The following is a 55,360-nucleotide window of genomic DNA, read 5'->3' as shown; positions in this document are numbered from 1 at the left end:
GCGGGGGTGGAACAGATCTGCCAATCGCCCCCTGGGGGCCACTACCTTAGGAGTCCAGCAGCGTTCCTGGCAGGTTGAACTCCGCTGTTCGGCCCGTGGTGAGGTTTACGTGGGTCACCGTGTGGTCCGTGTAGAGCAGCCAGCCCGCGTCGCTCGGCGTGAGGCCGAGTGACGCTGTCAGGCCGGCGATCCGGGCGTGGTGGCGCGTCTTGCCGGTGCCGGTGTCGATCTCGATCAGCTCGGTCTCGTCTCCGACCGCCACCGCTAGCACGATCGACGAGTCCGTGGTCGCCGTAGTCGCCGCCACGCCGTCGACCCGGCCGCCCGTCACGGAAACCGTCGTCGCGGCCGATGCGCGCGTGACGGTGGTCCTGACAGCGCCGGGCCCACCGCTGGAGGACGAGGAACGCACGATCACGGGGTGGCCGTCCGGGCAGGCGAGCGCCGTGATCTCCGTACCGCTCGGCACCGCCACGGATGTCACCTTGCCGTCGGCGAGCTCCGCCACCGCGACCTCGGTGTCACTGCCGAGGCAGACCTTGTCCGAGGTCGGGTCGGAGGCGGCGAGCCCGATGGTGCCGGGGATCTTCAGCTCCCGTCGGGTGGACCAGTCGGAAGGGTCCCTGACCAGCACGCTGGACGCGGAGGCGTGGCCGGCGGTCTCGGTGTCCGGCAATCCCGCGACCTCGGCGACCAGGGTCCGGCCGGGCAGCAGGCGGCGCAGCCGCTCGTCGCCGGTGAGGCTGTCGAGCACGTGATCCTTCCTGTTCACCAGGTATCGCCGGTCCGGCCCGCTCCCGCCGCGTGGCACGGTCACCAGCCAGCGTCCGTCGGCCAGTTGGACGATGTGCGGGCTGACGGCCTCCGTGTCGTCGGACTGCTGGGGTACGACCGCGAGACTCTCCGCGCGTGCCCGGTTCGGATTGATTCCCACCACCGTCACCAGGCCGTCCACCCTGACCAGCGCGAACGTCGTCGCCCCTGCCCAGTCCTCGCCCAGCTCCGCCCCGCCCGGCCCGGAACAGGCGGCCGCCAGCAGGGCAAGGCCACCGAGTGCGGCACGCAGGCCGCCGTACGTACGGTTCGACCGTGCCATGAACGGCTCACCATTCCTTCATCGCGTCCGTCGGCGACATCCGCGCCGCCCTGTGCGCCGGGCCCAGCGCACCCGTCGCCACCACCAGAACCGTCAGTGCCAGAAACGTCAGCAGAACTCCGGGCGCCGGCAGCGGAACCCAGCCTTTGGCATACGGCGCCAGGTCGGCGCTGCCGCGCATCAGGGCCGCGCCCACACCGCCGAGCAGCGCGCCGAGCCCAGCACCGAGCAGGGCGGCGATCGCTCCGGTCAGCGCCATTTCCGCGACCAGCATGGCCAGCACCGCCCTGGTACGGAATCCGACCGCCTTGAGGATGCCGATCTCCTGCGCCCGCTGACGCGACAGCGCGCCCGTCACTGTGACCGCGCCGACGAAGGCCAGTACGCCGAGCACCCCGAGCAGCACCCGCCCGACCAACTTGATCAGCTCCAGCACCGCGGGCAGCGCGTCGAGCTGCTGGCGGAGGGTGACCGCCGGATACCCCATGGCCTGGACCGACTTCATCACCGCCGGGACGTCCGCAGCCGTCCCGGCGACGACGGTCAGCTGGTCGTAGCCGACGGTGCTCAGGTAGCGGTCGACCGGTTCCCCGGCGCGTTCCGCGGCCCACCTGACCACGTCGGAGTCGGCCGCGTAGGCCGCGTCCGGGCCGTCCAGCTGCCAGGTCGGGTCGTAGACGCCGACGAGACGGGCGTGGCGGGTGACTCCGGTGCCCTCGCCGGGTCGTACGTAACGGATCGTCTCGATCTCGATCTTCCGGCCCAGCATCCGGCCCAGGTCCACGCCCTGGGAGGTCGCGGGTGCCACGACCTCGCCGGAGCGCAGGGGGAAGAGCCGGGCCCGGACCGACCTGGTGACCGGCGGTGGGAGCGCCGCGCGGTAGGTCGTCGCGTAGAGCAGGGCGGCGCCCCCGGCCGGTGTGGACGCCCCGAACGAGGCCTGGACCCGGTGCTGCACGGACGCCACGTGCGGCAGCCTCGCCAGCCGGGCCGCCGTACCCGCCGTCAGGGGCGCAGTGCCAGGATGGTCGTCGGGCCTGTCGACCGTGATGCTGCGGTTGGCCGCGCTCTCCTTGACACCGGAGTCTGTGGCGCTCTGCGCACGGTCGGCGATCCCGAGTGCGCCCAGGCAGACGGCGCCGGCGACGGAGACGAGCGCGACGAGACCGTACATCCGCTGGCGCAGCGCACGGACGTTGGCCCAGGCCAGCGAGACGATGTTCATGCGTCGCTCCCCTCGGTCACCAGTGCTCCCGCATCCAGGCGGTGCACCACGTCCGCCGTGTCGGACACGGCCGGGTTGTGCGTCACGAGCACGACCGCCCGTCCCTCGTCCGCCAGTTCGCGGAAGAGACCGAGCAGTACCCGCTCGCTCCCCTCGTCGAGATTGCCGGTGGGCTCGTCCGCCAGTACCACGGGAGGATCGTTGACCAGGGCGCGTGCGAGAGCGACTCGCTGCTGCTCGCCGCCGGAGAGCTCACCGGGCACGTGACACGCCCGCTCGGCCAGGCCCACTCGGTCCAGAAGCCGACGGGCGCGTTCCTCTCCTTGAGCACGGCGTCCGACGTACGGCACCGCGACGTTGCGGAGGGCCGAGTGCTGCGGCAGCAGGTTGTAGTGCTGGAAGACGAAACCGATCCGGCGGCGACGGACGTCCGCGAGGGCGTTGTCGGTGAGTCCTGATGTGTCGGTCTCCCCGACGAGCACCCGGCCGTGGTCCGGTTCGGTCAACAGGCCGAGGATGTGCAGCAACGTGGTCTTACCGGAACCGGAGCGGCCGACCAACGCCGTGATCTCTCCCGGCCTCACAGTGAGGTCGACGCTCTGCAGCACGTCGACTCTTTTTCCTCTCAGGGAGTAGGACTTGCCGACGCCCTCGGCCCGCAACAACGCGCTCACCGCACTTCCGCCCTTTTTCCGTACGTGCTCCTGCCGTCCCGGCTCGGCATCCAGCCCATGAGGCCGCGCAGTTGCCGGTCCAGCGTCCAAACGCCCCATGTGGTCTTGAGGTCACAGGCGGTGTCCCCGCCACCGACCTGATACAGATCGGGCAACCCGGGACAGCCCCGGTACGCCGCGACGCCATGTCGCAGGGCCTCCCGCAGCGACGCGTCCAGTGCGCCGCCGAGCAGCGAGTAGGCACGTACGACCAGCGCGTAGTCGTAGACCGATACGAACCGGGCGGGATGCCGTGCCCACTGCTCCAGTGCCTCCGAGGTGATCCAGGCCGGGATCCGGCCCGGCTGCCCGGCGTCGGCCATGCCGACGGCGACCGTGGCGGCCGCGACCACCGCTTCCGGGGTGTCCAGTGCCCAGGGACGGACCCTGGGAGCGCCGATCTCGGTACCGGCGTCGGCGCAGTTGAGGGCGGTGCGCTGCCACTGGGTGGCGTTCTGCTCGGTCACGGTGGTGGCCAGCACCGCCGGATCGGAGCAGAGGTGCGCCGCCTGCCCGTCCACATCTCCGTCCGTCGCGACCCTCCGCAGGGCCGCGCGGCTGAGGCGTTCGGCAGCCTCCTGACCGACGGCACCGGTCTTCTCATCACGATCGAGCGCCGCGACCAGCCGGGGATCTTCGACCGGCCGGCCGGCGAGCGCCCGGAGTCGTTCGACGAAGAGCGAGGCATCCGGGTTGCCGACGTAGGTGTCGGGGTCGCGTACGGTCCCGTCGTCGAGTCGCTCGCTCTCGAACCTCTTCACCACGGGCGCGAACACGCTCTCCGGAGAGCCGGCCGCCTTCAAGGTGTGGACCAGGAAGTAGACATGCTCGTAGGAGAGAGTCGCCGCGCCCTCCCGCAGTACCTCCTCCCACGTCCTGCGGTCGATGTCGGGCCGTTCGCCGGCCGCCTCCTGAATCAGGACATAGCTGTAGGTGTCGTAAAGCCGGTCCGCCCGGCCGTTCGGCGTCAGCGTCGCCCAGTCATGTGTGCGAGGCGCGTCGACATCCATGAGAGTCGCGGGCACCGGCCGGCCGAGCAGACGCAGGGCACAGGCCAGCGCCGCGCGTTCGTCGAGTGGGCGTGGTTCGCCGGCCAGCGAGCTCAGCCAGTCCGCGGTGACCGACGGCCCGGGCCGCCCGAGTGCCTTGAGTACGTCGAGCGCGGCCCACGTCGCGCCCAGCCGGGCCGCGTCCCCGTCATCGCCCAGGGCGGGGTCGACGTACCAGCCGCCCTCCGTCCGCAGCTTCTCCACGGCCGCCACGTCGCTCGCGCCCAGCGCCTCCGCGGCACCCGCCCGGCGCAGCGGAATCAGCCAGGTCCGCCCCCACAACGGGGACGCCGCCAGCGCCTCCCCGCGCATCGACGCGACGCGCGCTGCCGACATGCTCGTCCTGATGCCGCGACCCAGTTCCGACAACGTGCGCAGCGCGTAGGACTGGGCCTCCGGAGGCGCCGGCTGGTTCCGCAGGAACGGCGGATAGTGGTAGCCGTTGTGTCTGCTGACCAGGAGATCGAACTGCCGGTCGGCGGGTGCACGCGTCTCGGACTGCCCCGCAGTGCTGGCACACGAGGACAGCAGTACGGCACACACCGCCATCCCGGCACCGGTCAAGAGGCGCCCGCGTAGGCGCACTTCTCGCTGACCTTGATCGCGCCGGTCACCTGGGCCGAGCCGCAACTACGGGTCGAGACGTATGCGGTGCCCTTGCTCGGGCGCATCTGGCCGAACGTGTCGGAGATGCCGGCGTTGGTGTTCTTCCAGCGCACAACGCCGAGGGACTTGCGCACCATCGTCAGCGTCGCTTCGGGATTCTTGGAGATCGAGACGGAGACGCTGACACCGTGCGCCTCGAGTTCGGCGCGGTTCTGGATCCACCGTGCCTTCCTCGGATTCTTGCCCGACATCTTCGTCGACGCCTTCCAGTCGCACGCGCTCGCGTAGAGGGTGCAGTGCCAGGCGTTGACCGCGATCCTGTTGCCACCCGGTACGCCCACCGATGTGGAGGCCGAGGTCGCGTGGGTAGGCGTCGCTGAGAGCACAAGGGCCATCGCCGCCAGGGCGGCAGAGGAACCCTGCAGCAGGCGCGCACGCATGCGCTTGTTCATGGGGATCGTCTCCTGTGGGGTGACCGCGACAGCGGGCCTCTTTCATACAGCGCGACAATCCCGCAAAACACAGTGCTGATCACTCTTCGTAGTGATCAACACTGGAATATGCCTCCTGGAGGATCAAGACAGGGACTGCGGCTGACGCAAGCCGGTTCGAGGCCGGCCGTTCCTACTCCACCAACCGACAAGCATCGCTCGGTTCGCCGACCGCGCCACGGACTGCGCCGCCGCGATCAACCTGGACATCCTGGCGCTGGCCTACCATGCGCGGCGGCGGGGCTGGAGCATCGGGGTCGCTTCGCCATGTTTGCCGGCGCGGATTCTGGGGGCGGCGGTGCCGTTCTAGGCGCACGCTTCGCGCTTTCCTCACCGCTTCATCGGCCTCATCCTCCAGCACTCCGTACCCGGCAAGCTCTACGGTGGACGTCCGGTCACCCCGCATCGTCCCTGCCGGAGAGGAGAAACCGATCATGGCTCATGAGGTGGATCCCCACTCCTGCGAGAGAACACCCGAGGCGATCAGGGCCGCCCTGCAACGCCGCCCCGACTGGTTGCAAGCCTTCGAGCAGGATTGGCTCAGCGCCGCAGCCGACTTCGATCAGTCCGCGCTCGACGCCGTGACCGACAAGTGGCTCCCTTTCGCCTGCGCCTGCGCGACGCCCGGCTATCTGGATGACGTGGAACAGACGGTCAAGCGGATGACGGAGGGCGACACCGAAGGCATGGTCTTCCGCGACGCGGACGGAAACGCCTACGACGCCGACAACCACCCCATCGACGCGGGCAGGCGCGGGTGAGCGCGTACGCGATCCGGTACGTCGACCGCGCGGCGCTGTGCAAGGCCGGACTGAGCCGCCCCGCCGCAGCAGTCACCCCTCCCGGCTGGTGATCCGCACCGAACAAGAAGCGCGGCCAGCCCCCCTCACCCGCCACCGTCATGCGGATGCTGCGCGAGCAGCCCCATCATGCTCCGTATGCAAGCGTTTGTTGAAGAAGAGGCTGAGACCCCCGACGCACAGCGGCGCCTGTGCTCGGATGTGGCCATGGAGCCTATATGGACGAGCGTTGTGGCAGTGGCAGGCACCCTGCTGGGCGCCGTTGCGACCTATCCGTTTCAGCGACTCGCGGCGAAGCAACAGACGTTGCGCGATGAGCGGATCGCCGCGTACACCGCCTTCGCAGCCGCGATCGAGGATTTCCGGTGGGGCCAGGCCGAACGCTTCTTCCATAAGCAACGGAATGACACGGCGGCTTACGAAAAGGCATACCACGAGGGCCACCGTCTGCGAATGACCGCGCGCCAAGCGTTCTACCGCCTCAAGCTGGTCACCGACGACGACTTTTTGGTGACCCTCGCCCGGACGGCTCTGGACCGTACGCGGGACATACACAACGCCGAGCAGGATGCGGAAGCGCGGAATCGACTGAACACGACGGCCAAGGAAGCCATCGAAGCCTTCGTCGACTACGCATCGAAGCACGTCCAATGACTCACACCGATCCGAGCGCAGGAACCCCACCCGCATTCCTACTCGCCCCATCAGACACGACCCGCTGGCCGACCGCGGCGAAGGCGTCCGCCAGTCGGGGAAGCAGCGGGCCTCAGCCGCCGAACGCCAGCCCCTCCCCCGCCAACCGCACCCGGATCCCGTCCTCCTCCACCCGCACATCCCTCAGCCGCAGCTCGCCCTCGGGCGGCTCCGGGAGCTGGAATCCCAGGTTGAGCTGGTCGGCGAGGACCGGGCGGGTCAGTCGGGAGAGGGAGTCGAGGAGGGGTGCGTCGAAGCCGAGGCGGTCCAGTACCTCGGGGTGGGCCAGGGCCAGGTCGAGGAGGTTGACCCGCATGGCCTGGTGGACGAAGCGCGGGGAGCCGGTGAGTTCGGCGAGGCGGTCGTCGTTGTTCAGGGCCTCGCGGACCGTCGACCCGGGCACCCCCATGCTGCGTACGACGGACGGCACCGCCAGCAGCGACCGCACCTTGCGGGTCTCGCGGGCGAGGTCGGCCGCCGACTTCGGCGTCAGGTGCAGGCCCTGCGAGGCGCGGACCCCGGGCCGGTACGTCGCCAGGTCCCCGATGTCCAGGCGCATTCCGCCGATCCGCGTGTTGATGCCCTGGTCGCCGTCGCGCCCGATGCGGACGTCGGCCCGCAGCCGCAGATCGTGTCCGGCGACCGGCAGCGTGCCGCGCGCCGAGATCCGGTCGCGGCCTGCGCCGGTGAACGTCACCTGGGACGCGCCGAGTTCACGGTTCATGTCGGCGAAGGAGAGCAGGACGTCGCCGTGCAGCTCGGGCACGCGGGCGCCGCGTATGGAGGTCGGCCCGTCACCGTCGAGCCGTACGTCATGGGCCGTCGCCGACACCGCGGCCAGCGTGACCCGGTCGGCGGCCACGTCCGGGACGGTCACCTTCACCGAGTCCAGGCGCCCGTCGACGAGTTGGGGCAGGAAGGGAAAGCCGCCGATCTCCACCTCGGGTGCCGCGGTGAGGTCCATACGGTCCTTGAGGGCGTCCGCCGCGCGGTGCTCGGCGTAGAGCAGGGCCCAGCGGTCGGCGAGGGTGAGGAAGGCGGCGAGGACCACCAGGCCCACCACCGCCTTCAGCGCGAACGGCAGGGCGGAGAAGCGACGCCGGCGGCGGCGGTTTCCCCGGCCGTGGTCCGGCGGGGCCCAGGGATCACCCTCTTCGGGGTCTCCGGGGCCTCGGGGGTCTCCAGTGTCTCGGGGGTCTCCGGGGTCTCCGGCGTCTCCGGCGTCTCCGGGGTCTCCGGGGTCTCCGGGGGCTCCGGGGTCTCCGGGGTCTTCGTGGAGGTAGTCCTCCAGCGGCCCGTCGTCCAGGGCTCCCAACTCTTCGTATGGGTTTGTGTAGCGATGCGTCACTATGTGGTGGGGGGTACGCATCGATCCATCCGATCATGCGTACGCCCCCCACCCGCAACCTCTATCGGAGGTATGCGACTCAGCTCACGATCGTCAGCTCACGACCGTGATCCGGTTCGTCGTCGGCGGCGCGATCGGATTCGTCGCCGAGGAGTTGGCCATCAGGTACTTCTCCAGTGCGGCCAGGTCGTCGCCGCCGACCAGGTCGTTCGTGCCCTGCCCCAGCGTGGGGATGCCGTCGCCGCCGCCCGCGAGGAAGCTGTTCGTCGCGACGCGGTAGGTGGCGGCAGGGTCGATCGCCGTGCCGCCCAGCTTGATGGAGTCGGTGACCACCCGGTCGGCGCCCGTCTTCGTCATGTCCAGCGTGTACGTCAGACCGGTCGACGGCAGCAGGATCCTCGGCGCGGCCGTGTTCGAGCCGCTCACCTGCTCCTTGAGGATCTGAATGATCTGCGCGCCCGTGAAGTCCTGGAGGTTCACGGTGTTGGAGAACGGCTGCACGGTGAAGCCCTCGGCGTACGTCACCACTCCGTCGCCCTCGCTGCCCTTGGCCGCGTAGGTCAGCCCGGCGCGGACACCGCCCGGGTTCATCAGCGCGAGGTCGGTCTCGGGGTCGAGTTCCTTGCCGTACGCCAGCTGCGCGTCCGCGATCAGGTCGCCCATCGGGGACTCGGTGCCGGTGTTCGGGATGTCGGCGGAGATGTAGCCGATCGCGCGGTTGCCGATGGGCGCCGCGAGGGTGTTCCACTTGCTGATCAGCTGGGTCATGTCGGGCGCCTTGGGGACAGTCCGGGTGACCACGTGGTTCGCGGACTGTACGGCCGTACGCGCGATGTCACCGGTCCAGCGGTCGTACGTCAGCGTGGTGTCCGTGTAGAGGCGGCCGAAGGCCGCGGCCGAGGTGACCATGCGCGGCTTGCCCGCCGGGTCGTTGATGGTGCACACGTACGCCGAGTGGGTGTGGCCGGTGACCAGCGCGTCGACCTGCGGGGTGATGTTCTTGGCGATGTCGACGATCGGGCCGGAGATGCCGTCGCCCGCGCCGGGCGCGTCGCAGTCGTAGTTGTACGCCGACGAGGCCGGCGCCCCGCCCTCGTGGATGAGCGCGACGATCGACTTCACGCCCTGGCGCTGCAGCACCTTGGCGTACTTGTTGATCGTCTCGACCTCGTCCTTGAACTTCAGGCCCTTGACGCCCTCGGCGGAGACGACGCCCGGGGTGTCCTCCAGGGTCACGCCGATGAAGCCGACCTTGACGTCCTTCTTCTTCCACACCCAGTACGGCTTGAGGATCGGCTTGCCGGTCTTCTCGTCCAGGACGTTCGCGGCCAGGTACGGGAAGTCGGCGCCCTCGAACTCCTCGTCCGTGTAGCAGCCGTCGGTGGGGTGGCAGCCGCCGTTCTGCAGGCGGGCCAGCTCGCGGGCGCCCTCGTCGAACTCGTGGTTGCCGACGGACGTGACGTCCAGCTCCAGCTTGTTCAGCGCCTCGATGGTGGGCTCGTCGTGGAAGAGGCCCGAGATCAGCGGGGAGGCGCCGACCATGTCGCCGCCGGCCGCGGTGATGGAGTACTTGTTGCCCTCACGGGCCTCGCGCAGGTGGGTGGCGAGGTACTCGACACCACCGGCGTCGATGGTCTTCGTCGTCCCGTCCTCGTGCACCTCGGTGACCCGGCCGGAGGAACCGGACGGCGGCTCCAGGTTGCCGTGCAGGTCGTTGAAGGACAGCAGTTGTACGTCCTGGTAGCGGCCCGGCACCGGAGCGCCCGGCTTGCCCTTGGTCTCGCCCGCGGTCGCCGCCGTCGGCAGCGCGGCGGCCAGGGCGCCGACGGTGGCGAGACCGGCGGCCGCGGCGAGGAGTCGGCGTGTACGACGTCTGCGGCGCACGGCATCCGGTCGGCGCGGCTGGGATATGGCTGGCATACGCCCCCCTGTGGGTCTGGTGAGTCGGTGGCCCCGTCCGGCGCAGCCTAGGGTCAACGCGCGTAGCGCGACAGAGGGTTCGCGGTTACATCCTGGTTGCTTCTTTGCCGCCACTTTGCCGGGGCGGCCCCTTACCCTCGTACGCATGACCAGCGACGACACCGGACGCCCCGGCATCTCCCGCTCGATCGAAACCCACTCCGCGCTCTCCCCGGAGCAGACCGAGGCCGTGCTCGGGCTGCTCGCGGAGGCCGCCCGGAACGACGGGCAGCAGGCGGTGTCCGAACAGGGCCGGTTGCAGCTGCGCGGCGGTCCACGTGAGGGCGTGTCCCATTTGCTGCTGTATGTGGACGGCGAACTCGTCGGCTACGCCCAGTTGGAGGACACGGATCCGGTGGAGGCGCCGGCGGCGGAACTGGTCGTCCACCCCTCGCACCGGGGCCACGGCCACGGCCGCGCCCTCGGCTCGGCGCTCCTCGCCGCGTCCGGCAAACGGCTGCGGGTGTGGGCGCACGGCGGCCACGCCGCGGCGCGGCACCTGGCGCAGGTCCTCGGGCTCACCCTCTTCCGCGAACTCCGCCAGTATCGGCGGCCGTTGACGGGGATGGACCTGCCCGACCCGGTCCTGCCCGAGGGCGTGGCCGTCCGGACCTTCGTACCCGGCGCGGACGACGCGGCCTGGCTCGAGGTGAACGCGGCCGCCTTCGCCCACCATCCCGAACAGGGCTCCTTGACCCAGCGGGACCTCGACGACCGCAAGGCCGAGCCGTGGTTCGACCCGGCGGGCTTCTTCCTGGCCGAGCGCGAAGGACAACTGATCGGCTTCCACTGGACCAAGGTCCACGCGGAGGAGCGGCTGGGCGAGGTGTACGTCCTGGGTGTGCGGCCCGGGGCACAGGGCGGCGGACTCGGAAAGGCCCTGACGACGATCGGGCTGCGGCATCTGGCGGGGCAGGGCGTGCCGACGGCGATGCTGTACGTCGACGCCGACAACAAGGCCGCGGTGTCGGTGTACGAGCGGTTGGGGTTCGTCACGTACGAGACGGATCTGATGTACCGGACGGAGACGTGACGCTGCCGTACTGACCGTCGCCCCGCGTCCAAGGCGCCCTGGAACCTGCCGACTTCGCGGTCACCAACCGGTCTTCCGAACCTCGATCAGGCGTCTCGATCAGGCGTCGGCCAGGTCCGGGCCTCGCATGGCGCCGGTCAGTGGGGCCAGTACGCGCCATCCCATCGCCTCGTACAGAGCCCGGCCCTCCGGCGTCGCGCCCAGCACGCCCGCCGTGGCGCCCTGACCGGCGGCCGCGTCGGCGAGCGCGCGCATCACCAGGCGGCCGAGACCGCGGCGCCGGTGGGCGGGGTCGGTCTCCACTTGGTCGACGACGGCGGTGGGGCCGGTGACGGCGATCTGACCCCGTGCGGCGAAGGCACCGTCGGTGCCGCGCACCAGGACGCGGGTGACGCCGGCGCGGGTCCAGGTGCGCAGCCGGTAGCCGTCAGGGGTTGCGGCCGGGGCCTCGGCGTGGGCGGCGCGCAGTGCGGCGGACATGAGGAAGCCGGGGCCGCCGGCGAGGGACCAGCCGGGGGCGAGCCAGGTCGCGAGGGTCTCCGGTGACACCAACGTCTTCAGCCAGACGCCGGGGGCGGTGGCGTTCTCGGTGATCTTGCGGACGGTCGCTTCGTCGGCGGTGGGCAGGACGTGGCGCTCGACGTGCCCGGACAAGCCGACATCGATGGTGAAACCCCAGGGCCGGGGCGCCGGTTCGGCCGCGCCGCGCGAAGCGGCCCAGCCGTGGGTCCATGCTCGTACCGCCTCGGTCGTGTTCCCGAAAGGCAAGGCTCCCCCAGGGTTAGGTAATAGATGACACGGCGATTCATTCATTACACGGTGTCTCGCTCATTACATCAAGTCCGGCCCTCCGGTTGTCCACCGTTCCTGTTCAGCGTGGCGTCGTTCAGCGTGACGTCGTTCAGCGTGGCGTCGTTCAGCGTGGCGTCGCGAGTCGTCTCCGACCGGCACCGAGCGGTGTCCGCCGCCTCCGTAACGGCTCCGGCCCGCACCACCCCCACACCAGCACCGCCCCCACCAGCACCGCCGCCCATCGCTGGTGCGCGGCCTCCCAGCGCAGGTCGCCGACCGGCACGAACAGCGTCCACCGACCGGGCAGCAGCAGCGGGGCGAGGACCGCGGTGGTCAGGACGCCGGCCGCCACGGACGGTCCCGGCTCGGGCTCGTCCGTGAGCCGTAGGGCGGTGGCCGCGGCGGCCAGGGCGAGGGCGGCGGTCGCGGCGGCCTCCAGGGTGACGGCGCCGATCGGGGGCCGCACCTCGCGCGGGGTCAGGGCCAGTGCGGCCGTCCACCACAGCGCGGCCACCGGCGCGACCAGCGCCACCCGCAGACCCGTCCGTATCCAGCGCGGGGTCGTGACGGGTGTGGTGATGTGGCGGGCGGGGTCGTCCAGCAGGAACGCCAGGCCCAGCGCGAAGGCGAGGGCGCCGGCGCGCAGCAGGTTGAGGGCCATCCACGGGTCGGGCGGGGAGGACAGCAGGCGCGGCAGCGCGACGATCAGGAGGCCTACGACCGCCCCCGCGCCCAGCGCCCGCCAGGGCACCGTACGCGCCACGGCGGACACCAGCACTCCGCTCATTCCCCTCATTCCCCGCACTCGTCGCCCCCCTTGGGCACCTCGGTCCCCAACACCCGGGCCACCTCCGCCGTGGTCACCCCCGGCTTCGTCACCTCACCCCAGTGCTCCTTCACCGCGGCGGTCACCTCCGCGCGCGGGCGCGTCAGCAGCTCCCGTACGACATCCGTCTGCCCCTCGGACATGGACAGCGGGTTGGTCGGCGCGAGGACGATCGCCGAGCCGGTCACGCTGTCGTCGAGGCGGACGTCGCGGAACTCGGACATCGGGTCGGGGGCGCCTCCCAGGGCCAGCCACATCACCGTGACCATCCGGCCGTCGCACAGCTCGGCGCCCTTCGCCTCGTCGCCCGCCACCAGCACGGAGGCGACGGCGACCGCGAACTCCGGGACCCGGTTGCCGCCCCAGCGCGTACCGACGGTCACCTGGTGGGGTGTCGTGGACGGCTGGAGCGCCGAGTCGCCGGTGAGGCCGTACCGGGCCTCGATCCGCTGCCGTACGAGCAACCGCTGCTCGGCCGCCGGCCCGCTCGCGAGGGACTGGACTCGGTCGACGACTTCGGCCCAGGTGCCCGCCCGGCCGGTCCACTCCGGGAACGCGCAGTACCGCGAGTCGCCCTCCCGGACGCACGTCTGGTCCTTCTCCGGGGTGAGCGAGGCCCGCTGCCGGGCCGCGGTCACCTCCGCCGAGACGCCCCCGGACTGTCCGACCGCGCCGGTCAGCGTCAGGGCGAGCGCGCCCGCGACGCCCGCCTTGACGGGCCAGTTCCGGCCGCCGCCCGCCAGTACGGCGACCGTGGCCGCCAGCAGCACGAGCCCGGTCAGAAAGAGGGCGTGCCAGGCGGCGGGCCGGCCGATCAGGTCGGACGGCAGCGTCTCGGTGCTGTTCTCACCGACGACCGGCGTGAGCCAGCGGCTCCACTCCGCGCCGCTCGTGCCCGCGGAGACGAACAGGGAGATCGTGAAGAGGCCGATCACGAGGACCGGGGCGGCGAACGTCGTCGGGATCAGCCGGGCGAACACCAGCCCGAGGGCGCCGCACAGCAGCACGAGCAGGGGACCGACGGCCAGTTCGGCCACCGATCCGTGGCCCACCGCGCCCGGCCTGAGCGCCTGCCAGGTGAACTCGCCCAGCACGACCAGCGCGGTGAGCAGCCCGAACGGCACGACGGACAGGGCGTGGGCGACCGTACGCCGCCACGGCTCCATGACCAGCACGTCGAAGTGCCGGTCGGTGTCGCGCCGGCGGCCGCGCAGCGCGGCCCGGTTGACGCAGACGAGCAGCGCGATCCCCAGGAGGACAGGCACGTTCTGCGTCGCCCGGTCGGCGTCCTGGAGCGCCGGGTAGGCGTCCATGCCGTCGCGCTCGAACAGCAGTGTCCAGAGGGTGTAGCCGACGTACACGAGCAGGGTGACCGCCACCGGGATGTACCGCAGGAGATCGCGCGCCTCGAAGCGGGCGAGGGCGAACACGGCCGCCCATGCCCGGCGCGGCTCGCTGTGCACGACGGGCGGGGCCGTCGCTTCCATGACCGCGTTCATGCCGCCGCCACCTCCGCGCCCGCGCCGTCGAGGGTGAGCAGGTAGCCGTCCTCCAGGGTGGGTTCGAGGAGTTCGGCGCCGGGTGGCGGGCCGCCCACGTTGCGGAAGGAGCCGGTGCCGGTGCGCCAGCCGGCCATCGCGCCCGGGTCGCGTTCCGTACTGCTCCACACCCGGCCGGCGGCCCGTGTGGTCAGTTCGGCCGGGGTGCCGTCGAAGAGGATCCGGCCGCCGGCCATCACCAGGACCCGGTGGCAGAGCATCGCCACGTCCTCCGTCTGGTGGGTGGACAGCAGCACCGTGCGCCCCTCCCCCGCCTGTGCGATCAACTCCCTGAACCGCATGCGCTGTTCGGGGTCCAGGCCGACGGTCGGCTCGTCGAGGACGAGGAAGCCGGGGTCGCCGACGAGCGCGGCCGCCAACGCCACCCGCTGCCGCATCCCGCCGGACAGCTTCTTCATGCGCCTGCCGCGTACGTCGCCGAGGTCGACCTCCTCCAGCACTCGCCGCACCTCACGGTGCCGGGCGGTCCGGTCGGTCAGCTCCTTGAGGATGGCCACGTAGTCGACGAACTCGAAGGCCGTGAAGTCCGGGTGGAAGCCGGGGGTCTGGGGCAGATAGCCGAGCGCGCGCCGCACCTCCTGCCGGCCGCGCGCGGTGCCCGGGTCGTTCCCGAGCACGGTGAAGGCGCCCCGGTCGGCGGGCACGGCCGTGGCCAGCACACGCAACAGGGTGGTCTTTCCGGCGCCGTTGGGCCCGAGCAGCCCGGTGACGCCCCGCGTCAGCCGCAGCGACACGTCGTCCAGGGCGCGCGTACCGCCGTAGCGGAGGCTGAGCCCGGAGGCGGAGACGGTGGGGGTCATACGGCACTCCCGTAGAAGAGATCGAAGAAGAAGTCGCGGAAGGAATCGCGGAAGGAATCGCGGAACAGGTCGAGAGCGAAGTCGGAGTGCGTCATACGACGCTCCCCTGAAAGCGGTCGAAGCGGTCCCGCGCCACGAACAGCAGCCCGCCCGCGAGCCCCGCCACCACCGCGGCCACTCCCTGCCCGAGCGCCGTGAACGGCGCCAGCGGCTCGCCGCCGGCCGGCCCGGCCGCGTGCGCGGCCAGCAGCAGCGCGATCCACGCCCCGCCGACCAGCGAGGGCGCGACAACCGGGCCCAGCCGGGAGGTCAGCGCGAGCCCGGTAGCGGTGAGGGCCAGCGCGGGCAGCAGCCAGGCGAGGGCACGCAGCCCGTACCCGGGCAGGGCGAGCGTGGCGAGGCCGTTGAGGCCGAGGCCGGCGACGAGCACGGCGACCGTACGGATCATCAGCAGCCGGAAGCCGTGCACCGGGGAGACGACCGCCATCTCGTACGTCGGGTCCAGTGCGGGTCCGTACGACAGCGCGACCCCGGCGAGCGGCAGCAGCGGCGCGAGGGCGAGGAAGAGGGTGGGCGAGTCGGCGGTCCGGGCCGCGTTGCCCGCCACGACGCTCATCACGAGCACCGCGACGACCGCGCCCAGCCAGGAGCCGCGCAGCACGGGCGTGGCCGCGAGCAGCCGCGCGGTGTGGTCGGCGACGCCGATCCGCACCAGCAGCGACTCCAGCAACCCCCGCCGGGGCGCGTCGAGTTCGGCGTCCAGCCGCTCCCATCCGGCGTCCAGGGCGACGGGGTCGCTCACCTCGGCCAGCACGGCCCGGCACCGCGCGCAGGCGGTGAGGTGGGCGTCGGCGGACCAGAGCACCGGGGGCGCCAACTCGCCCTGCGCGTAGGCCCGTAGATCCTGTTCTGACACATGCCAGGTCATGCCAGCGCCTCCCGGAGTTGCTTGCGGGCCCGCATCGCCCGCGTCTTGACCGTGCCCGGCGGGATGCCGAGGAGGACGGCCGCCTCCCGGGTGGTCAGCCCGTCGATGACCGTGGCCTGGAGCACCGCGCGCAGCTCGGGCGAGAGGCTTATGAGGGCGCCCGCGAGGTCCCCGTGCTCCACCCCCGCGAGCACCCGTTCCTCCGCGGACGCCTCGTCCCGGTGCCGCAGCCGCGCCAACGCCTGCCGCAGCCGCCCCCGCGCCCCGTCGCCGCGCAGCGCGTCGACCAGTCGCCGGGAGCCGATGCGCCACAGCCACCCCGCCACGTCCCCTTCCTGCCGGTAGCGCGCGGTCCCCCGCCACACCGCCAGGAACGTCTCCTGTACGACGTCGTCGACGACACCGGCATCGGAGCACCGGCCGCGCAGCCGTGCGGTGAGCCACGGCGCGAACCGCCGGTACAGCTCCTCGAAGGCGCGCCGGTCCCCGTCCGCCGCGATGGCCCGCAGCAGTTCCCCGTCGCTTCTCGTTTCGCTCACATCTCCTCATCGGACGAGCCCGGTCGATCGGTTCATAGATCGGTTCGCAGATCGGTTCACAGACTGCACTTGACTTTCGCGACGGCCTTCCACCACCCTTTCACTACTCAATTAGTGAAAGGGTGGTTGTCCGTGGTCGAGTACCGCATCGACCGGCACAGCGGCGTGGCCACTTACGTCCAGATCGTCCAGCAGACGAAACAGGCTCTCCGTCTGGGCCTGCTCGAACCGGGCGACAAGCTGCCCACGGCCCGGGAGGTCGTCGAAGCCACCGCCATCAACCCCAACACCGTCCTGAAGGCCTACCGCGAACTGGAGCGCGAGGGACTGGTCGAGGCCCGGCGCGGTCTCGGCACGTTCGTACGGCGTTCGCTGGGCACCGCCCCGGCCGACTCCCCCCTGCACGAGGAGCTTCGGGCATGGGCGGAGCGGGCCCGCGAGGTCGGCCTGGACCGGGACGACGTGGCCGCACTCTTCACTGCCGTACTCGACAAGACCTTTCAAGGAGACCCGTCATGACCGACACGGCGATAGAGGCGGCCGCGCTGGGCAGGCGTTTCGGCCGGTGCGGCCGCTGGGCCCTGCGCGACTGCACCTTCCGGCTGCCCACCGGACGCGTCTGCGCCGTCGTCGGCCCCAACGGCGCGGGCAAGTCCACGCTCCTCGCCCTCGCCGCCGGGCTGCTGGCCCCGACCGAGGGCACGGTCACCGTCCTCGGGACGCGGCCGGGCGAGGCACGCGCGCGCGTGGGCTTCGTCGACCAGGGCAAGCCGCTCTACCCGCAGCTCACCGTCGCCGAGACCCTGCGCATGGGCGCCGACCTCAACCCCGGACGCTGGGACGCGCCCGCCGCGGAACGGATCGTGGCCGGCGGCGACCTCGACCCGAAGTCGCGGATCCGATCCCTCTCCGGCGGCCAGCGCACCCGCGTGGCGCTCGCCCTCGCCCTGGCCAAGCGGCCGGAGCTGCTCCTGCTGGACGAGCCGATGGCCGACCTGGACCCACTGGCCCGGCACGAACTGATGGGCGTGCTGATGGCGCAGGCCGCCGAGTACGGCACCACGATCGTGATGTCCTCGCACGTCGTCGCCGAACTGGAGGACTCCTGCGACCACCTGCTCCTCGTCGGCGGCGGCCGGGTCCGCATGGCCGGGGAGATCGACGACCTGCTCGCCGCCCACGCGCGCGTGGCCGCACCCGCGCAGACCGACCTCGCCCCGCACACCGTCGTCGAGTCCCGCACCACCGGCCGTCAGCTCACCGCGCTGATCCGCCCGGCGGGCCCGCTCCCCGGCGACTGGCGGACGCACGGCCCCTCCCTGGAGGAACTGGTCCTCGCCCATCTGCGCAACCCCGAAGCACCCGCCCTCACCCCGGCCCAGGACCAGGAGAACGCCGCGTGACCACCCTGACCCTCGCCGCCACCGCACCCGCCGCCGCCCCACGCCAGGTCCGCTGGCTGCTGCGCCTGCACCGCCCCGCCCTGTACGTCTGGACGGGCCTCGTCGTCACCGTCGCCGCCGCCCTGCTGTGGCTGCGGGGCCCGCTGACCGATGCCTCGGCGGCGGCCTGGCGGCAGTACAACGCCTGCCGGCACCCCGGTTCCTGCCTGTACGACCAGGACGCGATCCTCCTCTACAAGGACGTCTACCAGTACACGACCTTCATCGTCCTCGCACTCCCCTTCCTGGTCGCCGCCTGGGCGGGCGCGGCGCTGACCGGCCGCGACCTGGAGTCCGGCACGGCCCGGCTGGCCTGGACCCAGGCGGTCTCCCCGGTGCGCTGGCTGGCCGCGAAGCTGGCGCTGCCGGCCGCCCTGGTCACCGCCGGCACCACTGTGCTCGTCCTGCTGCACCGTCTGATGTGGTCGGCGGGCGAGGGCCGTATCGACACGGCCAAGACCTGGCACGACATCCCCACCTTCTTCGCGGGCGGCCCGATCACCGTCGCCCTCGCCCTGGCCGGCCTGCTCGCCGGCGCCCTGGCCGGGCTGCTCCTGCGCCGCTCGCTCGCCGGACTGGTAGCCGCCGTCACCGCCGTCGCCGGCCTGTGGACCGCCGTCCGGCTGGCCCTGCCCCACCTGTGGCCGTCCGTCACCCGGGTAGGCGACCTGAGCGGCGTCCCGTCGCACAGTGGCATCACGGTCGACGAGGGCCTCGTCACCGCCACCGGAGCCCGCCTGCCCAACCCGCACTGCGGCACCAGCGGGGACTGCCTCGCCCGCTACGACGACGCGGTCGGCTTCTACGCCGAGTACCACCCCGTCTCCCACTCCTGGCCCCTCCAGCTGACCGCGACCGCCGTCCTCCTCGCCGTCGCCGCGCTGCTGACCGTGGCCGCGTTCCGCCTGCTGCACCGCCGGTGAGAAACGCGCGGTGCCCCCGCCCGGAGTGCTCCGGACGGGGGGACCCCACCGCGCCCGCCGTCGGCCATGAGACCGCCGTATGAAAGCTCCCGCTGTACGAGGCCTGCCCCGGACGGTGCTGCGCCTGCACCGCACGGCCGGGATCGTGTGGGTGGCCTTCGTGCCGGCCGCCATCGGCTGCCTGGTGTGGCTGAACCTCGCCACCGCCGACTCCGTGCGCGCGACCCTGACCGGCTGCCACCGCGTCGAGGGCTTCTGCCCCGACAGGTGCGGCACCGCACGGCTCGCCTGGACCCAATGAGCCCGACCCCCATATGTCCATCCAGGGGTGAGGGACGTACCGTTGCGGCAGCGGTCGGCCCACGTGGACCCCTGGGAGCCGCCCCCCGATATCCCACACGCCATGTCGCCGTAACCATTGGTTCAGACGGACTTGCGACGCTCAGCGAATGAAGCCCGTCGTGCCAGAGCCTTCGCCGCCGCCCGAGGGAACCGCGGGGAACGGGGACGCCCGCGTCGCCGCCGCGCTCCCGCCCGCGAAGTCCGACGCGCCCGTTTCGCTGCAGGCGCGGAAGAATGGGTTCATGAGCCAGCAAGACACCCAGGCAACGATCCAGCACGTCCAGCCGTCCGTGGGGTCCATAGCCGCGCACCGCTCACGCACCGTGGCCGGGTCGGTCTCCGACCTGGAACCCGACATCGACGCCGATCTCGACGCGTACGAAGAGACGCAGGTCGACGGCGTCCAGCTGCCGCAGGGCCGATTCCTCGACCGGGAACGCAGCTGGCTCGCGTTCAACGAGCGCGTCCTCGAACTCGCCGAGGACCCGAACACGCCCCTGCTGGAGCGCGCGAACTTCCTCGCGATCTTCGCCAGCAACCTGGACGAGTTCTTCATGGTCCGCGTGGCCGGTCTGAAGCGCCGTATCGCCACCGGTGTCGCGACGCGTTCCGCCTCCGGTCTCCAGCCCCGCGAGGTGCTGGAGATGATCTGGGCCCGCTCCCGCGAGCTGATGGCCCGGCACGCCGCCTGCTACCACGAGGACGTCGCCCCGGCCCTGGCCGAAGAGGGCATTCACCTGGTCCGCTGGAACGAGCTGACGGAGAAGGAGCAGGCCCGCCTCTTCACGCTGTTCCGGCACCAGATCTTCCCGGTGCTGACGCCGCTGGCCGTCGACCCCGCGCATCCGTTCCCGTACATCTCCGGCCTGTCCCTGAACCTGGCCGTGATCGTGCGCAACCCGGTCAGCGGCAACCGCCATTTCGCCCGGGTCAAGGTGCCGCCGCTGCTGTCCCGCTTCCTGGAGGCCTCCCCGGGCCAGTTCGTGCCCCTCGAGGACGTCATCGCCGCCCACCTGGAAGAGCTCTTCCCGGGCATGGAGGTCCTGGAGCACCACACCTTCCGGGTCACCCGCAACGAGGACCTGGAGGTCGAGGAGGACGACGCCGAGAACCTCCTCCAGGCCCTGGAGAAGGAACTCATGCGGCGCCGCTTCGGGCCGCCGGTGCGCCTGGAGGTCGAGGAGTCCATCGACCGCGAGGTCCTCGACCTGCTGGTGCGCGAGCTGAAGATCAGCGAGGCCGAGGTGTACCCGCTGCCGGGTCCCCTCGACCTCACCGGCCTCTTCCGCATCGCCGGTCTCGACCGGCCGGAGCTCAAGTACCGTAAGTTCGTCGCCGGCGTCCACCGCGACCTCGCCGAGGTCGAGTCGGCGTCCGCGCCCGACATCTTCGCGGCCCTGCGCACCCGGGACGTGCTGCTGCACCACCCGTACGACTCGTTCTCGACGTCCGTGCAGGCGTTCCTGGAGCAGGCGGCCGAGGACGACGACGTCCTCGCCATCAAGCAGACCCTGTACCGCACCTCCGGCGACTCCCCCATAGTCAACGCGCTCATCGACGCCGCCGAGGCCGGCAAGCAGGTCCTCGTCCTGGTCGAGATCAAGGCCCGTTTCGACGAGCACGCCAACATCAAGTGGGCGAAGCGGCTGGAGGAGGCCGGCTGCCACGTCGTGTACGGCCTCGTCGGTCTGAAGACCCACTGCAAGCTGTCGCTCGTCGTCCGCCAAGAAGGCGACACCCTACGGCGGTACAGCCACGTCGGCACCGGCAACTACCACCCGAAGACGGCCCGCCTCTACGAGGACCTCGGCCTGCTGACGGCAGACCCGCAGGTCGGCGCGGACCTGTCCGACCTGTTCAACCGTCTGTCGGGCTACTCGCGCCGCGAGACCTACCGCCGTCTGCTGGTGGCCCCCAAGTCCCTGAGGGACGGCCTGATCTCGCGGATCAACAAGGAGGTCCAGCACCACCGTGCGGGCCGTCCGGCCTTCATCCGCGTCAAGGTCAACTCGATGGTGGACGAGGCGATCATCGACGCCCTCTACCGCGCGGCCCAGGCCGGCGTGCCGTGCGACGTGTGGGTGCGCGGCATCTGCGCGGTGCGTCCCGGTGTCGCGGGCCTGTCCGAGAACATCCGGGTCCGCTCGATCCTCGGCCGCTTCCTCGAACACTCCCGCGTCTTCGCCTTCGGCAACGGCGGCGAGCCCGAAGTGTGGATCGGCAGCGCCGACATGATGCACCGCAACCTCGACCGCCGGATAGAGGCGCTGGTCCGGGTCACCGACCCGGCCCACCGAGCAGCCCTCAACCGGCTCCTCGAGACCGGCATGTCCGACAACACCGCCTCCTGGCACCTCGGCCCGGACGGCGAGTGGACCCGACACGCGACCGACCCGGACGGCCAGCCTCTGCGCAACGTCCAGGAGATGCTCATAGACGCCCGGAGGCGCCGGCGTGGCACAGCGACACCTTGACCCGACGGATCCCACGGCGGGACCGGTGACGGGGGACGCCCTCGCGGACTACCTGCGGGCGCAGGCCACGGAGTTCCTCCGTGCCCTGCGGCTGCACCGGGAGACGGGCGGGTCCACGGCGAACGGATCCAACGGATCCCACGGCTCGGAGGAGGCCGTCGACGCGGCCCGCGCCCTGCGTCGCGCGGTCCGCCGCATCAGCGGCAGCCTGCACACCTTCCGCCCCCTGCTCGACCCCGACTGGTCGGAGTCGATGCGGCCCGAACTGGCGTGGCTGTCGGGCACGTTGGCGATGGAACACGCGTACGCGGCCCGCTTGGAGCGCTTGCTGCTGGCGCTGCACAGGCTGTCCGGGGCGGTCTTCCCGGCCCAGCCGGTGGGCGCTGCCGCCGTCGCCCCCGCTGTGGGCGGCGCTTCAGCCGGCGGAACCGGAGGCAGTCGTACCGGCGGAGCTGCGGGCAGCCGTACCGGCGGAGCTGTGGGCAGTCGTTCCGCCGGGGCGGAACGGGTCGGCACCGGGGGCACCTCCCAGGCCCACAAGGCACTGGGGGAGGAACCCGGCAACGCCGGTCCCGCGACCCACCCGGCGCCCACCCCGGACCGCGGCAACCTGACAGTGGGCGCGGCAAAAGCAGGCGCATTGCTCGAACGCCAACTCACCCTCGCCCGAACCCGAGCCCACAGCACCGCCCTCCAAGCCCTGGGCTCCTCCCGCTTCCACGCGGTCGCCGACAACATCGCCTTACTGGCCAGCGAGGTCCCCCTCACCCCCACCGCACCCACCACCGACCTGCACCCCCTCGCGGCCGCCGCCGAGGAACGTCTCACGGACGCGATCGCCGCGCTCCCCCTCGTCACCGCCGGCAGCCCGTACAACGCGGCGGCCCTGGTCCACGGCCTGTCCCCGGATCCGGCCCCGCACCCGCAGGACGCCCCCTGGCACCAGGTCCGCCTCCTGCTGCGCCTGCACCGCTACGCCCGCGAGGTCCTGGACGGCGACCGAGCACCGGTCGACGTACGGCTGCTGACAGCGGGTCAGGCCCTCGACCGGCACCGGGACGCCTCGGAGGCGGCGGCGGCCGCGGCCCAGGCCGCCCGTACGCCCCGCATCGCCCCGGCGACGGCGTACGCGCTCGGCGTGCTCCACGCCGACCAGCGGCACGAGGTGGAGGCGGCGCGTTTCACGTTCCAGCAGTGCTGGCAGAAGCAGACGGTCGGTACCCCGTAACCCTGAAGGAGGCGGTGAACCAGCGGTGGCCCATGCGAAGGAGTCCCCCGTCCAAGCGGCCGGGTGCGTCCTGTGGCGCCGCTCCCCGGTGGACGGCGAACTGGAGGTTTGTCTCGTCCACAGACCGAAATACGACGACTGGTCTTGGCCAAAAGGCAAACTCAAGCACGACGAGGACCCCCTCGCCGGCGCGCTGCGCGAGGTGGAGGAGGAAACGGGCTACCGGGCCGTACCCGGTGCCCGGTTGCCCGGGACGAACTACCTCGCCCACGGCCGCCCCAAGCAGGTCCGCTACTGGGCCGCCGAGGCCGTCTCGGGCACGTTCGCCCCGAACCACGAGGTGGACCGCATCCTCTGGCTGTCCCCGTCGGCCGCTCGGGGCCGTCTCACCCAACCGAGGGATCGCACCCTGGTTGACGCCCTCCTGCTGGCCTTGCACCTGACATAGTCGGCGGAATCGCCCCGTGTCCTCGACGTAAGCGTTCCGTGACCTAACCGCACCGACCGCAGGGGTTCACCCCCCGTTCACTTATGGCCATAAGCCACTTCACCTGATCTGCCTAATTTCGGCCTTACACGGTGCGGACCGTGGATCGACGTACGGGTCCGCATCGCCAAGACTTCGCAGACTTCGCACGCCGCCGAATTCAGGACGGCGGCTCCTGGAAGGAACTCCCTCAAGTGAAGCTTCAGCGCATGAACCGGCGGGCCCTCACCCTCGGTGCTCTCGCCGTCTCCGGCGCCCTGGCCCTCACGGCGTGCGGCTCGGACGACACCAGCAACGGCGGCGACAACAGCGCGGCCCCGACCGCTCAGGCCGGCGACATCAAGTGTGACGACGCCAAGGGCCAGCTGCTCGCCGACGGCTCCTCGGCGCAGAAGAACGCGATCGACGCCTGGGTCAAGCAGTTCACGCAGGCCTGTGGTGTACAGGTCAACTACAAGGGCGGCGGCTCCGGCGCCGGCATCACCGCGTTCACCCAGGGCCAGGTGGCCTTCGCCGGCTCCGACTCCGCGCTGAAGCCCGAAGAGGTCGAGGCCTCCAAGCAGGTCTGCTCCGGCGGCCAGGGCATCGACCTCCCGATGGTCGGCGGCCCGATCGCGGTCGGCTTCAACGTCTCCGGCGTCGACAAGCTCACCCTGGACGCCCCGACCCTCGCCAAGATCTTCAACGACAAGATCAAGAACTGGAACGACCCGGCGATCAAGGCGCTGAACCCGGGCGTCGAACTGCCCAACCTCAAGATCCAGGCGTTCCACCGCTCGGACGAGTCCGGCACCACGGACAACTTCACCAAGTACCTGATCGCCACCGCCAAGAGCGACTTCCCGTACGAGGGCGGCAAGGCCTGGCAGGCCAAGGGCGGCCAGTCCGCTCCGCAGTCCTCCGGTGTCGCCGCGCAGGTGAAGCAGACCAACGGCGCCATCGGCTACTTCGAGCTGTCGTACGCCAAGGAAGGCATCAAGACGGTCTCCCTCGACACCGGCGCCGGCACCCCGGTCGAGGCCACCGTCGACAACGCCACCAAGGCCATCGCCGACGCCAAGGTCGTCGGCACCGGCAAGGACCTCGCCCTGGAGCTGAACTACGCGACCAAGGCCGCGGGCGCCTACCCGATGGTCCTGGTCACGTACGAGATCGTCTGCGACAAGGGCAACAAGGCCGACACCCTGCCCGCCACCAAGGCGCTCCTGCGCTACATGGCCTCCGAGCAGGGTCAGCAGATCCTCGCCGAGAACGACTACGCGCCGATGCCTGACGACATCATCGCCAAGGTCCGCACCACCATCGAGAGCCTGAGCTGACCTGAGTGCGGTCCGGTCCAGGGCTTCGACCCCGGACCGGGCCGCACCGTCCGGTGCACCGCCGCCAGGAGCCGCCGCAGACCGCGTACGGCTCCACCGGGGCCGCATCTCTCACGTGCGGCTCCGCAGACCGGAGAACCCGATGGATATAACGACGAAGAACACAGAAGCCCCTCCCCCCACCCCCCAGCCGTCCGTGGCCGAGCAGAAGCGCGCGGCCCGGGGTGCCACCCGACCCGGTGACCGGATCTTCCTCGGTCTCTCCCGTGGGTCGGGCATTCTGCTGCTGGTGATCATGGCCGCGATTGCGGTCTTCCTCACCTACCGCGCCTCCCTCGCGATCAGCAAGGACGACGCCAACTTCTTCACCGCCTTCGAATGGAACACGGGCCTTGTCCCGCCGAAGTTCGGCATCGCGGTCCTGGCCTTCGGCACGGTGGTCTCCTCGATCATCGCCATGGTCATCGCGGTCCCGATCGCCGTCGCCATCGCCCTGTTCCTCACCCACTACGCCCCGCGCCGGCTGAGCAGCCCCATCTCGTACGTGATCGACCTGCTCGCCGCCGTGCCGTCCATCGTCTACGGCCTGTGGGGCGCGCTGGTCCTCGTACCGAACATGAACGGCCTGTTCGGCTGGCTGGACAAGTACCTCGGCTGGACCGGCATCTTCTCCTGGCAGGGCGGCGCCCCCCGCTCGATGCTCACCGTCGGCATCCTGCTCGCGATCATGATCCTGCCGATCATCACCAACGTGAGCCGCGAGGTCTTCCGGCAGGTCCCGCAGATGCAGGAGGAGGCGGCCCTGGCGCTGGGCGCCACCCGCTGGGAAGTGATCCGCATGGCGGTGTTCCCCTTCGGCCGCTCCGGCGTGATCTCCGCCTCGATGCTCGGCCTCGGCCGCGCCCTCGGCGAGACCATGGCCGTCGCGACCGTGCTCTCCCCGACCTTCGACATCCAGACCAGCCTGCTCGACCCGGGCGGCGGCACCTTCGCCCAGAACATCGCCAGCAAGTTCGGTGAGGCCACCGAGATGGGCCGCGACGCGCTCATCGCCTCCGGTCTGGTCCTGTTCGTCATCACCCTGCTGGTCAACGGCGCGGCCCGCGCGATCATCGCCCGCCGCAAGGAGTACTCGGGGGCCAACGCATGAGCAACGCCGCCATCACCGACAAGCGCCCCAGCACCCTGCGCGGTGCGCGCCTGCCCAAGTGGTCGCCGTACGCGATCGCCGCCGGCTCCGTCGCCGTCGCGGTCGGCATCGGCCTGGCCGCCGGCCTGGACAGCAAGATCCAGTGGGGCCTGATCGCCGCGATCCTGTTCGTCCTCGGTACGTACGTCATCGGCTCCCGCGTCGAGGGCCCCCGCCAGGCCAAGGACCGGCTCGCGACCTCGCTGGTCTGGGTCGCCTTCCTGCTGGCCGTGATCCCGCTGGTGTCCCTGGTCTGGTCGACCGTCTCCCGCGGTGTGAAGGTCCTCGACGTCTACTTCCTGACCCACTCGATGGGCCTGACCGCCGACTCCGAGCCGGGCGGCGGCATCTACCACGCCATCCTCGGCAGCCTGGAGCAGGTCGGCCTCGCCACGGTGATGGCCGCGCCGATCGGTGTGCTCACCGCGATCTACCTGGTCGAGTACGGGCGGGGCAACCTCGCCCGGGCCGTCACCTTCTTCGTCGACGTGATGACCGGCATCCCGTCGATCGTCGCCGGTCTGTTCATCCTCAGCCTGATGCTGATGTTCGACATGCAGCCCTTCGGCTTCGCCGGCTCGCTGGCTCTCGCCATCCTGATGATGCCGGTCGTGGTCCGCTCCACGGAGGAGATGCTCAAGCTCGTACCGAACGAGCTGCGCGAGGCCTCTCTGGCGCTCGGTGTCCCGAAGTGGCGCACCATCCTGAAGGTGGTCCTGCCGACCTCGATCGGCGGCATCACCACCGGCATCATGCTGGCGGTCGCCCGTATCGCGGGCGAGACCGCGCCGGTGCTGCTGCTGGTGTGGGGGAACTCGCTCATCAACAGCAACCCGTTCGAGGGTGCACAGCAGTCGCTGCCGCTGTACATCTATCAGCAGTACGGCGCTGGTGCGGGTCCGGCGTACGACCGTGCGTGGGCGGCGTCGCTGACGCTGATCGCCTTCGTGATGATCCTCAACCTGGCGGCTCGCGGGATTGCCCGCTGGAAGGCCCCGAAGACCGGTCGCTGACGCGGCCATACAGCGACCGATCAAGAATTCTGGAAGTGACGTAGACATGGCCAAGCGAATCGACGTAAGCGGGCTCACCGCCTACTACGGATCCCACAAGGCGATCGAAGACATCTCGATGACGGTCGAGCCGCGCTCGGTGACGGCCTTCATCGGCCCCTCCGGCTGCGGCAAGTCGACGTTCCTGCGCACGCTGAACCGTATGCACGAGGTGACGTCGGGCGGCCGGGTCGAGGGCAAGGTACTGCTCGACGACGAAGACCTGTACGGCGCCGGCATCGACCCGGTGTCCGTGCGCCGCGAGGTCGGCATGGTGTTCCAGCGCCCGAACCCGTTCCCCACGATGTCGATCTTCGACAACGTGGCGGCGGGGCTGCGGCTGAACGGCAACTACAAGAAGAGCGAGCTGAGCGACGTCGTCGAGAAGTCGCTCAAGGGCGCGAACCTCTGGAACGAGGTGAAGGACCGCCTGAACAAGCCCGGCTCGGGTCTCTCGGGTGGCCAGCAGCAGCGCCTGTGCATCGCTCGCGCGATCGCGGTGGAGCCGAACGTCCTGCTGATGGACGAGCCGTGCTCGGCCCTGGACCCGATCTCGACGCTCGCCATCGAGGACCTGATCGGCGAGCTGAAGGAACGGTTCACGATCGTCATCGTGACGCACAACATGCAGCAGGCGGCGCGGGTCTCCGACCGTACGGCGTTCTTCAACCTGTCGGCGGTCGGCCAGCCCGGCAAGCTGATCGAGATCGACGAGACGGAGCGCATCTTCTCCAACCCGTCGGTCCAGGCGACGGAGGACTACATCTCCGGCCGCTTCGGCTGAACCGCCACCAAGACCCCTCGCGGTGCTGCATGGCGGTGCCACCGCGAGGCTCCAAGGGCCCGCCCCCGGCTCCCGGGGGCGGGCCCGCCGCATGTGCTTCTACGGTCACACTTGGCAGACCGAGTCGGGCGGACCCGCTTCTACGGTCACCTCTTGGCCAACCGAGTCCGGTGGTGGGGTGGGCATAGGCCCGGAGGTCCGGGGGCGGAGCCCCGAGCGAGGCCCGCTTCGACGCCGGGCAACCGGAAGGCAGGCGGCACCTGCTGACCCGCGCCCTACAGAAACGCCAGATTCACAATCCCGAACGCGCACGCCGCGACGAACGCCGCCGCCGGCATCGTGATGAACCACCCCAGGATGATGTTCTTGGCGACCCCCCAGCGCACCGCGTTCACGCGCTTCGTCGCCCCCACCCCCATGATCGCGGACGTGATCACATGGGTCGTGGAGATCGGCGCCTTGAAAAGAAACGCCGTGGCGAACATGATCGACGCCCCCGTGGTCTCCGCGGCGAACCCCTGCGGCGGGTCAAGCTCGATGATCTTCCGCCCAAGGGTCCGCATGATCCGCCAGCCCCCCGCATACGTCCCCAGCGACAACATCACCGCACACACGATCTTGACCCACACCGGAATCGGATCGCCGTAGTCCTCCACATCGGCGATGACCAGCGCCATCACCACGATGCCCATCGTCTTCTGCGCGTCCTGAAGACCGTGCCCGAGAGCCATCCCCGCCGCCGAGACGGTCTGCGCTATACGAAAGCCCCGCTTGGCCTTGCTCGGGTTCGCCCGGCGGAATATCCACATGATCGCCGTCATCACCAGGTATCCGGCCAGCAGACCCACCACCGGCGAGACGAACATCGGGATGACGATCTTCTCCAGCACACCGTCCCAGTACACCGTCGTACCACCGGCGAGCGCCGCCCCCACCATGCCGCCGAACAACGCGTGCGAGGAGGACGAGGGCAGACCGTAGTACCAGGTGACGAGGTTCCACGTGATCGCGCCCACGAGCGCCGCGAAGAGGATGCCCATCCCCTTCGAACCCTCGGGCGTCTGGATCAGCCCCTCGCTGACGGTCTTGGCGACCCCGGAGCCGAGAAACGCGCCGGCGAGGTTCATCACCGCGGCCATCGCCAAGGCCGCCTTCGGCGTCAGCGCCCGCGTCGACACCGACGTCGCGATCGCGTTCGCCGAGTCGTGGAAACCGTTGGTGTACGTGAAGAAGAGCGCGACCGCGATGGTCACGACCAGAGCGAAGGTGTCCATGGAGGGGTCAGGACTCCTTGACGGCGATGGTCTCCACCGTGTTCGCCACGTGCTCGAACGCGTCGGCCGCTTCCTCCAGCACATCCACGATCTGCTTCAGCTTGAGCACTTCGATGGCGTCGTACTTGCCGTTGAAGAGGTGCGCGAGCAGCTTTCTGTGGATCTGGTCGGCCTGGTTCTCCAGCCGGTTGACCTCGATCCAGTACTCGGTGAGGTTGTCCATCGTGCGCAGATTCGGCATGGCTTCGGCCGTCAGTTCGGCCGCGCGCGCCAGCACCTCGATCTGCTGCTCGACGCCCTTGGGCAGTTCCTCGACGTTATAGAGGACGACCAGGTCGACGGCCTCCTCCATGAAGTCCATGATGTCGTCGAGGGACGATGCGAGGGAGTAGATGTCCTCGCGGTCGAACGGCGTGATGAACGAGGAGTTCAACTGGTGGAAGATCGCGTGCGTGGCGTCGTCACCTGCGTGTTCGGCTGCCCGCATACGCTCTGCGATCTCGGCCCGGTCGGCGGTGTCCGCCCCGAGCAATTCCATGAGGAGTTTCGAGCCCGTGACGATGTTGTCCGCGGATGCGGCGAACATGTCGTAGAAGCTCGTCTCCCTGGGGGTCAGACGAAAGCGCACGTGGGGTCCTCGAGATGCTTCGGTTTCGGTCAGGCTGATGCTAGGCGCATCATCCGGCCACGGCTAATGGGCCGTCCCCCAGTGTCGCCCATCGGGCAGAGTGGTCGGCAGGGGGGCCGCCCAGTGGTCCAGTCCAGCCTCTGTTCGCCACATCGGCCACAGGCCCTATACCCGGGAAAGTTCGGTACGATATACCCAGTAGGGGTATATCTCTGGAGGACGTGGAGGACGCCATGACGACCACCGAGGCCGACGCGGGGACGCCCTCCGCCACCGAGGCCGCCGTACAGCCGGAGGTCGTGACCGACCACGACCGCGGTGTGCACGGGTACCACAAACAGAAGGACGAACACCTCAAGCGCCTGCGCCGCATCGAGGGCCAGATCCGTGGCCTGCAGCGGATGGTCGACGAGGACGTCTACTGCATCGACATACTCACGCAGGTCTCCGCCTCCACCAAGGCCCTGCAGTCCTTCGCCCTGCAACTGCTGGAGGAGCATTTGCGCCACTGCGTCGCCGACGCGGCCCTCAAGGGCGGCGCCGAGATCGACGCGAAGGTGGAGGAGGCGACGAAGGCGATCGGCCGGCTGCTGCGGACGTGACGCCCACGCCGACGACGGTGCGCCTCCGGTTCGTTTGCGGTTCGTTCGGACGTGCCTTACTCACCGGAGGCGGCCGCACGTTCTTCGGCCACCCTCAACACCTCGTCGATGCTCTCCAGGCTGAGCCGGTCCTCGCCGGCGGCCGAGGCCGCGATGATCAGCTCTCCGCACAGTTCGATCTCGGCGAGGGCCACGTGGTCCTGAACTGCCGTACCGCCGACCGGAGCCACGCGCATCACCTCTTCTCTGCCGTCACCGACTTCCTAGAGTAGGGAGCGCCCTACACACCGCGCATGGCACGGACGGGCTAGTTCTTGACGCTCGTCACGGGCGCGCGTACCCGCGCGTCACGGGTTCACTCCTCGGCGATCTTCCCGGCGTAGATGTCCCTGGCCTCCGGCAGCCGTACGTCCGCCGGGGCCCCGAAGTCGTACAGCAGCGTCGTCGAGGCGACCGCGACGGTGCCCTTCTGCTGCCCGTTGGCGAAGCTGAACCGGTGCCGGACCTTGCGGATACGGCCCTCGTCATCGAGGTAGACGTCGAACGGCACCTCGGCCGTGGCGAACCCTTTCGCCGCCGCCGCGAGCGGCCCCTTGTTCTCGACGGACGCGCCCCTGGCCGCCGCCCCGAGGTCCGCGATCCCGCGGTAGTGCCGCACCTCGCTCCCCGCGACCTCGGTCTTCCCGACATACGTCGCCGTCCGCGTCCCGCGCAGCACCTCGGCGGCGGCGAACGGATCGGTGACCCCGCCGGTCACCAGATTCCCGTCCGAGAGCGTGGCCGTATCGACCCGCACCCACTTGTCGGCGGGCACTCCGGCTCCCCGGTTCTTCATGAACAGAGCACCGGGCGCGAGAAGTTCGGTAATGGACCGCCGCTCACTACTTCCCGCCGGATCCTGCGGCAACAGCACCTTCAACCGCCCGAGCCGCTCACCGAAGTCGTACACACCCTCGCCGCGAATGGTCACCCGGGTCCCGCCGGTGGCCATCTCCATCGACGTACGTGCCTTCGAACTCCCCGCGTCCACCAGGGTGTCGGCGGCCCGACGCAAGGTCTCGACGGGATCGCCGCCCCGCCCGTCCTCACCGACGGCAGCCCCACTCGATCCGGTACACCCCCCAACTCCAAGGCACACGCTGGCCACGACACCCGCGACGACAGCCGCGCCCGCCCCTCCCGACCGCCTCTCCTGCCGCTCCGCCATCGCCTGCCAACCCCCAGCCGGTACGTCCGTCATCGGGCCCCACGTCGTTCCGCTTAACGACGGCTGGATGACCCCGTCACGCACATACAAGTCCCTTACTTGCCCCGGGTAACGTTGTCTGCGTGGCGCAGCAGGACAGAGTCCCCCCACCCTCCGACCAACCGACCCACCGCACAACGACGATCGACAAAGGCCGCTTCTGCACAGCCCACTGCACCTGCGGCTGGCGCGGCCCGGCCCGCAGAGCAAGAAGCCAGGCCCGAACGGACGCGCAAAACCACATGCCCAACTGACGCTCATTCGGGTCAGCTGCGGGCGCGTCGACCCGCCTAGCCTGCGGGCAGTCGTGCCGCTGGGGCGGCACGGGTGGGCGCAGGCGGCACCCCGTAGCGCCGGGCTGCGCACCCACCCCCGCCCAGCCCCCACGCCGGGGCACCGGAAACGCGGGTGCCTGAACCCACCCCCCCGGCCCCCAACCCCGCGCACCATGGAACCCCCACCCCCATCCCCCCCGTCTCGTTCCACGGAAGCCGACGAGGCGACGGAAGGCACGCACATGGAACGGCGCACATTCATCGGCGGCACCGCCACCGCCCTCGCAACAGCGGCAACCGCCTGCAAGGCAAACGATTCCGGCGGCTCAGCCACTCGCACGCCGACAAAGTCCAGCCCCCGCCTCACCACCACCAGCACCACCACCCCCGCCAACTGGTCCGCCCTCGCCCGCGATCTGGACGGCCCCCTGATCCGCCCCGGCGACCCCACCTGGCCCACAGCCCGCCAGCTCTACAACACCCGCTTCGACTCCCTCAAACCCACCGCAGTCGCCTACGTCGCCCACCCCGACGACATCCGCACAGCCCTCTCCTACGCCCGCGCCCACACTCTCCGGGTAGCGATCCGCAACGGCGGCCACTCCTACGCCGGCTACTCCTCCGGCAACGGCCGCCTCATCATCGACGTCTCCAAACTCAACCGCGTCCGAGCCACCGGCAACACCGCCGTCATCGGCGCCGGCGCCAAGCTGATCGACGTCTACCGCGCCCTCGCCGCGAAGGGCGTCACCATCCCCGCCGGCTCCTGCCCGACCGTCGGCGTCAGTGGCCTCACCCTCGGCGGCGGCCACGGCGTCGCATCCCGGGCCTACGGCCTGACCTGCGACAGCCTCACGCAGGCCACCCTGATCACGGCGGACGGCAAGCAACTCACCACCAACGCCACCGACCACAAGGACCTCTTCTGGGCCCTACGCGGCGCGGGCAACGGCAACTTCGGCGTCGTGACGGAACTGCACTTCAAGACCCACCCGGCCCCGCAGGCAGTGACGGCGTACCTGTCCTGGCCGTGGTCGAAGGCGGCGGCCGTCGTCAAGGCCTGGCAGGAGTGGGGCCCGACCCAGCCGGACGAGATCTGGTCCTCACTCCACCTCGCCGGCAGCTCCGCCGGCACCACCACCGTCTCCGTCGCCGCGTTCTCCATCGGCACGTACGGCGAACTCCAGAACGCCGTCGACCGCCTCGCCGACAAGGTCGGTGCCCGGGCGAGCAGTGTCTCCCTCAGGCGCCGCGGTTACGAGGAGGCGATGGAGATCTACGCGGGCTGCTCGTCCTTCGAGACGGACGCCCAGTGCCACCTCCCGGGCTCAACACCAGGCCGCTCCCCGCAGGGCGCCCTGGGCCGCGAGACGTACTCCGCACGCTCGGACTTCTTCGACCGCTCGCTCTCCACGGCGGGCATCCAGGCCCTGCTCAAGCAGGTGAAGACGGTGCGCGGCGGCTCGGGCAGCATCATGCTCACCGCGCTCGGCGGAGCCGTCAACCGCGTCTCCCCCACGGCGACGGCCTTCGTCCACCGCCGTTCCCGCATGCTGGCCCAGTACATCGCGTCCTGGCGCGCCGGCACGAACGGCGCCACCGCCGAGTCCTGGCTGACCTCGGCCCACACGGCGATGAAGCCGTATGCATCGGGCGCCGCCTACCAGAACTACACGGACCCGACCCTGAAGGACTGGCGCAAGGCGTACTACGGAGACGCGGCGACCCGCCTCGCGAAACTGAAGAAGCAGTACGACCCGAACCGCTTCTTCACCTATCCACAAGCCCTCTGAAGGTACCCAGAAGCCCTCTGAAGGCCCATGTCGGCCTACGCGGCCAGGTCCCGCTCCTCCGCCCCCGCGGCCTCCCGCCGCGCCCCCGGAATCACCGCGTCCTGCCCGTCGTACGACCGCCATCGCGCGCGAATCACCCACCCCGCCCTCGGCGACCGCTCCACCGCCTTGGTCACCGGCGTGAGCAGGGCCATGGCAACCGGCGACAGCAGCAGCGCGACAGCCGTACCGAGCGCGAACCCGCCGACCACGTCGGTCGGGTAGTGCACGCCCATGTAGATCCGGCAGAAGCCCTCCAGCAGCGCGAGCCCTATCCCGACGAGCCCGAACTTCCGATGGGCGACGAACAACGCGACGCCCATCGCCATGGTGATCGTCGCGTGATCGCTGACGAAGGAGTAGTCGGTCTTGCCGGAGACCAGGACGTCCAGCCCCTCGTGGGTGCGGAAGGGCCGGGGCCGTTCCACGAAGCCCCGGATCGGCACGTTCACCAGCACCGCGATGCCCGCCGCCAGCGGCGTCCACACGAGCCCGGCCATGGACGACGCCGCGTCCTCAGCGCCCCGCCGCCGCACCGACCACCAGCACCCCAGCACGAGCAGCACCATGGCGAGCAGCAGGCCGTACTCACCGACGTACTCCACGACCTTGTCGAACCAGTGCGGTGCGTCCTTGGCCAGGCCGTTGATGTCGTACAGCAGATCGACGTCGGGGTTCGACCCGGATTGTGCGAGTCCAGCCATGGTGCGCGGCCCCTTCGTCGTCTCTCCCGGCGCACATGTGCGCGCGCCGTTTCTGCCCACCCCCGTGGTGTGTAGGTCCGGGTTCCGGCTACGCCACAAGGAACGCACGGCTCCTGTTGATACGTTCCACACTCCACCGAATGATCACGCAGACGTTATCGAAGAGAGACTCATCATCGCAGCTCAGGGGGCTGCCTCACGCTCGGTTCACACCGTCGTGGGGAGCGCTTTCGCGCCATCTTCGGTGACCCTGGTGGCGCCGAAGTAGTCGGGGGTGTCGATGGGGTCGAACCGGATCACCGCACCCGTGTAGGGAGCGTCGATCATGTACCCGCCGCCCACATAAATCCCGACATGCCGGATGGCTCGGGAATTGTTGAGGTCGTCCGAGAAGAACACCAGATCGCCGGGCAGCAGTTCGTCCCGGGAGGGGTGCGGCCCCGCGTTGTACTGGTCGTTGGCGACCCGCGGCAGCGTGATCCCGACGCTCTCGTACGCGGCCTTGGTCAGCCCCGAGCAGTCGAACCGTCCGCCCTGATCAGCCGTGCCGTTCCCGCCCCAGAGGTAGGGGGTGCCGAGCTTCTTCTGCGCGTAGGTGATCGCTGCCGCCGCCTGCCTGGAGGGATCGACGCGGCCGACGGGAGCGGCGAAACTCTGCTCGAGGGTCGTGATCGTCTTCACGTAGTTCTGGGTCTCCTTGTACGGCGGCACGCCTCCGTACTTGATGACCGCGTAGGCCCCCGCGTTGTAAGAGGCCAGCATGTTTTCGGTCAGATTCCCGGGAACGTCCTTCACGTACGAGGCGAGTTTGCAGTCGTACGAGGCGGCCGACGGAATCGCGTCGTTCGGATCCCATACGTCACGGTCGCCGTCCCCGTCACCGTCCATGCCGTGGGTGGCCCAGGTCCCGGGAATGAACTGCGCGATCCCCTGCGCCGCGGCCGGACTCTTCGCGTCCGGGTTGAACCCGCTCTCCTGGTAGAGCTGGGCGGCGAGCAGCGCGGGATTGATGGCGGGGCACAGGTTGCCCCACTTCTGCACGAGCGGCGAATAGGCGGCGGGCACGGCCCCCTTGGCCAGCGCCTTCGTGCCTCCGCCCACCCCGCCCGCGAGGTTCCCGGCGACGACATAGACCCCGACGACGAGCAGCATCACGAAGGACAGCGCGGCGCCCACAGCAACGCTCACCGCGATCCATGCCTTACGCACCGTCAACCGCCCCTCGCCGCCCGGGAGTCCGTCGCCAGGTCAGTGTAGAGGCGACCGCTGTGCTGCGGGGTGATCACGCACAGGAAGAAACGCGAGGTGGCACGGCCCCTGTGGCCTGAACACCTCACCTCTCCACCGCGTCCCGGTACAGCTCCGCCGCCCCCGCCCCGAGCACCACGCTGTACGACACATCGGCGGTCGCCCCGCCCTCCTCGTGCCCGCCAAGAATCCCTACGACGCCCCCGTCCCCGTTCACCCACGGACTGCCGCTCGTACCCCCCGTGAACCCGGGGCACGCGATGCGTTGTTGCGTACGGCTGTGCGCGGTGGGCTTGTTGGTACAGCTGATGGGCACCTCACGGGAGTCGGGATACCCGGTGACGGTCACGGCCGTGGCCCCGATCGCGGCCCCGGTGACGAACCGATTCCCACCGACGACGTCCTCGACCCGCTTGCCGCGCCGTTCGGCCACGACGGCGAAGCCCACGTCACTGTCCTCGTCCTGCCCCTTGGCCCACCCATCGGGCAGATACGTCCTCTCGACCTTCCACACCCCGTACGGCGCGCGGCCGTCCCGATATCCGGGCGCGAACACCAGCTCCCCTGTGCCACTCAGGCAGTGCGCGGCGGTGACGATCAGATCCCGGCGCGGACTGTGCACGACGGACGCGGTACAGAAGTGCCCGCCGACGAGCCGGGAGCCCCGGTCGGCGGCGAACAGGGCCCCGACCCGCGCGGTCCGCGCGGTCGCCGCCGCAACGGCGGTCACACCGAGAGGACCGAAGCCGTCATCGGCGGCCGCCTCGGAGGCCGAGGTGAGGGCGAGCAGGAGGACGACGGCATAGAGGACAGGACGTGGGGCGCGCTTCATCGGAACGCACCCTTCCGCACGAAGGTGAGAAACCGGTCAGGTCTTCGTCCGACGCGGAGAATCCCCGTACACCGGGAAACGGTCCGTGGCGATCTCGATCCCCAGGGGCTCGGCCAGTCGCACGGACTCACCGAACTTCCCCGGCAGTACGTCCTTGTAGGCACCGTTGTCCGGGTGGGTGTGCAGGGACCACGTGCCGTTGCGGGGGTCGATGACGAGGAGGACAGGGACGCGCGACGGCATACCAGTCGGCCTTGTCCCGGATGTCACGGGACCATTCCCGGACGGAGAGATGACTCGCCGCCCCATCCCTACTGACACTCCGCCCACAACAGCTTCCCGCCCTTCGACGCCCCCAGCTCCCGCAGCACGGACGCCCCCCACGAGTCCGCGCAGGCCCGCACGAGGTGCAGCCCGCGCCCGCCTTCGGCATCCGTCGGTGGTACGGCTGCGGAGGCGCCGTCGGCCCCGAAGCCGGGCGGCACGCTCGGATCGGTGTCCCATACGGCGACTCGGAGGCGGCCGGGTTCCATCGCGCGGAGGCGTAGGGCGTAGGGGCCGGCGGTGTGGCGGTGGGCGTTGGCGAGAAGTTCGGAGGCCAGCAGTTCGGCGGTGGGGGTGAGTTCGGTGAGGCCGTGGGCGGCAAGGACGGTACGGAGGGTTGCGCGGGCGATCCCCGGTGCGTGTGGATCGTGCGGGAGGTGGAGGGTGTAGGCCCAGGGCGGGGATACGGTGGCCATGGAAGTCTCCGATCACTGAGGGGAGTTGAGCACACACGGAAGGTGGACGCCCGAGTTATAAGCTAGCGTCGTTCATGTAAGTCTTTACACAGTTAGCCTTAAATCGCTGCTACAGCACTCGTGTGAGTGACACGCCAGGGCAAGGAGGCGGGCAAGCCCGTGAGAAACAATCCGACGGGTCGTCAACTCCGCTTGGGCACTGAACTGCGCAAACTTCGAGAGCGCGCAGGCCTGACAGCCGCGCAGGCAAGTCAACTGCTTGGCGTGAAGCCGAACCAGATCAGCAACATGGAGGCCGGACGAGCGGGCGTCAGCGCCGAGCGGGTGCGCACCATGGCCTGCACTTACGAATGCTCCGACACGGCCCACATCAAGGCACTGGTCGGGATGACGGGCGATCGTAAACGGGGCTGGTGGGAGGAGTACCGCGAGATCCTGCCCGCCCCTCTCCTCGACCTGGCCGAACTGGAGCACCACGCCCAGTCGTTGCGCGGCGCCACCACGGCCCGCGTCCCCGGCCTGCTCCAGACGCGTGAGTACGCACTCGAGATCTTCCGTCAGGCGGTCACCGAACTCTCACCGCCCGACATCGAGCACCGCCTGTCGTTCCGCATCAAGCGGCAGGCGATCCTCTTCCTCGAGGACAATCCGACCCCGTACGAGGCGATCGTCCACGAGGCAGCCCTGCGCATGAAGGTCGGTGGTCCCGCTGTTGCCCGTCACCAGCTGCAGCACATGCTCGACATGAGCGACCGCGATCACATCACCCTGCGCGCCATCACCTTCGACGTCGGCGCGTACCCGGGGTCGGGGCAGTCGATCTACTACGCGCACGGCCCGGTACCACAGCTGGACACCGTCCACCTCGACCAGTCACACGGGCTCGTATTCCTTGACGCTGAGGCACAGTTGCATAAGTACCGAACGCTCTTCGAACGAGTCGAGGCCGTCGCACTCGACCCGGTCAAGACGCGGGACCTCATCCACAACGTGATGCGTGAGCTGTGAAGGAACGCCCATGAACCCGCACTGGCAGAAGTCGTCCTACTGCTCCGAAGGCGACTCATGCGTGCACATATCCACAAGCCACGGCACGATCCATCTCACCGAAAGCGCCGACCCCCACGGAGTCATACTCGACGCCCGCCCCCCGGCCTTCAGCGCCCTGCTCGCCGTACTCAAGAAGGAATCCCCGCGTGTCTGACATCCCCCCGAACCTCACCTGGGAACGCGCCGCCCCACCCGACGCCACCGGCCCGGGCCCCTGGATCGAGATCGCCTTCGGTGAGGGAGACGACGGGGAAGCCCCCGTCTACCTCCGCGAGACCAGCGACCCCGACACCGTCGTCACCACGAACCGCCGCAAGTGGGACGCCTTCGTACTCGGCGTACAGGCCGGCGAGTTCGACCACTTCGTGGAGGGCGTCGAGGGCCTGGAAGACCCGCCGCAGGCATAGAAGCCGCGTCTACGCGATCCTCACCGACACACCCGACCAGGAGGCCGCCCAAGCGACGGCCTTCTGGTCGGCGGCCCTCGGAGCGCCTGCCCGTCCGGTCCCGTCGGAGGAACAGTTCACGGTGCTGCACGAGGCGCTCCCGGGCCTGGTCACCGCCGTGCAAGGCGGTCGATGACGGCCCTCGCTTCCACCTCGACATCGATTCTTCTGGCGAAGCGCTGGTTCCTACTTACTTACGTCGATGACGCGCACGGTGCCGCCCCTGCTGCGGATCCACTCCTCAAGTTCGCCACCGGACAGCTCACGGGGTCCGGCCCCCTCGACAACGACGGCAGGCCCGAATACAGATCCGGTCATCCCTTCGATCTTCGTATCCTCATCCATCGTGACTTCGAACGAGTTCTCCTCGAAAACGGCGCCACGAAGGTCAGCCGAACGGAAGTTCACACCCAGTAGATCCGCCCCCATAAAGCGAGTCCCGCGGCAACTGGCACCCGAGGCATCGACGTCATACAGAGAGGCCTTGCCCAAGTTCGCAGCATCCAGAACAACATTCCGCAGAATGGCCTCGTCAAGGTTGACTCGAACCAGGGAACTGCCCGTCAGATCTGCCCCGCTGAGATCCGCCCCCTGAGCGTCCGAACGGTACAACTCCGCTTGAACGAGCTTCGTGTTTATCAGTTTCGCATCGATGAACAATGACAGGGAAAAGTCACCATACGACAGGTCAGCGCCACTCAGGTTGAGCCCCACGGCATCGAGCCCACCGTCCTCTTCCAGCCACTCACGCAACCTCTGGGCTGCTGTCTCGTCCTGCGGCAGGCTCGAGGGGGCCCACTCTTTACGGGTACCAGATGACATTATCTTCCCAGCCGTTCTTTTCCACCAGTGACTTGATATCGTCAATTGCCGCCTGGTTCGCGTTTCTCACGTCCAGGATAACAATTCGACCCTTCTTCTCGATTTGCGTCTCCAGCTTCTTGACCCATCCTCCATTGTTGGCCGGGTCATATGCACCGGGGAAGGGCCGTGACTTGTCACGGGCATTATTAAAAGGCGGCCATTCCGAGTGCACTCCCTTGATGTCATAGTAGTTGCCGGTACTGGGTGAGTGGAACTCTCCGCGGTTAGCCTCTGCGGGACGCTGGATATCGTCGGGCAGACGCCCTTGATCACGAAGGTCCAGACCCACCCGCGCCTCGTCCTTCGAGGGTTCGGATATGCCACCGTTTTTGTCGGGGTCACGCTGAAGCGCATCGAACTCTTCTGCGTTCCGCTGCTCGACTTTCTCCAGACCCTCCCCGTGCGCGGCACGTTCCTCAGGCGTCATTTCGGGCAGCGGCTCATTGGCGCGCGGTATGCCCGATTCCGGTACTCCGCCGGCACCGTCCAAGCTGTTGGGGTCGAAGCCGTTCGTGCCGCCCGATGATTGTTCGTTATTGCCCGCGGTCCTGTCATGCTCACCGCCAGCAGACTGGTCGTCACGTCCGACGCCGCTCGCACCATCATGGTCACTGCCCCCCAAGCCGTCAGGACGGTCGCTCGTGTGGCCGGACGGCGATTCGTGACTGGCGGAGGGCCCCTGACCAAGGTCGTCGGCTCGGCCACCGGGGAGGTGATCCGCGCTTCCCCCGGGCAGGTGATCGCCTGCGCTTCCGCCGGGGAGCTGGTCGCCCGCTGTGCCGCCGGGCAACTCGCCTCCGGCGTGGGCTGTGGGTACGTCGCCGCCTGCGTGGACCGCTGGGGTGGTGGGGACGTCCTCGCCGACCCGGCCCACGTCGCCCAGGTTGTTGTCCAGGCTGTCGCCCAGGCGAGTGGCCTGGCCCGCGTTGTCGGCGGTGTGGGTGGCCGTGCCCACCAGGGCCGGTTCGCGGACCGGGGAGTCGACCCGTGGCACGTCCGCGCCCGACGCCGGGCTGCCGGACGTGCCCCTGTCGACCACGTCCGTCGGCGCGTTGTCGACGCTGTCGACGACATTGCCGTGCCCGTCGAGGAGGTTGCCGTCGCCGTCCATGTACTGGGCCGGCGAGCCTTCGATGCTCGGCAGTTTCATCGTGCCCGCCGGCAGCACGGGGGCGTTGTCGGGGAGCTGGAAGTTGCCGTCCGGTAGCCGGGTCGCGCCCTCCGGGATCGCCGCGCCCTCGGGCTGCGGTATCTCCCCCGGCTTGAGCACGCCGCCCCTCGCCCCAACTACTCCCACACGCCAACCGACTCGATCATCTGTATCAATGGACGCGTTGCATCCGCAATGCAGTTCTGGCCAAAGGCCACCGTTGGGCGGCGGTATGACTCCAGTATGATGCCCGTATGACCACGAAGATCACCGTGTCCCTCTCCGACGAAACCGCCGGTTACGTTCGTGCTCACGCGCCCGAAGGCAACGTTTCCGCCTTCATAGACCGCCTGATCCGGCGGCAGATCACACTGGACGCGGCGAAGCAGCTGGCCGCCGCCGGTTACCGCCCGGACCTGGACGGCGAGGGCGACGCGTGGTGAACAGGGGTGACATCTGGCAGGTCAAGGGCACCCAAGGTGAACGAACAGTCTGCGTCGTGAGCCTCGAAGGGCTCGACGAGACCTTCGGTGCCTGCCTCGCCATCGTCCTGCATCCGCCCGGCGCGTATCCGGACACCATCATGTCCGTACACCTGAACGTTCCCGTCGAAGCCGTCGCCGTCGCTCTCAACCTCACGCAGCTTAAGACGACACGCTTCCACGACGGCACGTTCCTGGGAAACATCGGTCCGGACGCCCTCGCACGGATCGACCAATCCCTACGCGCCGTCCTCGACCTCTGATCCGCTACGACACCGGATTCTCGATCAGCGTCACCCGGTTGCCGTCGGGATCGTGGACGGAGGCGAACGTGCGTATAGGCCATGAGCCCGCTTCCCTTCGCTCCACTGTGGGTTCAGCGCCTGCACAAGGTCGACTCTCCCCGCGGCGGAAACTCATCGAGCTCCGGCAATTGGCAGATCTGTTCCATGGGGTGAGCCGTCCGACCTGCGGTTTTGCCTCCCGGACGTGGAACAGATCTGCCAATCACTCCCTGACCGCCACCGGCGCCGGGGTCAGGGGGAAAGTGGCTCCCGTCAGGTCCTCCGACGCCGTCCACAGCCGGCGGGCGGCGACCGCGTCGCTCGCCGCCGTCGAGCGGCCCACCAGCGTCGGGGCGCCCCGCATCTCGGCCATCCCGTCGGGGCCGACGTAGCTCGCGCCGGGGAGGTCCTGGGTCGCCGCATAGAGGGTCGGCAGGGCGCCCGCCCGGTCGTCCTGGGCGAAGAACCTGTTGCCGAGCCGCATGAAGGCACGGGCGACCGGGTTCGCCGTGTGGCTCTGGAGGTTGGTGGCCGCGTAGCCGGGGTGGGCCGCCAGGGCGCGGACCGGGGAGCCGGCTTCCGTCAGGCGGCGCTGGAGTTCCAGGGTGAAGAGCAGGTTCGCCAGCTTGGACTGGGCGTACGCCCGCTGCGGGGTGTAGTCCGCCGTCAGGTTCAGGTCGTCGAAGTGGATCGTCGCGCCGCCCCAGCGGTGGGCAGTCGAGGAGACGGTGACCACCCGGTCGGTCACGTACGGCAGGAGCAGGTTCGTCAGCGCGAAGTGGCCCAAGTGGTTCGTGCCGAACTGCATCTCGAAGCCGTCCGCCGTCCGCTGCCGCGGGAGCATCATCACGCCCGCGTTGTTGATCAGCAGGCTCAGCGGACCGTCCCACGCCTCGGCGAACTCCCGGACGGAGGACAGGTCCGCCAGGTCCAGGCGTCGTACCTCCGTACTGCCGTTCACCGTCGCCGCTGCCGCCCGGCCCCGCTGCGGATCCCGTACGGCGAACACCACGTGCGCCCCCGCGCCCGCCAGCGCGCCCGCTGCCCTGAGCCCTATGCCGCTGTTGGCGCCGGTGACGACCGCCGTGCGGCCGGTCAGGTCGGGGAGGCGGCTCGCACCCCATGCCGTCTTCTTCGTTCCAGTCACGTTCTTCGTCTCAGCCATGACCCCGAATGTAGACGCCGCCAACAATGCTGTCAATGACAACAATGATGGCGATGGCAACAATGATGGCGATGACAACATCGAGATACGGTGAAATACGATGAGGTTCATGCCCGAGAGCCGCCCCTACCACCACGGAGACCTGCGCTCCGCCCTACTCGCCGCCGCCGAGCGAACCCTGCGCGAGAAGGGCGTCGCCGCCCTCTCACTGCGCGAGCTGGCCCGCGAGGTCGGAGTGAGCCACGCCGCCCCCGGCCGCCACTTCAAGGACAAGCAGGCACTGCTCAACGCCCTGGCGCTGAGCGGGTACGACCGGCTGGCCCGGGCCCTGGACGCCGCCAACGACCCGGCACTCCCCTTCGAACCCCGGTTCACCGCCGTCGCCCGGGCCTACCTCGCGTTCGCCATCGACAACGCCGAGCTCCTGGAGCTCATGTACGCCCGCAAGCACGGCCCCGACGCCTCAGCACAGGAGCAGATGGTCGCCGCCATCGAGCGCACGGTCGGCTCCCTGGAGCAGACGTTCGCGGACGCCCAGAAACGCGGCGAGCTCATCGAGGACGACCCTCAGGACCTCACCCTCTTCACCGGCGCCGTCCTCCACGGCCTCGCCGCCTTCACGGCCAACGGCACCCTCGCCCCCGAAACGGCCCTGGCCGGCGTCGACAAACTGGTCCACCGCCTCCTGCACGGCATCAAGCCCCGCTGAGCCCACACCCACCTCATCAACGCCTGTGCGCCCGCCGTGCGTTCCCTGTGCGCCAGGTCAAGTCGCGGCCAACCGCCGTCCATCGGGCGGCCATTGACCGGTAAGCCCCCAACCTCCTTCAGTAAGGCGGAAGTCAGGATTCCGCACCCCACCTTGTTGTCACGTACCCAACAAGCAACAGTCGTCGGCGGGCCGCCGCCCGCTGCCGGGGACCACGTACCGGTGGCATCACCACCCGCACCGCCCCTGTCAACCACTCTCAGGAGGCAGTCCGTTGCGTACGTCGACCCCCAACGCCCGCTCAACACGCGGCAGATGGACCCGACTCGGTTCCGCCGTCGCCGCCACCGCCACCACCGCCGCGCTCGTCCTTGCCGGACTCGGCACCTCGGCCGCCCAGGCGAGCGCCACCCCGGAAACGGCCGGCAAGACCGCCAAGGTCACCTGGACGGCCACCCCCTGCGCCACGCCCAAGAAGAAGGGCGAACTGGCCTGCGATTCGGTCCGCGTCACCGGAGGCGTCACCGCCTTCCAGAAGCAGCGTGAGGCCTCAGCGGCCGCCGACGCCTCCACCCCCTCCGGCTACGGCCCTTCCGACCTCCAGAACGCCTACGGCCTGACCTCCGCCGCCGCCTCCAAGGGCTCCGGCGAGACCATCGCGATCGTCGACGCCTACGACGACCCGAACGCCGAGGCCGACCTCGCCACCTACCGCTCGTACTACGGCCTCGCCCCCTGCACCACCGCCAACGGTTGCTTCAAGAAGGTCGGCCAGACCGGCTCCACGACCGCCCTGCCCGCCGCCGACAGCGGCTGGTCCCAGGAGATCTCCCTCGACCTGGACATGGCCGGCGCCACCTGCCCGCAGTGCAAGATCCTGCTGGTCGAGGCCAAGTCCCCGACGATGGCCAACCTCGGCACCGCGGTGAACGAGGCCGTGAAGCTGGGCGCCAAGTTCGTCTCCAACAGCTACGGCGGCTCGGAGTCCTCGTCCGACACGTCGTACGACTCCTCGTACTTCGACCACCCGGGCGTCGCCATCACCGTCAGCGCCGGCGACTCCGCCTACGGCGCCGAATACCCGGCCGCCTCCCAGTACGTCACCTCGGTCGGCGGCACCACGCTCTCCACCGCCTCCACCAGCCGCGGCTGGACGGAGTCTGTCTGGAAGACCAGCAGCACCGAGGGCACCGGCTCCGGCTGCTCGGCGTACGACGCCAAGCCGAGCTGGCAGACCGACACCGGCTGCGGCAAGCGCATGATCGCCGACGTCTCGGCCGTCGCCGACCCGGCGACCGGCGTCTCGGTCTACGACTCCTACGGCGTCACCGCCGGCTGGTACACCTTCGGCGGTACGAGCGTCTCCGCGCCCATCATCGCGGGCGTCTACGCCCTCGCCGGCACCCCGTCGAGCGGCTCCTACCCGGCCCGGTTCCCGTACGAGAACACCTCGGCCCTCAACGACGTGACGTCCGGCACCAACGGCACCTGCCCCACCAGCTACTTCTGCACCGCCGGCGCCGGCTACGACGGCCCGACCGGCTGGGGCACCCCCCAGGGCGTGAGCGCCTTCACCGGCTGACCCCGAGTCACCGAACGGGCCGCGGCATCCCGCCGCGGCCCGTTCGCCATGAGAACATCGTCTCGACCACTCACCCGACTGGCCGTCAAAAACCGCGCCGAGTCGTAAAATTCGCAAATAGGGTCAACGACGGAACCACACGCCAGGTTTCGCTCAGGCCTCATTGCCCGGCGTGACCTGCCATGATACACAGAGTTACCATACGACTCCTGGCATACCACCCACGCCTGTTCGAGGGACCCCCCGAAGCATTGACGCGGGCTGGTGGCAAGGTATTCGTACGAAACCCGCCAACCAATGACGCCAAGTCGACATGCGACAGCGACATTGTCGGCGAGAATGAGAGCTGACCTCTGCGCCAATGCAGGGGGAGAAGCGGAACTACCCACCAGGGGCGGTGACTTACATGTTCTTTGCGGCCGACGAGGGAGACATCAACACCATCATCGGCGGGATCGCTCCGGACTGGGGGCCCTTCGGCAGCCTGGGCAACGAGGCGAAGGTGATGATCGAGGTCGTGATGGCGGTGGCCATCCTGCTCTGCCTCGGCATCGCCATCTGGGGCGCTGCCAAGCAGCGCATCGGCGCCACGGCCCTCCGGGACACCTTCAGTGCGGAACAAGGCAAGGGCCTCATCATCGCGGGCCTGACAGGCGTCTTCATCATCGGCTCGCTCGGCACACTCTTCACCATCGTGTACGGCATGGCCGTGTAGGCGGGCGGCCACCGCCCGTGCGTGGCGCGTCCGCTCGGTGCCCCCCACTACCCCATCCGTCCGTCGTGCCCACCGGCTGAGGTTGCGTTTCCCTGATGTCCCTGATGTCGAGTCACCACACCGCGCCCGCGCGGGAAGCAGCACGGCTACCGTCGTACTCCTACGCGTTTTCGCACGACGTCGAGGGAGCGTACGCGGCATGAGTTTCGGTGACGGGCAGGAGCCCTCCGACGGTTTCGGCGGCACGGGACACACGCGCACGCGCCTGCCCGAGGGCGGTGGCGACGTGTACGGGGGCGCGCGGCGGGGTGGCCGCTCGTCCTCGCGGAGCCTGATCACGGTCGTCGGCGTGATCGTCCTCCTCATCGCGGCGATCGCCTTCGCGAACCGTGGGGGAGACGATTCGTCATCGGCGGACGGGGCGGGGGCGCAGCCGGAGACGGCGTCCACGGCTGCGAGTGGGCAGAAGCCTGTGCGGGCGAAGACCGGTGGGATTCCGTCGGGGTTCGCGCAGGATGAGGAGGGGGCGCAGAGTGCGGCGGCGAACTACTCGGTGGCGCTGGGGTCGGCCGACATGTTCAACGCGGCCAGACGGCAGGAGATCGTCAACACCGTCTACGCCCCCGATGTCGCCGCCGCCCGGCAGGCCGACCTGGACAGCGCGTACTCCAGCGAGTCGTTCCTGAGCAACATCGGCCTCAACAAGGACGGCGCCGCGCCGCAGGGCCAGACCTTCGTCTCTCGGGTCGTCCCAGTGGGCACCAAAGTCACGTCGTTCAGCGCGAGCGACGCCAAAGTCGAGGTTTGGTACACGTCGCTCTTCGGACTGTCCGGCGAGGGCTCGACCAACCCGGTGTCCGAGAGCTGGTACACCACGACCTACGAGCTGAAGTGGGTCGACAACGACTGGAAAGTCGCGGACTTCCAGCAGAAGGACGGCCCCGTGCCGGTCGGGCGCGATCAGCGGGCCTCCACTGCCGACGACATGACCAAGGCCGTCGAGGAGTACGGAGGCTTCACGTATGCGCGCTAACCACCGCTTCCTCAAGGTCACGGCCGCAGTCGCCGCCGTACAGGCCACCACGGTACTGCTGGCCACCCGTGCCTTCGCCGCGCCCACCCCCACGCCGACGCCGACGTCCAGCAACGACCCTTGCGACCTCATCCGCGGCCCCGCCAAGGACTACTGCGAACAAGGCAACGGCTCCCGCTCCGGCAGCACCTCCACCCCCGACCCCACCTCCACCCTCGACCCCCTCTCCTCCCTCGCCAAGGGCTGCGCCGAAGCCGCCGCCTGGACCGTCGACAAGCTCAGCAAGGCCGTCAAAGACACCGCGAACGTCGACTTCACGAACGAGAAGTTCCTCCAGCAGTACGCCGTCGTCTTCGCCGCGTCGACGATCCTCACCCTGCTCCTCTGGCTGCTGGCCGTAGCCAAGCGAGCCGTCCGCGGCGTCCCCCTCACCACCGCCATCTCCGAGGCGATCGGCTTCCTCTGGCTGACCGTCCTGGCGTCCGCCTTCACACCCCTGATCCTCTACACGGTCGTATCGGCCACGGACAGCGTCTCAGAGGTCCTCGCGAAAGCCACCGGCGACCAGACGGACACCTTCTTCGGCACCTTCTCCGGCGCCCTCGAAAAGGGCGAGGACATCGGCGGCGGCCCGATCATGCTGATCGTCGTCTCCCTGGTCAGCATCCTCGCCGCCGGCGTGCTCTGGCTGGAGCTCGTCATCCGCGCCGCCCTGCTCTACGTCGGCGCCCTGCTCGGCACGGTCGTCTACGCCGGACTCGTCGACAAGAACCTGTGGGGCCACGTCCGCCGCTGGGCGGGCATCATGATCGCGGTGATTCTCGTCAAGCCGGTCATCGTGATCGTCCTCGGCCTCGCCGGCGCACTGTCATCCGACGACGGCCCGGACGCCTTCTCCGCCGTCGTCTCCGGCCTGGCCATCATCCTGCTCGCGATCTTCGCCAGCGCGATGATCTACCGCTTCGTCCCCGGCTTCGGCGACGAGATCGCCCACTCCCGCAGCAACCGCATCATGCAGGGCGCCGAGGGCAAGGCCGCCGCGGTCATCAGCTCCCCCGCCACCCTGGTCGCCCAGGGAATCAAGACCCACAGCAGCCGCGCGGACAACAACGGCGGTCAGGCCCAGGGCTCCAACGCCCCCCGCCCGAGCAACCCCGCATCCGGCGGAGTCGCCGCGCACAGCACGCGCCCCTCGAACGGAGGCGGCGGATCTGTCCCCTCCGCCGCACCCGCTCCCCGCTCGGGCAGCCCGGTGAACACTCCCCACGCCAGCAACACCCGCAACAGCAGTACCAACCGCACGGGAGGTGAAGGGCGTTGACGACCGAGTCCCACGTGTCCCATCCGGTCACGCCCCGCCGTACATATCTGATCGGCCGCGCCCGGCCGAACGCGATGGTCGGCCGGAATCGTGAGACCGGCGAGATCGCGCTCATCATCGTCGGCGCGTTCCTCGGCATGATGTGCGGGCTCCTCGTCCCGGTGCTGTCCCTGCGCATCGTCCTCCTGGTGGGCCTGCCGATGCTCGCGCTGGCCGCGGTGTACGTGCCGTACAAGCGCCGCACCTTCTACAAGTGGTTCGAGATCAACCGCAGCTACAAGCGGACCGTCAAGCAGGGCACGACCTACCGCTCCGCGGTCATGGAGGCCGGCACCCGCGTCGACGGCCGCGAGGTCGAGATCGGCCCGCCACCCGGCATCGGCCGCATCACCTGGCTGGCCGCCCCGTTCGGGCCCGACGAGATCGCCGTACTGCTGCACGCGGACCGCAGGACGGTCACCGCCGCGATCGAGATCGAGGGCCCGGGCGTGGGCCTGCGCGACTCCGAGGACCAGGAAGCCCTCGTCGACCGCTTCGGCACCCTCCTCAAGCACGTGGCCAACGGCGACGGCTTCGTCACCCGGCTGCAGATGCTCGCCCGCACCCTCCCCGCCGACCCCGACGCCCACGCCAAGGACGTAGCGGTACGCGGCGACGAGAGGGCGCCGGGGTGGCTGCAGCAGTCGTACGACCAACTGCAGTCGATGGTGTCGACGAGCAGCGAGCAGCACCGCGCGTACCTCGTCGCCTGCATGCACTACACGCGCGAACTGGCCGCGGAGGCCCACACCATGGCCCGCGCGGCCCGCCCGCAGAACGGCCGCAAGCTGGACCGGGACGCCGGCCTCGCCGTCGTCATGGCCCGCGAGCTGACCGACATCTGCTCGCGTCTCCAGGAGGCGGACATCCGCGTACGGCAGCCCCTCGGCCAGGGCCGCCTCGCCTCGCTCATCCACTCCATGTACGACCCCGACCACCCCATCGACCACATCCAGGCGATGACCAAGCGCAACGCCTGGCCGGCCGAGCTGGACGCCATGGAGCCGACGTACCTCCAGGCCAAGACCCGGGAGTCCTCCACCCGCGCCCCCTGGTGCCACGCCACCGCCTGGGTGAAGGAGTGGCCGATGACCCCGGTCGGCGTCAACTTCCTCGCCCCGCTCCTCGTCCACACCCCCGACGTCATCCGTACGGTCGCCGTCACCATGGACCTCGAACCCACCGAGGTGGCCATCGAGCGCATGCTGACCGAGAAGACGAACGACGAGGCCGAGGCATCCCGCGCCGCCAAGATGAACCGGACCGTCGACCCGCGCGACATCGCCGCCCACAACCGCCTCGACCAGCGCGGCGAGGACCTCGCCAGCGGCGCGGCGGGCGTCAACCTGGTCGGCTACATCACCGTCTCCTCCCGCTCTCCCGAGGCCCTGGCCCGCGACAAGCGGACCATCCGGGCGTCGGCCGGAAAGTCGTACCTGAAGCTGGAGTGGTGCGACCGCGAGCACCATCGCGCCTTTGTGAACACGCTCCCGTTCGCCACCGGCATTCGAAGGTAGAGGGGCCGCCGCATGCGGGATCCGATGTCCATCCTCACCGACGCCTTCACGTCCTTCCTGTTCGGGAAGGTCGAGACGACCCGCCTGCCGGTACGCACCTCCACGGGCCAGGCCCAGGCGGTCTACCTCCCGACCGCCGCCCCCGGCCTCGGCGACTCGGGCGTCATCATCGGCCGCGAGGTCTACTCCGGGAAGGGCTACATCTACGACCCCTTCCAGCTGTACGGCCAGCAGCTCCCGGCACCTCACTGGCTGGTCCTCGGAGAGTCCGGCAACGGCAAGTCGGCCCTTGAGAAGACGTACGTCCTACGACAGCTGCGCTTCCGCGACCGCCAGGTCGTCGTCCTGGACGCGCAGGGCGAGGACGGGGTCGGTGAATGGAACCTGATCGCGCAGGAGCTGGGGATAACTCCTATCCGGCTGGACCCGATGGCGGCGCTGGACCACGGAATCCGCCTGAATCCCCTGGACCCGGCGATCACGACCACGGGACAGCTCGCGCTGCTGCGGACCATCATCGAGGTCGCGCTGGGCCACGGCCTGGACGAGCGCTCGGGCTTCGCCCTCAAGGTCGCCCACGCCTACGTCAACGAGACGATCGTCGAACGCCAGCCGGTGCTGATGGACATCGTCGAGCAGCTACGGCACCCCGAGCCGGAGTCGGCCGAGGCGATGAACGTCGACATAGACGACGTACGGGCGTGGGGCCTGGACGTGGCGCTGGTCCTGGACCGGTTGGTGGACGGTGACCTGCGCGGCATGTTCGACGGCCCGACGACGGTCGGCATCGACCTGGACGCGCCCCTCATCGTCTTCGACCTGTCCCACATCGACCGCAACTCCATCGCCATGCCGATCCTGATGGCCATCGTCGGCGTGTGGCTGGAGCACACCTGGATCCGCCCCGACCGGAAGAAGCGCATCTTCCTGGTCGAGGAGGCCTGGCACATCATCAACAGCCCGTTCGTGGCGCAGCTGTTCCAGCGGCTGCTGAAGTTCGGGCGCCGGCTGGGTCTGTCCTTCGTGGCGGTCGTCCACCACCTGTCCGACGTGGTGGACGGGGCGGCTGCGAAGGAGGCGGCGGCCATCCTGAAGATGGCGTCGACGCGGACGATCTACGCCCAGAAGGCGGACGAGGCGAGGGCGACGGGCCGGGTGCTGGGCCTGCCCAGGTGGGCCGTGGAGATCATCCCGTCGCTGACTCCCGGTATCGCCGTCTGGGACGTCAACGGCAACGTCCAGGTCGTCAAACACCTGGTCACCGAGACCGAACGCCCCCTGGTCTTCACCGACCGCGCGATGACCGAGTCGTCCGCCGACCTCAACGACGACGCGCTGCGCGCGGCCGAGCTGGAGGCGGAGGAACGGGCGGCGGCGTTCGTGGAACAGCACCTCGGCGACTCCGAGTCGACGGTGGCGTAGGCAGGCCTAGGGGGAGCCCATGAGACCGGGTGACGGACGCCACGGACGCGACGGCCGGCAGGACACCCAAGGAGCCCAGGGAGGCATCCCCGACGGCCTCCTGGTCGGCATACTCGCCTTCCTCCTGGGCATGACCCTGCTGGTCTGGGCGGCCACGGGCCTGGCCGGCCTGTTCTCCCACGGCGCCTGGCCCACGGGAGTCACCTTCACCCGCACCCCCCTGGCCATGCGCCACCTGATCGCCCAACCGCACGACATCGCCGGCGCCTGGCCGGAGACCCCCGCCACCGCCCTCTCGGGATACGGCCTGTTCTGGGGCCTGTTCATCGGCCAGCTGATGATCCTGATCGTCCTGACGGTGTTCGTGCTGGGGACGGTGGCACGGTGGAGGGCGGTCAGGGCGAGGAGGAGAGCGGAGAGGGCGACGGCGTACGACAAGGCGACGACGACGGCACCGGAGCACCACGAGGTACCCGCACCGAGGCCGGCGGCGGAAACGCCAGGGACCGCAGCACCCACGAACTCCCCGCACCCGCCAAGGACACCGAACCCACCCACGTCCCCCCAACCCACGGAACCACTCCGCGCAACCCCGGCGCAGGCCCAGCCCTCGACTTCTCCGTTCGGCGGTGAACGCGTGGGCGGGTGGGAAACAAACCGCGCCGAAGGCGCGGTCCTCTACGGCCCCCCGCAAACCCGCCACACCACCGCGACCCAAGCGATCCATGACGCGGAAGGCCCCGCCCTCGTCATCACCTCGAACCCCGCCATCTGGCAGGACACCAAGGACGCCAGAGCCAAACTCGGCCCCGTCCACGTCTACGACCCCTCCCACCTCTGCGACACCCCGGCCCGCCTCCACTGGTCCCCCACGGCAGGCTGCGAGGACAAGCAAACCGCGGCCACCAGAGCCACCGCACTCCTCGCCCCAGTCCGCCCCACCGCGAAAATCGACCAGGCGGTGGCCGACGTAGCCGAAACACTCCTGCGCAGCTACCTCCACGCCGCCGCCATCGACGGCCGCACCATCCGCCACGTCCACCGCTGGTCCCAGGGCACCCAGATCCAGGACGCCGTACGAACCCTCCGTACACACCCCAAGGCCGCCCCCGGCGCCGCAGGCGAACTCGAAGCCGCCCTCACCGCACACACCGAACGCCGGGACATCGCCCAGGAATTGGCCGGCCGAGCCCTCTCCGCCCTCTTCACGGTCAACATCCGCGAGGCCTGCACTCCCAACCGAACTGATGCGCTCGCCTTGGATTCCTTCGTGGACGAAGGGGGCACGCTTTATGTGGTGGGTGAATCCATCGAGGACCCCCGGACGAACCCCGGCGCGATGCCCCTCCTGACAGCCCTCACCTCAAGCGTGGTCGAGCGCGGCCGGCGCATGGCCGAACGGTCATCCTCCGGTCGCCTCGACCCACCACTGACGCTCGTCCTGGACGACGTCGCCGCCGTGGCTCCGCTTCCCCAGCTCCCGGAGCTGCTGGCCACCGGAGCGGACCGGGGCCTGCCGACAATGGCCCTGCTCCGGTCCCGTGAACAGGGCCGCACCCGCTGGCCGAACGCCGAACTCCCGGTGCAACCCCGCTAGGCCCTAGTCGCGCTCCAGCACGAACTCCAGCTCGCGCTCCTCCGCGTGCCCGCCCAGCGCCACAGTCACCCCACTCGGCACGAACCCCACCTTGCGATAGAACCGCTGCGCCCGCTCGTTCTCCTGATGCACAATCAGCCGCACCCGCTCCGCCCCACGCGCCCACGACCACTCCAGGGCAGCGTCGAACAGCACCTCGGTCAACCCGTTCCCCCGCTCCTCTGGCTCTACGAACACACCGACCAGATGCGTCTGCTTCCGCTCTATCGGAAACCCGGCCCAGTCCGTCGTCCCAGGCTCCTCCACCAGCACGGTCAGCGTCCCCACCCACCGCCCGTCGGGCCCCTCGGCGATGATCTGCTGCGCCGCCTCCGCCCCCTCGGCGGCCCTCGCCGTCCGCTCCTGCCAGTAGGAGTCCGGCTTGGCCGCAGCCGCCTCGTACGTCTCCAGAAAGGCGAGGTGCGCCACCGGATCCCGCAGCGCCGCAAGCCGCAACTCCTTCACGGCAGGCCACTCGTCGGCGCGTACGGACCGGATCACGTAGTTCATAGGGGCCACGGTAATACCCGGGTACTACGCCCCTCACCCCAAATACTGCCCCAGGTCCGACGCCCGCCGCCTCCGCCCGGACGAGCATCGAAGCATGATTACGGCACAGGACCTCACCAAACGCTACGGCGACAAAACCGTCGTCACCGACTGGCCCTGTGGGCGGCAGCCACACTCGCCCCGGCGGCGATGCTGCTGAAGCGACGGGACGTCTGACGCACGGCGAAGGAAGGCCCCCACCATGGACCCCGTGACGGAAGAACGAGTGCCGGAGAAACGGGCAGCGGAAGAGCGAACGGCGGAACCCCTCACCGAGTACGTCCATCGCATCACCAGGCGGGTGCGCGCCTTCGACCGGCGCCACCCCCTGGTGTGGGACCTGCACATCACCGGCTTCTGGGTGACGGCGGCCCTGATCGACTACACCGGCGGCGGCTGGCGCAACATCGCCCACAACGTCCACGTCCCCGGCTGGCTCGTCCTCGCCCTGAGCCTCGGCTTCTCCGTCCCTCTCCTCTGGCGACGCAGCCACCCCCGCGCCGTCCTCATCGCTCTGGCACCCGTCGCACTGGTCAACGCATGGACCGGCGCCATCCTCCAGGCGGCGCTGCTCCAGCTGCTCGTCGTCTACCACATCGCCCTGCGCCTGCCCCTGCGCACCATGTGGTGGGCGGCGACCCTGGTCCTCGCCCCGGTGATCGTGACCGCGGCCCGCTACGGCGACGAAGCCAGCTGGAACCAGCAGATCGGCTCCCAACTGCTGTCCATCGCCACGGCCGCCCTGATCGGCGTCACGGTCCGCACGCGCCGCAACTACACCGAGGCCCTGGAAGACCGAGCCCGCCGCCTCGAGATCGAACGCGACCAGCAGACCCGCCTGGCCGCCGCCGCCGAACGCGCCCGCATAGCCCGCGAGATGCACGACATCATCGGCCACAACCTCTCCGTCATCACCGGCCTCGCGGACGGCGGAAAGTACGCCGCCACCAAGTCCCCGGAACGCGCCGCCCAAGCCCTCCACGCCATCGGCACCACCAGCCGCCAGGCCCTGAGCGAACTACGCCGTCTCCTGGACGTCCTCCGCGAGGAGGAAAGATCCCAGAACGAGGCCGAACTGACCCCCCAACCCACCCTCAACGACCTCGACCAGCTCATCGACGGCGTACGCGCCGCCGGCCTACCCGTCAGCACCACCATCCACGGCACCCCCACTCTCCACCCGGGCCGCCAGCTCACCGTCTACCGCGTCATCCAGGAAGCCCTCACCAACACCCTCAAACACGGCGGCCCCGACACCACAGCGGTCATCACGATCTCGTACGAGGACAAGGGCGCCGTCACCGCCACCGTGACCGACAGCGGCAACGGCGGCCATGCCCCCGACACCGGCGGCCGCGGACTACCCGGAATGCGCGAACGAACCGCCCTCTACGGCGGCACACTTGAGGCCGGCCCCCGCCCGCACCCGGAGCGGGGCTGGCGCGTCCACTTACATCTCCCGGAGGAACCCCCGCAGTGACCACGGTCCTCATCGCCGACGACCAGCCCCTCCAGCGCCTCGGCTTCCGCATGCTGCTGGAGAGCCAGGACGACATGACAGTGCTGGGAGAGGCGACGAACGGTGCCGAGGCGGCCCGCATGACCGCCGAGCTCCACCCCGACGTCGTCCTGATGGACGTCCGCATGCCCGGCCTCGACGGCATCGAGGCCACCCGCCGCATCGTCGCCTCCGGCGACCGCACCCGCGTCCTGATCCTCACGACCTTCGACCTCGACGAGTACGCCTACGCCGGCCTGCGCGCAGGCGCCTCCGGCTTCCTGGTCAAGGACGCCCAGCCGGAGGACCTGCTCTCCGGCATTCGCGCGGTGGCGACGGGCGACGCGGTGGTGGCCCCCAGCCTGACCCGCCGCCTCCTGGACGCGTACGCCCAGCACCTGCCGACCGGCAGACCAGCCGACAGCCCGGGAGACCCGGACCCTCGCCTGGCGGCCCTCACGGACCGTGAACGCGAGATCCTCACGGTCATCGGCAAGGGCTGGACGAACACGGAGATAGCCACCCGCCTCCACCTGGCCGAATCGACGGTGAAGACCCACGTGGGCCGCATCCTCGCGAAGACGGGCTCGCGGGACCGCGTGCAGGCGGTGATCCTGGCGTACGACACGAAGCTGGTGCAGCCGTCGTGAAATGCAGAAAGGCCCACACCGAGTGGTGTGGGCCTTTCTCAAGAATTGTTCGGCGGCGTCCTACTCTCCCACAGGGTCCCCCCTGCAGTACCATCGGCGCTGTAAGGCTTAGCTTCCGGGTTCGGAATGTAACCGGGCGTTTCCCTCACGCTATAACCACCGAAACACTA

General features: G+C 69.7%; 58 protein-coding genes and 1 rRNA gene. 32 read left to right on the top strand and 27 right to left on the bottom strand.

Translation table 11 applies throughout. The annotated features are described in order from the left end of the window. Nucleotides 1-46: 46 nt before the first annotated feature. From CLM62_RS25270 to CLM62_RS25250, 5 genes are read right to left on the bottom strand one after another with little or no spacing between them, the layout of a single operon-like run. Nucleotides 47-1,096: a hypothetical protein gene (locus tag CLM62_RS25270; protein ID WP_095752193.1), complete on the bottom strand. Its 1,050-nt coding sequence runs from the start codon at nucleotides 1,094-1,096 to the stop codon at nucleotides 47-49. Nucleotides 1,097-1,103: 7 nt separating this feature from the next. After that, on the bottom strand, nucleotides 1,104-2,321 hold the full coding sequence (locus CLM62_RS25265; protein ID WP_095752192.1) for an ABC transporter permease: 1,218 nt from the start codon (nucleotides 2,319-2,321) through the stop codon (nucleotides 1,104-1,106). After that, the gene (locus tag CLM62_RS25260; protein WP_257004082.1) at nucleotides 2,318-2,995 is read right to left on the bottom strand and encodes an ABC transporter ATP-binding protein; all 678 of its coding nucleotides are present in this window, start codon (nucleotides 2,993-2,995) and stop codon (nucleotides 2,318-2,320) included. Before CLM62_RS25260 ends, CLM62_RS25265 begins: the two co-directional genes overlap by 4 nt. Continuing rightward, complete coding sequence (locus tag CLM62_RS25255) at nucleotides 2,992-4,647, bottom strand: hypothetical protein (RefSeq protein WP_143659142.1); 1,656 nt, start codon at nucleotides 4,645-4,647, stop codon at nucleotides 2,992-2,994. The genes CLM62_RS25260 and CLM62_RS25255 overlap by 4 nt, the downstream gene beginning before the upstream one ends. Next, nucleotides 4,644-5,141 carry a hypothetical protein gene (locus tag CLM62_RS25250; RefSeq protein ID WP_257004081.1) on the bottom strand — a complete coding sequence of 166 codons (498 nt, stop codon included), beginning with the start codon at nucleotides 5,139-5,141 and terminating at the stop codon, nucleotides 4,644-4,646. The genes CLM62_RS25255 and CLM62_RS25250 overlap by 4 nt, the downstream gene beginning before the upstream one ends. Before the next feature lie 193 nt (nucleotides 5,142-5,334). Here CLM62_RS25250 and CLM62_RS53155 point away from each other — a divergent pair, with 193 nt between their 5' ends. The 3 genes from CLM62_RS53155 to CLM62_RS25240 all read left to right on the top strand — a co-directional run bounded on the left by CLM62_RS53155 (nucleotide 5,335) and on the right by CLM62_RS25240 (nucleotide 6,634). After that, entirely contained in the window at nucleotides 5,335-5,490 is a 156-nt protein-coding gene (locus CLM62_RS53155) for an Imm49 family immunity protein (protein WP_107483823.1), read from the top strand. Between the two features lie 124 nt (nucleotides 5,491-5,614). Next, a complete protein-coding gene (locus tag CLM62_RS25245; protein WP_095752189.1) occupies nucleotides 5,615-5,941 on the top strand; it encodes a DUF6247 family protein in 327 nt (108 codons plus the stop codon). A gap of 177 nt (nucleotides 5,942-6,118) precedes the next feature. Next, entirely contained in the window at nucleotides 6,119-6,634 is a 516-nt protein-coding gene (locus tag CLM62_RS25240; RefSeq protein WP_257004080.1) for a hypothetical protein, read from the top strand. Between the two features lie 112 nt (nucleotides 6,635-6,746). On the opposite strand, the gene CLM62_RS25235 is transcribed toward CLM62_RS25240, so the two are convergent. Both CLM62_RS25235 and CLM62_RS25230 read right to left on the bottom strand, forming a co-directional pair. Next, entirely contained in the window at nucleotides 6,747-8,042 is a 1,296-nt protein-coding gene (locus tag CLM62_RS25235) for an LmeA family phospholipid-binding protein (protein WP_095752188.1), read from the bottom strand. Between the two features lie 72 nt (nucleotides 8,043-8,114). Beyond that, nucleotides 8,115-9,941: a bifunctional UDP-sugar hydrolase/5'-nucleotidase gene (locus CLM62_RS25230; protein ID WP_095752187.1), complete on the bottom strand. Its 1,827-nt coding sequence runs from the start codon at nucleotides 9,939-9,941 to the stop codon at nucleotides 8,115-8,117. Nucleotides 9,942-10,086: 145 nt separating this feature from the next. Between CLM62_RS25230 and mshD the strand changes: the two genes are divergently transcribed. Further along, nucleotides 10,087-11,013 carry a mycothiol synthase gene (gene mshD, locus CLM62_RS25225; protein ID WP_095752186.1) on the top strand — a complete coding sequence of 309 codons (927 nt, stop codon included), beginning with the start codon at nucleotides 10,087-10,089 and terminating at the stop codon, nucleotides 11,011-11,013. Nucleotides 11,014-11,112: 99 nt separating this feature from the next. On the opposite strand, the gene CLM62_RS25220 is transcribed toward mshD, so the two are convergent. The 6 genes from CLM62_RS25220 to CLM62_RS25195 all read right to left on the bottom strand — a co-directional run bounded on the left by CLM62_RS25220 (nucleotide 11,113) and on the right by CLM62_RS25195 (nucleotide 16,457). Next, a complete protein-coding gene (locus CLM62_RS25220; RefSeq protein WP_095752185.1) occupies nucleotides 11,113-11,781 on the bottom strand; it encodes a GNAT family N-acetyltransferase in 669 nt (222 codons plus the stop codon). A 148-nt stretch (nucleotides 11,782-11,929) separates the two neighbouring features. Next, nucleotides 11,930-12,592, bottom strand: coding sequence for an ABC transporter (locus tag CLM62_RS25215; RefSeq protein WP_257004079.1), 663 nt, complete (start codon nucleotides 12,590-12,592; stop codon nucleotides 11,930-11,932). Between the two features lie 5 nt (nucleotides 12,593-12,597). Then, complete coding sequence (locus CLM62_RS25210; protein WP_095752183.1) at nucleotides 12,598-14,130, bottom strand: ABC transporter permease; 1,533 nt, start codon at nucleotides 14,128-14,130, stop codon at nucleotides 12,598-12,600. Further along, nucleotides 14,127-14,990: an ABC transporter ATP-binding protein gene (locus tag CLM62_RS25205; RefSeq protein ID WP_095752182.1), complete on the bottom strand. Its 864-nt coding sequence runs from the start codon at nucleotides 14,988-14,990 to the stop codon at nucleotides 14,127-14,129. The genes CLM62_RS25210 and CLM62_RS25205 overlap by 4 nt, the downstream gene beginning before the upstream one ends. A gap of 91 nt (nucleotides 14,991-15,081) precedes the next feature. Next, nucleotides 15,082-15,918: a hypothetical protein gene (locus CLM62_RS25200; RefSeq protein WP_095752181.1), complete on the bottom strand. Its 837-nt coding sequence runs from the start codon at nucleotides 15,916-15,918 to the stop codon at nucleotides 15,082-15,084. Beyond that, nucleotides 15,915-16,457, bottom strand: coding sequence for an RNA polymerase sigma factor (locus CLM62_RS25195; protein ID WP_095752180.1), 543 nt, complete (start codon nucleotides 16,455-16,457; stop codon nucleotides 15,915-15,917). The genes CLM62_RS25200 and CLM62_RS25195 overlap by 4 nt, the downstream gene beginning before the upstream one ends. A 132-nt stretch (nucleotides 16,458-16,589) precedes the next feature. Between CLM62_RS25195 and CLM62_RS25190 the strand changes: the two genes are divergently transcribed. The 11 genes from CLM62_RS25190 to pstB all read left to right on the top strand — a co-directional run bounded on the left by CLM62_RS25190 (nucleotide 16,590) and on the right by pstB (nucleotide 27,697). Next, nucleotides 16,590-16,976 (top strand): GntR family transcriptional regulator, encoded by a 387-nt coding sequence (locus CLM62_RS25190; RefSeq protein WP_095752337.1) that lies wholly within the window; start codon nucleotides 16,590-16,592, stop codon nucleotides 16,974-16,976. Further along, nucleotides 16,973-17,860, top strand: a complete 888-nt coding sequence (locus tag CLM62_RS25185) for an ABC transporter ATP-binding protein (protein ID WP_095752179.1) — start codon at nucleotides 16,973-16,975, stop codon at nucleotides 17,858-17,860. The genes CLM62_RS25190 and CLM62_RS25185 overlap by 4 nt, the downstream gene beginning before the upstream one ends. A gap of 5 nt (nucleotides 17,861-17,865) precedes the next feature. Then, nucleotides 17,866-18,822, top strand: a complete 957-nt coding sequence (locus tag CLM62_RS25180; RefSeq protein WP_373559187.1) for an ABC transporter permease — start codon at nucleotides 17,866-17,868, stop codon at nucleotides 18,820-18,822. Nucleotides 18,823-18,901: 79 nt separating this feature from the next. Beyond that, a complete protein-coding gene (locus CLM62_RS25175) occupies nucleotides 18,902-19,123 on the top strand; it encodes a hypothetical protein (RefSeq protein WP_095752177.1) in 222 nt (73 codons plus the stop codon). 148 nt (nucleotides 19,124-19,271) lie between these two features. Further along, nucleotides 19,272-21,638 (top strand): RNA degradosome polyphosphate kinase, encoded by a 2,367-nt coding sequence (locus tag CLM62_RS25170; RefSeq protein WP_179382222.1) that lies wholly within the window; start codon nucleotides 19,272-19,274, stop codon nucleotides 21,636-21,638. After that, on the top strand, nucleotides 21,619-22,866 hold the full coding sequence (locus CLM62_RS25165; protein WP_095752176.1) for a CHAD domain-containing protein: 1,248 nt from the start codon (nucleotides 21,619-21,621) through the stop codon (nucleotides 22,864-22,866). The genes CLM62_RS25170 and CLM62_RS25165 overlap by 20 nt, the downstream gene beginning before the upstream one ends. 25 nt (nucleotides 22,867-22,891) lie before the next feature. Further along, the gene (locus CLM62_RS25160) at nucleotides 22,892-23,314 is read left to right on the top strand and encodes an NUDIX hydrolase (protein ID WP_095752175.1); all 423 of its coding nucleotides are present in this window, start codon (nucleotides 22,892-22,894) and stop codon (nucleotides 23,312-23,314) included. Between the two features lie 233 nt (nucleotides 23,315-23,547). Further along, complete coding sequence (gene pstS / locus CLM62_RS25155; protein WP_095752174.1) at nucleotides 23,548-24,672, top strand: phosphate ABC transporter substrate-binding protein PstS; 1,125 nt, start codon at nucleotides 23,548-23,550, stop codon at nucleotides 24,670-24,672. Nucleotides 24,673-24,814: 142 nt separating this feature from the next. After that, on the top strand, nucleotides 24,815-25,822 hold the full coding sequence (gene pstC / locus CLM62_RS25150) for a phosphate ABC transporter permease subunit PstC (protein WP_095752173.1): 1,008 nt from the start codon (nucleotides 24,815-24,817) through the stop codon (nucleotides 25,820-25,822). Continuing rightward, a complete protein-coding gene (gene pstA / locus CLM62_RS25145) occupies nucleotides 25,819-26,874 on the top strand; it encodes a phosphate ABC transporter permease PstA (RefSeq protein WP_095752172.1) in 1,056 nt (351 codons plus the stop codon). The genes pstC and pstA overlap by 4 nt, the downstream gene beginning before the upstream one ends. A gap of 46 nt (nucleotides 26,875-26,920) precedes the next feature. Next, the gene (gene pstB, locus CLM62_RS25140) at nucleotides 26,921-27,697 is read left to right on the top strand and encodes a phosphate ABC transporter ATP-binding protein PstB (protein WP_095752171.1); all 777 of its coding nucleotides are present in this window, start codon (nucleotides 26,921-26,923) and stop codon (nucleotides 27,695-27,697) included. A gap of 275 nt (nucleotides 27,698-27,972) precedes the next feature. Here pstB and CLM62_RS25135 read toward each other — a convergent pair whose 3' ends face one another. Next, nucleotides 27,973-28,971: an inorganic phosphate transporter gene (locus tag CLM62_RS25135; protein ID WP_095752170.1), complete on the bottom strand. Its 999-nt coding sequence runs from the start codon at nucleotides 28,969-28,971 to the stop codon at nucleotides 27,973-27,975. A 7-nt stretch (nucleotides 28,972-28,978) separates the two neighbouring features. Continuing rightward, on the bottom strand, nucleotides 28,979-29,599 hold the full coding sequence (locus CLM62_RS25130) for a DUF47 domain-containing protein (RefSeq protein WP_095752169.1): 621 nt from the start codon (nucleotides 29,597-29,599) through the stop codon (nucleotides 28,979-28,981). A gap of 233 nt (nucleotides 29,600-29,832) precedes the next feature. Here CLM62_RS25130 and CLM62_RS25125 point away from each other — a divergent pair, with 233 nt between their 5' ends. After that, a complete protein-coding gene (locus tag CLM62_RS25125; protein ID WP_095752335.1) occupies nucleotides 29,833-30,201 on the top strand; it encodes a metal-sensitive transcriptional regulator in 369 nt (122 codons plus the stop codon). Between the two features lie 56 nt (nucleotides 30,202-30,257). On the opposite strand, the gene CLM62_RS25120 is transcribed toward CLM62_RS25125, so the two are convergent. Beyond that, nucleotides 30,258-30,437 carry a hypothetical protein gene (locus tag CLM62_RS25120; RefSeq protein WP_095752168.1) on the bottom strand — a complete coding sequence of 60 codons (180 nt, stop codon included), beginning with the start codon at nucleotides 30,435-30,437 and terminating at the stop codon, nucleotides 30,258-30,260. Nucleotides 30,438-30,556: 119 nt separating this feature from the next. Then, nucleotides 30,557-31,408 (bottom strand): hypothetical protein, encoded by an 852-nt coding sequence (locus CLM62_RS25115; RefSeq protein ID WP_095752167.1) that lies wholly within the window; start codon nucleotides 31,406-31,408, stop codon nucleotides 30,557-30,559. A gap of 556 nt (nucleotides 31,409-31,964) precedes the next feature. Here CLM62_RS25115 and CLM62_RS25110 point away from each other — a divergent pair. Next, nucleotides 31,965-33,515: an FAD-binding oxidoreductase gene (locus tag CLM62_RS25110; protein WP_095752166.1), complete on the top strand. Its 1,551-nt coding sequence runs from the start codon at nucleotides 31,965-31,967 to the stop codon at nucleotides 33,513-33,515. A gap of 35 nt (nucleotides 33,516-33,550) precedes the next feature. Here the strand turns inward: CLM62_RS25110 and CLM62_RS25105 are convergent, their stop codons facing one another. From CLM62_RS25105 to CLM62_RS25085, 5 genes are all read right to left on the bottom strand, one after another. Beyond that, the gene (locus tag CLM62_RS25105) at nucleotides 33,551-34,258 is read right to left on the bottom strand and encodes a phosphatase PAP2 family protein (protein ID WP_095752165.1); all 708 of its coding nucleotides are present in this window, start codon (nucleotides 34,256-34,258) and stop codon (nucleotides 33,551-33,553) included. A 207-nt stretch (nucleotides 34,259-34,465) separates the two neighbouring features. Next, nucleotides 34,466-35,473, bottom strand: coding sequence for a bifunctional lytic transglycosylase/C40 family peptidase (locus CLM62_RS25100; protein ID WP_257004078.1), 1,008 nt, complete (start codon nucleotides 35,471-35,473; stop codon nucleotides 34,466-34,468). A gap of 118 nt (nucleotides 35,474-35,591) precedes the next feature. Further along, the gene (locus CLM62_RS25095) at nucleotides 35,592-36,338 is read right to left on the bottom strand and encodes a serine protease (protein ID WP_095752164.1); all 747 of its coding nucleotides are present in this window, start codon (nucleotides 36,336-36,338) and stop codon (nucleotides 35,592-35,594) included. 36 nt (nucleotides 36,339-36,374) lie between these two features. Continuing rightward, complete coding sequence (locus CLM62_RS25090; protein WP_095752163.1) at nucleotides 36,375-36,581, bottom strand: hypothetical protein; 207 nt, start codon at nucleotides 36,579-36,581, stop codon at nucleotides 36,375-36,377. A 68-nt stretch (nucleotides 36,582-36,649) separates the two neighbouring features. Further along, complete coding sequence (locus CLM62_RS25085; RefSeq protein WP_095752162.1) at nucleotides 36,650-37,078, bottom strand: ATP-binding protein; 429 nt, start codon at nucleotides 37,076-37,078, stop codon at nucleotides 36,650-36,652. A 159-nt stretch (nucleotides 37,079-37,237) separates the two neighbouring features. Between CLM62_RS25085 and CLM62_RS25080 the strand changes: the two genes are divergently transcribed. Genes CLM62_RS25080 through CLM62_RS25070 form a run of 3 tightly spaced genes read left to right on the top strand, consistent with a single transcriptional unit; the run spans nucleotide 37,238 to nucleotide 38,535 of the window. Then, complete coding sequence (locus CLM62_RS25080) at nucleotides 37,238-38,086, top strand: helix-turn-helix transcriptional regulator (RefSeq protein ID WP_095752161.1); 849 nt, start codon at nucleotides 37,238-37,240, stop codon at nucleotides 38,084-38,086. A gap of 10 nt (nucleotides 38,087-38,096) precedes the next feature. Further along, nucleotides 38,097-38,282, top strand: a complete 186-nt coding sequence (locus CLM62_RS25075) for a DUF397 domain-containing protein (RefSeq protein WP_095752160.1) — start codon at nucleotides 38,097-38,099, stop codon at nucleotides 38,280-38,282. Next, nucleotides 38,275-38,535: a DUF397 domain-containing protein gene (locus CLM62_RS25070; RefSeq protein WP_095752159.1), complete on the top strand. Its 261-nt coding sequence runs from the start codon at nucleotides 38,275-38,277 to the stop codon at nucleotides 38,533-38,535. The genes CLM62_RS25075 and CLM62_RS25070 overlap by 8 nt, the downstream gene beginning before the upstream one ends. A gap of 225 nt (nucleotides 38,536-38,760) precedes the next feature. On the opposite strand, the gene CLM62_RS25060 is transcribed toward CLM62_RS25070, so the two are convergent. Next, nucleotides 38,761-39,327: a pentapeptide repeat-containing protein gene (locus tag CLM62_RS25060; protein WP_257004077.1), complete on the bottom strand. Its 567-nt coding sequence runs from the start codon at nucleotides 39,325-39,327 to the stop codon at nucleotides 38,761-38,763. 49 nt (nucleotides 39,328-39,376) lie between these two features. After that, complete coding sequence (locus CLM62_RS25055) at nucleotides 39,377-40,708, bottom strand: hypothetical protein (protein ID WP_095752157.1); 1,332 nt, start codon at nucleotides 40,706-40,708, stop codon at nucleotides 39,377-39,379. A 134-nt stretch (nucleotides 40,709-40,842) separates the two neighbouring features. Here CLM62_RS25055 and CLM62_RS25050 point away from each other — a divergent pair, with 134 nt between their 5' ends. Both CLM62_RS25050 and CLM62_RS25045 read left to right on the top strand, forming a co-directional pair. Further along, nucleotides 40,843-41,031 carry a toxin-antitoxin system HicB family antitoxin gene (locus CLM62_RS25050; RefSeq protein ID WP_095752156.1) on the top strand — a complete coding sequence of 63 codons (189 nt, stop codon included), beginning with the start codon at nucleotides 40,843-40,845 and terminating at the stop codon, nucleotides 41,029-41,031. Nucleotides 41,032-41,087: 56 nt separating this feature from the next. Next, nucleotides 41,088-41,333 carry a hypothetical protein gene (locus CLM62_RS25045; RefSeq protein ID WP_257004076.1) on the top strand — a complete coding sequence of 82 codons (246 nt, stop codon included), beginning with the start codon at nucleotides 41,088-41,090 and terminating at the stop codon, nucleotides 41,331-41,333. A 244-nt stretch (nucleotides 41,334-41,577) separates the two neighbouring features. On the opposite strand, the gene CLM62_RS25040 is transcribed toward CLM62_RS25045, so the two are convergent. Beyond that, nucleotides 41,578-42,519 carry an oxidoreductase gene (locus tag CLM62_RS25040; protein WP_095752155.1) on the bottom strand — a complete coding sequence of 314 codons (942 nt, stop codon included), beginning with the start codon at nucleotides 42,517-42,519 and terminating at the stop codon, nucleotides 41,578-41,580. Nucleotides 42,520-42,619: 100 nt separating this feature from the next. Here CLM62_RS25040 and CLM62_RS25035 point away from each other — a divergent pair, with 100 nt between their 5' ends. From CLM62_RS25035 to CLM62_RS25000, 8 genes are all read left to right on the top strand, one after another. After that, entirely contained in the window at nucleotides 42,620-43,228 is a 609-nt protein-coding gene (locus CLM62_RS25035) for a TetR/AcrR family transcriptional regulator (RefSeq protein WP_095752154.1), read from the top strand. A 274-nt stretch (nucleotides 43,229-43,502) separates the two neighbouring features. Further along, complete coding sequence (locus tag CLM62_RS25030) at nucleotides 43,503-44,810, top strand: S53 family peptidase (RefSeq protein WP_095752153.1); 1,308 nt, start codon at nucleotides 43,503-43,505, stop codon at nucleotides 44,808-44,810. A 406-nt stretch (nucleotides 44,811-45,216) separates the two neighbouring features. Next, nucleotides 45,217-45,525, top strand: coding sequence for a hypothetical protein (locus CLM62_RS25025; RefSeq protein WP_095752152.1), 309 nt, complete (start codon nucleotides 45,217-45,219; stop codon nucleotides 45,523-45,525). A gap of 199 nt (nucleotides 45,526-45,724) precedes the next feature. Continuing rightward, a complete protein-coding gene (locus CLM62_RS25020) occupies nucleotides 45,725-46,558 on the top strand; it encodes a hypothetical protein (RefSeq protein WP_095752151.1) in 834 nt (277 codons plus the stop codon). Continuing rightward, nucleotides 46,548-47,879 carry a hypothetical protein gene (locus CLM62_RS25015; protein ID WP_095752150.1) on the top strand — a complete coding sequence of 444 codons (1,332 nt, stop codon included), beginning with the start codon at nucleotides 46,548-46,550 and terminating at the stop codon, nucleotides 47,877-47,879. The genes CLM62_RS25020 and CLM62_RS25015 overlap by 11 nt, the downstream gene beginning before the upstream one ends. Continuing rightward, the gene (locus tag CLM62_RS25010; protein WP_179382221.1) at nucleotides 47,876-49,435 is read left to right on the top strand and encodes an SCO6880 family protein; all 1,560 of its coding nucleotides are present in this window, start codon (nucleotides 47,876-47,878) and stop codon (nucleotides 49,433-49,435) included. The genes CLM62_RS25015 and CLM62_RS25010 overlap by 4 nt, the downstream gene beginning before the upstream one ends. A gap of 12 nt (nucleotides 49,436-49,447) precedes the next feature. Continuing rightward, nucleotides 49,448-50,857, top strand: coding sequence for an ATP-binding protein (locus CLM62_RS25005; protein WP_095752149.1), 1,410 nt, complete (start codon nucleotides 49,448-49,450; stop codon nucleotides 50,855-50,857). Between the two features lie 19 nt (nucleotides 50,858-50,876). Beyond that, on the top strand, nucleotides 50,877-52,454 hold the full coding sequence (locus tag CLM62_RS25000; protein ID WP_095752148.1) for a type IV secretory system conjugative DNA transfer family protein: 1,578 nt from the start codon (nucleotides 50,877-50,879) through the stop codon (nucleotides 52,452-52,454). 3 nt (nucleotides 52,455-52,457) lie between these two features. Here the strand turns inward: CLM62_RS25000 and CLM62_RS24995 are convergent, their stop codons facing one another. Further along, nucleotides 52,458-53,003, bottom strand: a complete 546-nt coding sequence (locus CLM62_RS24995) for a GNAT family N-acetyltransferase (protein ID WP_095752147.1) — start codon at nucleotides 53,001-53,003, stop codon at nucleotides 52,458-52,460. Nucleotides 53,004-53,244: 241 nt separating this feature from the next. Here CLM62_RS24995 and CLM62_RS24990 point away from each other — a divergent pair, with 241 nt between their 5' ends. Both CLM62_RS24990 and CLM62_RS24985 read left to right on the top strand, forming a co-directional pair. Then, nucleotides 53,245-54,522, top strand: coding sequence for a sensor histidine kinase (locus tag CLM62_RS24990; protein WP_095752146.1), 1,278 nt, complete (start codon nucleotides 53,245-53,247; stop codon nucleotides 54,520-54,522). Further along, nucleotides 54,519-55,190, top strand: coding sequence for a response regulator transcription factor (locus CLM62_RS24985; protein WP_095752145.1), 672 nt, complete (start codon nucleotides 54,519-54,521; stop codon nucleotides 55,188-55,190). Before CLM62_RS24990 ends, CLM62_RS24985 begins: the two co-directional genes overlap by 4 nt. Nucleotides 55,191-55,237: 47 nt before the next feature. Here CLM62_RS24985 and rrf read toward each other — a convergent pair. Next, nucleotides 55,238-55,354 (bottom strand): 5S ribosomal RNA (gene rrf / locus CLM62_RS24980). Nucleotides 55,355-55,360 lie beyond the last annotated feature (6 nt).

The organism is Streptomyces sp. SA15 (genome assembly GCF_002291145.1).
Taxonomy (GTDB): domain Bacteria; phylum Actinomycetota; class Actinomycetes; order Streptomycetales; family Streptomycetaceae; genus Streptomyces.
The sequence above is the reverse complement of the archived record's forward strand: the minus strand, read 5'-3'. Positions and strand labels throughout refer to the sequence as shown.

What these genes read in the sequence shown, in the direction of transcription:
- CLM62_RS25025 (WP_095752152.1), top strand. Translation starts at nt 45,217, where the DNA reads ATGTTCTTTGCGGCCGACGAGGGAGACATCAACACCATCATCGGCGGG.
- CLM62_RS25235 (WP_095752188.1), bottom strand. Translation starts at nt 8,042, where the DNA reads ATGCGTACCCCCCACCACATAGTGACGCATCGCTACACAAACCCATAC.
- CLM62_RS25095 (WP_095752164.1), bottom strand. Translation starts at nt 36,338, where the DNA reads ATGAAGCGCGCCCCACGTCCTGTCCTCTATGCCGTCGTCCTCCTGCTC.
- CLM62_RS25170 (WP_179382222.1), top strand. Translation starts at nt 19,272, where the DNA reads ATGAAGCCCGTCGTGCCAGAGCCTTCGCCGCCGCCCGAGGGAACCGCG.
- CLM62_RS25005 (WP_095752149.1), top strand. Translation starts at nt 49,448, where the DNA reads ATGCGGGATCCGATGTCCATCCTCACCGACGCCTTCACGTCCTTCCTG.
- CLM62_RS25265 (WP_095752192.1), bottom strand. Translation starts at nt 2,321, where the DNA reads ATGAACATCGTCTCGCTGGCCTGGGCCAACGTCCGTGCGCTGCGCCAG.
- CLM62_RS25020 (WP_095752151.1), top strand. Translation starts at nt 45,725, where the DNA reads ATGAGTTTCGGTGACGGGCAGGAGCCCTCCGACGGTTTCGGCGGCACG.
- CLM62_RS25135 (WP_095752170.1), bottom strand. Translation starts at nt 28,971, where the DNA reads ATGGACACCTTCGCTCTGGTCGTGACCATCGCGGTCGCGCTCTTCTTC.
- CLM62_RS25050 (WP_095752156.1), top strand. Translation starts at nt 40,843, where the DNA reads ATGACCACGAAGATCACCGTGTCCCTCTCCGACGAAACCGCCGGTTAC.
- pstB (WP_095752171.1), top strand. Translation starts at nt 26,921, where the DNA reads ATGGCCAAGCGAATCGACGTAAGCGGGCTCACCGCCTACTACGGATCC.
- CLM62_RS25210 (WP_095752183.1), bottom strand. Translation starts at nt 14,130, where the DNA reads ATGAACGCGGTCATGGAAGCGACGGCCCCGCCCGTCGTGCACAGCGAG.
- pstC (WP_095752173.1), top strand. Translation starts at nt 24,815, where the DNA reads ATGGATATAACGACGAAGAACACAGAAGCCCCTCCCCCCACCCCCCAG.
- CLM62_RS25250 (WP_257004081.1), bottom strand. Translation starts at nt 5,141, where the DNA reads ATGAACAAGCGCATGCGTGCGCGCCTGCTGCAGGGTTCCTCTGCCGCC.
- mshD (WP_095752186.1), top strand. Translation starts at nt 10,087, where the DNA reads ATGACCAGCGACGACACCGGACGCCCCGGCATCTCCCGCTCGATCGAA.
- CLM62_RS25035 (WP_095752154.1), top strand. Translation starts at nt 42,620, where the DNA reads ATGAGGTTCATGCCCGAGAGCCGCCCCTACCACCACGGAGACCTGCGC.
- CLM62_RS25090 (WP_095752163.1), bottom strand. Translation starts at nt 36,581, where the DNA reads ATGCCGTCGCGCGTCCCTGTCCTCCTCGTCATCGACCCCCGCAACGGC.
- CLM62_RS25200 (WP_095752181.1), bottom strand. Translation starts at nt 15,918, where the DNA reads ATGACCTGGCATGTGTCAGAACAGGATCTACGGGCCTACGCGCAGGGC.
- CLM62_RS25110 (WP_095752166.1), top strand. Translation starts at nt 31,965, where the DNA reads ATGGAACGGCGCACATTCATCGGCGGCACCGCCACCGCCCTCGCAACA.
- CLM62_RS25120 (WP_095752168.1), bottom strand. Translation starts at nt 30,437, where the DNA reads ATGCGCGTGGCTCCGGTCGGCGGTACGGCAGTTCAGGACCACGTGGCC.
- CLM62_RS24995 (WP_095752147.1), bottom strand. Translation starts at nt 53,003, where the DNA reads ATGAACTACGTGATCCGGTCCGTACGCGCCGACGAGTGGCCTGCCGTG.
- CLM62_RS25240 (WP_257004080.1), top strand. Translation starts at nt 6,119, where the DNA reads ATGCAAGCGTTTGTTGAAGAAGAGGCTGAGACCCCCGACGCACAGCGG.
- CLM62_RS25175 (WP_095752177.1), top strand. Translation starts at nt 18,902, where the DNA reads ATGAAAGCTCCCGCTGTACGAGGCCTGCCCCGGACGGTGCTGCGCCTG.
- CLM62_RS25000 (WP_095752148.1), top strand. Translation starts at nt 50,877, where the DNA reads ATGAGACCGGGTGACGGACGCCACGGACGCGACGGCCGGCAGGACACC.
- CLM62_RS25185 (WP_095752179.1), top strand. Translation starts at nt 16,973, where the DNA reads ATGACCGACACGGCGATAGAGGCGGCCGCGCTGGGCAGGCGTTTCGGC.
- CLM62_RS25040 (WP_095752155.1), bottom strand. Translation starts at nt 42,519, where the DNA reads ATGGCTGAGACGAAGAACGTGACTGGAACGAAGAAGACGGCATGGGGT.
- CLM62_RS25105 (WP_095752165.1), bottom strand. Translation starts at nt 34,258, where the DNA reads ATGGCTGGACTCGCACAATCCGGGTCGAACCCCGACGTCGATCTGCTG.
- CLM62_RS25205 (WP_095752182.1), bottom strand. Translation starts at nt 14,990, where the DNA reads ATGACCCCCACCGTCTCCGCCTCCGGGCTCAGCCTCCGCTACGGCGGT.
- CLM62_RS25215 (WP_257004079.1), bottom strand. Translation starts at nt 12,592, where the DNA reads ATGAGCGGAGTGCTGGTGTCCGCCGTGGCGCGTACGGTGCCCTGGCGG.
- CLM62_RS25245 (WP_095752189.1), top strand. Translation starts at nt 5,615, where the DNA reads ATGGCTCATGAGGTGGATCCCCACTCCTGCGAGAGAACACCCGAGGCG.
- CLM62_RS25230 (WP_095752187.1), bottom strand. Translation starts at nt 9,941, where the DNA reads ATGCCAGCCATATCCCAGCCGCGCCGACCGGATGCCGTGCGCCGCAGA.
- CLM62_RS25085 (WP_095752162.1), bottom strand. Translation starts at nt 37,078, where the DNA reads ATGGCCACCGTATCCCCGCCCTGGGCCTACACCCTCCACCTCCCGCAC.
- CLM62_RS24990 (WP_095752146.1), top strand. Translation starts at nt 53,245, where the DNA reads ATGGACCCCGTGACGGAAGAACGAGTGCCGGAGAAACGGGCAGCGGAA.
- CLM62_RS25125 (WP_095752335.1), top strand. Translation starts at nt 29,833, where the DNA reads ATGACGACCACCGAGGCCGACGCGGGGACGCCCTCCGCCACCGAGGCC.
- CLM62_RS25075 (WP_095752160.1), top strand. Translation starts at nt 38,097, where the DNA reads ATGAACCCGCACTGGCAGAAGTCGTCCTACTGCTCCGAAGGCGACTCA.
- CLM62_RS25270 (WP_095752193.1), bottom strand. Translation starts at nt 1,096, where the DNA reads ATGGCACGGTCGAACCGTACGTACGGCGGCCTGCGTGCCGCACTCGGT.
- CLM62_RS25015 (WP_095752150.1), top strand. Translation starts at nt 46,548, where the DNA reads ATGCGCGCTAACCACCGCTTCCTCAAGGTCACGGCCGCAGTCGCCGCC.
- pstA (WP_095752172.1), top strand. Translation starts at nt 25,819, where the DNA reads ATGAGCAACGCCGCCATCACCGACAAGCGCCCCAGCACCCTGCGCGGT.
- CLM62_RS25115 (WP_095752167.1), bottom strand. Translation starts at nt 31,408, where the DNA reads ATGGCGGAGCGGCAGGAGAGGCGGTCGGGAGGGGCGGGCGCGGCTGTC.